The sequence below is a fragment of the Caballeronia sp. GAWG1-5s-s genome (assembly GCF_023631445.1).
In the GTDB taxonomy this organism is placed as follows: domain Bacteria; phylum Pseudomonadota; class Gammaproteobacteria; order Burkholderiales; family Burkholderiaceae; genus Caballeronia.
Genome location: NZ_JALQDC010000022.1, coordinates 398,626 through 454,242, shown reverse-complemented (window position 1 = coordinate 454,242; position 55,617 = coordinate 398,626). Strand labels below are relative to the sequence as shown.

The following is a 55,617-nucleotide window of genomic DNA, read 5'->3' as shown; positions in this document are numbered from 1 at the left end:
CGCACAGGCCGGCGACGACGCCGAGATCATGCGTGATCAACACGATGGACGTGCCGAAATCGCGCTGCAAATCCCGCAGCAGTTGCAGCACCTGCGCCTGCACGGTGACGTCGAGCGCGGTGGTCGGCTCGTCCGCGAAGAGGACTTCGGGCTCGCAGAGCAGCGCCATCGCGATCATCACGCGCTGCCGCATGCCGCCCGACAACTCGTGCGGATACTGTCCGATGCGATGCGCCGCCTCGGGAATGCGCACGGCTTCCAGCATGGCGATGGCCCGCTTCTTCGCCTCGCGGCGCGTCATGTTCTTGTGCAGTTCCAGCACTTCGGTCATCTGCCGCTCGATGGTCAGATACGGATTGAGCGAGCTCATCGGGTCCTGAAAGATCATCGAGAGGCGGTTGCCGCGAATGCGGTTGAGCGCCTTCGCGGACATGCCGAGCAGGTTCTCGCCGCGATACATCGCGCAGCCGCTTGCGCGCCCGTTCGACGCCAGCAGCCCGAGCATGGCGAGCACCGTCTGGCTTTTGCCCGAGCCCGATTCGCCGACGATGCCAAGCGTTTCGCCCTCCTCCAGCGTGAAGCTGACGCCGTTGACCGCGCGGACGGTGGCGTCGTGTGTCGCGAACTCGACGCGCAGATCGTTGATTTCGACTAGCGGCATGGCTCACCTGTCCTTCGGATCGAGCGCATCGCGCAGCCCGTCGCCGACAAAATTGATGCAATAGAGCGTCACCGACAGCAGCCCGGCCGGAAACAGCAGAATCCACGGCGACGCTTCCATCACGCCGACGCCGTCCTGAATCAGCACGCCCCAGCTCGTCATCGGCTCCTGCACGCCGAGCCCGAGGAACGACAGCACCGACTCCGTGAGAATCACGCCCGGCACGGTGACGGTCGTATAGATCGCGACGATGCCGAGCAGATTCGGCACCACATGCCGAGCGATGATGCGCCGCGTCGGCACACCGATGGCGCGCGCCGCCTCCACGTACTCCTTCGAGCGGATGGCGAGCGTCTGGCCGCGCACCACGCGCGCCATGTCCATCCACGAGAACACGGTGATGGTCAGCACGACGAGATAGAACTCGCGGCCGAGCAGCGTCACCATCAGAATGGCGATGAGCAGGTACGGAATGGCATACATCATGTCGACGAAGCGCATCATCGCGTTGTCGACGCGTCCGCCGACAAAGCCCGCAATCGCGCCCCACACGATGCCGAGCGTCACGGACGTCAGCGTGGCGAGCGCGCCGATCATCAGCGAGACGCGTCCGCCGACCAGACAGCGCACGAGCAGGTCGCGGCCGGTTTCGTCCGTGCCGAAGAGATGCCAGTGAGCGAACGTGGGCGGCGCGCTCATCGCGTTCCAGTCGGCGGAATCGAACGCGTTCGGCAAGACCCACGGCCCGACGATGCACGCGAGCGTGATGACGGCGAGCAGAGCGAGGCTCACGACCGCCGCCTTGTTGCGCAGAAAGCGCGCGCGGGCGTCCTGCCACGGACTGCGGCCTGCTACCGCCTGTTCGAGCATCGGCGCCGGAGAAGCAGATTTCATCGCGCGCCCTTTCAGTAACGGATCTTCGGATCGAGCCAAGCGTACGCGAGATCGACCAACAGGTTGAGCAGCACGGCCACGACCGTGACCAGCACGACGAGGCCGAGCACCAGCGTGTAATCGCGGTTAGCCGCGCCGTTCACGATCAGCTTGCCGATGCCGGGCAGCGAGAACACGGACTCCGTGACGACCGCCGCCGTGATCGACGAGATCGCGAGCGGCCCGATCACGGAGACGACCGGGATCAGCGTCGGCTTGAGCGCATGGCGCAGCACGATGGCGCGCATCGGCAAGCCCTTCGCGCGGGCGGTGCGAATGTACGGCGTGTTCATCACTTCGATGAGACTCGCGCGCGTGACGCGGCCGACCGTCGCGACGTTGATCATCACGAGAAGCGCGACCGGAAGAACCATGTAGCGCATGTCGGTTCCATTCCAGCCCCCCGCCGGCAGCCACTTGAGGCCGATGGCAAAGACGAGAATCAGCACCGGCCCGATGACGAACGACGGAAACGCGTTGCCCGCGTTGCTGACGAGCATCAGCGCGTAGTCCGCGATGCTATTGCGCCGCAGCGCCGCGCCCGCGCCGAGCAGCACGCCGATGACGATCGCGAGCGCCATCGACACGCCGCCGATGGTGAGCGACACCGGCAGCGCGCGCAGCACGAGTTCGTTCACGCTCCAGTCGGCGTAACGGAACGACGCGCCGAGGTCGCCGTGCAGCAGGCCGTCGAGGTAAAGCAGATACTGCTTCCACAACGGCTCGCCGAGGTGATACTTCGCCTGCAGGTTCGCGAGCACTTCGGCGGAGACCTTGCGCTCGCCGTCGAACGGACCACCGGGCGTGGCGTGCAGCAGCAGATAGCAGACCGTCACGACGATCAGGAGCGTCGGCAGCGTGAGCAGCACGCGACGCAGGGCATATGACCACATGAGAGCGCGTCCTTGGCGTCAATGCTTGACGATGTAGAGGTCCTTGCTGCCGTAGTGGTCCGCCGGATTCTTCAGCGAGTAGCCGCCGACCGTGCTGCGCACCAGGCGCGGCAAGCCGTATTGCAGAAGCGGCAGCATCGGATAGTCGTCCATCACGAGCCTGGCCGCCTCGGTCAGCAACTGCTTGCGCTTGACGAGATCCGTGGTTTCGCTTGCCTGCTTGACGAGCGCGTCGGCCTTCGGATTGCAATTGAAGTTGTCGTTCTGCTCGGACTTGCACTGCACGAGCGTGAGGAAGGTCGTCGCGTCGTTGTAGTCCGCCACCCAGCCGTTGCGCGCGATCTGGTAGTCGCCGTCATGGCGTTTCTTCAGCAGCACCTTGAATTCCATCGATTCGATGTCGGTGGCAAGACCCAGCTTCGTTTTCCATTCGGAGGCCGCGAAGATCGCCATCTTCTTGTTGTAGTCGCTCGTGTTCATTGCAAAGCGCAGCGTCGTGCCCGGCTTCACGCCCGCCTGTTCGAGCAGCTTCTTCGCTTCCGCGACGCGCTTGTCCATCGGCCAGTTCGCCCACTCATAGGCCGATACGTCCGCGCCGCTCACGCCCTTCGGCAGCAGGCCGTAGCTCGGCGTCTGGCCGTCGGCGGTCACGCGTTGCGCGAGCAGATCACGGTCGATCACCATGGAAAGCGCCTTGCGCACGCGCACGTCCTTCAGCAGCGGATCGCGGTTGTTGAAGCTGTAGTAGCGCGTGCCGAGAATCAGCGAGTTGCGGATATCGTTCGGGAATTGCTGACGGTATTTTGCATAGGTGCCGGTAGGCAGTTGATACGTCATGTCGTTCTCGCCCGACTGGAACAGCTTGACGTCCGTGTTCTCGTCCTCGACCGGCAAGTACGTCACCTTCGTCAACTGGACATGTTCCTTGTCCCAGTAATTCGGGTTCTTCGCGAGCACGAGCTTGCTGTTGACCTGCCAGTCCTTCAACTGGAACGGGCCGTTGCTGACGAGATTGCCCGGCTTCGTCCACTCCTTGCCGAACTTCTCCACCGTCGCGCGATGCACCGGCCCGAGGTTCGCGTTCGACATCAATTCCGGCAGGAACGGCACCGGACCGGAAGTCCTGACTTCAAGCGTGGTCGCGTCGATGGCGCGCACGCCGAGCGCGCTCGCCGGCTTCTTGCCCGCGACGATCTCCGCGCCGTTCAGGAGGAACGGACCGAACACGCTCGCGTACGACGACGCCGTTTTCGGATCGATGAAACGCTGGCAGCCGTAGACGAAGTCGTTCGCGGTCACCGTGTCGCCGTTGGACCAGCGCGCGTTTTTGCGCAGATGGAAGATCCACGTGGTCGGGTCCTTCTGCTCCCACTTCTCCGCGACGCCGGGAACGACTGCGCCGTCGCCGTTGGTGGCGGTCAGCCCTTCGAACAGGTCGCGCGCCAGATTCGCCGCGCCGACCGATTCCACGAGCGCCGGATCGAGCGTCTCCACTTCCGAACCGTTGTTGCGCACCAGTTCCTGCTTCGCGGCAAGCGTCACGCCGGGCGGGACGATGGCGGCTGTGGCAGGCATCGCCGCAAGGAGAAACGCTGTGCTCGCCGCAGCGACTGACGCGCGTTGGAGGAAAGCGAAAGTGGCGAACGACTTCATAGGATTCCTTCTTGTCTCGTTGTATTGCTTGTTTTCGTTGCTTGAATGCCACCGCGTTTAGCCGCGTCTGGCTAAACGGAATGGCATCTAACACTTAGCATCACTGAAGAATGCCAAGGCATGCACCGCTTTCTGGAAGATTTCCGAGCGGCCTCGGCGCGTTTGATGACTGGCAGCGAGTATTTCGCATCGGTCATGCGGATGCCACCCGCAATCGCGCTTGATGACGAAATTTTTCGAAATATCGCCCGAATGAGCGACTAGGACCGGAGCGAGCCTGCGGCGGCTCGACCGAACGGACCGCAGCGTGTCGTCGCGGAAATTGCGCGACGACACGCTCACCGCAAGATCAGCCTCCGCCGAAGAGGCGTTCCGCGCGAGCGCGCAATTCCTCGGGCGATACGTCTTCCTTGTGCGTCGCAATCCACCAGACGTGGCCGAACGGGTCGCGCAGCTTGCCGCCGCGGTCGCCGTAGAACTGGTCTTCGACCGGGCGCAGAATGGTCGCGCCCTCGTCGACGGCGCGCTGCACCACGGCATCGACGTCTTCCACGTACAGATGCAGCATCACCGGCGTGCCGCCGATCGCAAGCGGACCTCTCACCTCCATTTCGGGGAATTCGTCGCTCAGATAAAACGGATTGCCGCCGATCAGCAGCTCCGCATGCCCGACGCGCCCGCCCGGCTCCTGCATGGTGAAGACTTCGGTCGCGCCGAACGCTTTCTTGTAGAAGTCGATGGCCGCGACGCCGCCCGCCACCGCGATATACGGAATCACGCCATGACGGCCTTCGGGAATGGGATCGACTGGTGCACTCATGAATGCCTCCTGGAATCGGCAAAGGTTAGCGGACGCCGCATTCGCCACCGGCGGCGCACTTAAGATGGTGCCGGTTTTGGGCGAGCGCCGCAAAGCGCCGCCACGCGCCCTTAACAAGTTTTCACTATTCGCTTCATACTCTCGGTCGGAGCACGTCCCACTTCCCCATCAAACGGAGCACTCATGCACGATCTGAAAGGCAAGTCGATCCTCATCACGGGCGCGAGCACGGGCATCGGCGCGGCGGCGGCCCGCGCGTTCGGGCGTTACGGCGCGAATGTCGCGGTGCATTACAACAGTTCGAAGGACCAGGCCGAGGAAGTCGCGAAAGACGTGCGCGCGCTCGGCGTCAGCGCGATCACCGTCGGCGCGGACGTGCGCGATTCGAAGGCGATCGTGGCCGCCGTCGCGCAAACGGTCGATGCGTTCGGCAAGATCGACGTGCTCATCAACAACGCGGGCAGTCTCGTGAAGCGCGAGCCGCTCGAAAGCGCGACCGACGAACTCTTCGACGACGTCATCAACATCAATGCGCGTTCGGTCGTCGCGTTCACGCGCGCGGCGCTGCCTTCGCTGCGCTCGGGCGGCGGCGGCTCGATCATCAACGTGACGTCGGTGGCGGCGCGCAACGGCGGCGGTCCGGGCGCGCTGCTGTACGCGGCGTCGAAAGGCTTCGTCAGCACCATCACGAAGGGCATGGCGAAGGAATTCGCCGCCGACCGCATCCGCGTGAACGCCGTCGCGCCGGGCGTGATCGGCACGCCGTTTCATGACCGTTTCTCGACGCCCGAGCAACTCGAAGGCTTCCGCAAGTCGATCCCGATGGGCTATATCGGCGAAGCGGACGATTGCAGCGGCGCGTTTCTCTATCTCGCGTCGGAGGCGATGTCGCGCTACGTGACCGGCCAGATCATCGACGTCAACGGCGGCCAGTTGATGCCGTGAGGCGCGCCGGCCGTGTTATAAGGCGCAAGTCGCTACCGAAAAAAGGAGAATGCAGGAGATGCCGTTGAAACAGCAACATTGCTTTCGGTCCCTCGCGCTGACGGCCGCGGCCGTCGCCGCGTTCAGCGTCGCGGGCTTCGTCGAAACGTCGCCCGCGTATGCGAAGACAGCGGACACGCAGCCGCAAGTCCTGACCGCCTCCGCCGTCGCCGTCGCGGACAAGTACGCCGCCGACACGGCCGAGCAAATCTTCAAGCAGGGCGGCAACGCAGTCGACGCGGCCGTCGCCATCGCGTTCACGCTCGCGGTCACGTATCCGGAAGCGGGCAACATCGGCGGCGGCGGGTTCATGACGCTTTACGTGGACCATCGGCCGTACTTCCTCGACTACCGCGAGCGCGCGCCGATTTCCGCCACGCGCAACATGTACCTCGACGACAAGGGCGAGGTCATCAAGGGCATGAGCCTCTACGGGCATCGCGCGGTCGGCGTGCCGGGCACGGTGGAAGGCATGTGGGAAGCGCAGAAGCGTTTCGGCAGGCTGAAATGGAAGCAGGTGCTCGCGCCGGCGATTCAGTACGCGCAGGACGGTTTCGTCGTCGACGATCAACTGATCGAGCGGCGCGATCGCGCGTCGAAAGACTTCGCCGGCAAGACGAACTTCGACCTGTATTTCGGCGGCATGAAAGCGGGCGAAGTGTTCAAGCAGCCGGATCTCGCGCAGACGTTGCAGCGCATCTCGGACAAGGGCGCGAAGGGCTTTTATCAGGGCAAGACCGCGGAGCTGATCGCCACGTCGATGACCGGACACGGACTCATCACCGCGCGCGATCTGAAGGAGTACAAGGCGGTCTGGCGGCAGCCGGTGGTGGCGAGCTGGAACGGCTATCGCGTGATCACCGCCCCGCCGCCGAGTTCGGGCGGCATCGGCCTCGTGCAGTTGCTGAAGATGAAGGCCGACCTGAAGGACAAGTTCGAAGGCGTGCCGCTGGATTCCGCGCAGTACATTCACCTCGTCGCGGAAATCGAGAAGCGCGTGTTCGCCGACCGCGCGCAGTATCTCGGCGATCCCGACTTCTACAAGGTGCCGGTCGCGCAACTGATCGACGACGACTACATTCTGAAGCGCGCGCAGGAAGTGAATCCGGAGACGCCGTCCGATACCAAGAGCGTGCAACCGGGGCTCGGCACGTCGATGCCCGAGAAGGCGGAGACGACGCACTTCTCGGTCGTCGACAAGTGGGGCAACGCGGTGTCGAACACGTACACGATCAACGGTTACTTCGGCGCCGGCGTGGTCGCGGAAGGCACGGGCGTCGTGCTGAACGACGAGATGGACGACTTCTCCGCGAAACCGGGCGTGGCGAACATGTTCGGCGTCGTGGGCAGCGACGCGAACGCCATCGCGCCGCGCAAGCGCCCGCTCTCGTCGATGACACCGACCATCCTCACGAAGGACGATCAGGTCGCGATGGTGATCGGCACGCCGGGCGGATCGCGCATTTTCACGTCGATCTTCCAGGTGCTGTCGAACGTGTACGACTTCCAGATGCCGTTGCCGGAAGCCGTCGGCGCGACGCGCTTTCACCATCAACTGCTGCCGCCCAACACGATCTATCAGGAGCCGTTCCATCAGCTCGATCCGGAGGTCGTGAAGCAACTGCAGGCGAAGGGCTACACGTTCTCGATGCAAGGCTTCAACGGCGATATTCAGGCTATCCGCATCAACGGCGAAACGCCTGAGCCGATGTCCGATCCGCGCGGGCGCGGCGTGTCGCGCGTCGTTCAGTAAAGGCATGCGGACGCTTACAGCGTGAAAGTATCGTGGTCGGTCCGGACTAGGCATTTGCCCTAGTCCGGCTTTCGCCGGTCGCGCTCTTACGCCCGTCCTAGGCGGGATGCTCAGAAATATAAGAATGCTGGCATGAGCGGCATGTTTCGCGCGGGATTGGACCGCGCGTTTCGTTCCCCTAGTCTCTGTCCTGACCGAGTGCACCATGCGCCGCTGCGCGCGACGCACCCGGCCCATCCAGAACTACATACGAGACGACCCTGACGACGGAACCGCAGTGCGCATCGACGCGCGCACGGCCATTCGTTTCAGCGTGCTGATAAAGGAGCAGCTCATGTTGGAATCCCCCGCCCAGCAGCTTGGCGATATCACGCCCGTCAATCGGGAACAGGATGTTCAGACGGCCAGCGGCGGCGTGCTCGACCGCTACTTCGGCATCTCGCGAGCGGGCAGCACGCCCAAACGCGAAGTCGTGGCCGGCGTCACGACCTTTCTCGCGATGGTCTATTCCGTGTTCGTCGTGCCGGGCATGCTCGGCAAAGCGGGCTTCGATACAAGCGCGGTGTTCGTGGCCGTGTGCCTCACCACCGCGTTCGGCTCGCTGCTGATGGGCGTGTGGGCGCGCCTGCCGATCGCCATCGGCTGCGCCATTTCGCTGACCGCGTTCACCGCGTTCGGGCTCGTGCTCGGCAAGGGGCTCTCGCCCGCCATCGCGCTCGGCGCGGTGTTCCTGATGGGCGTCGTGTTCACGGCGATTTCCGTGACCGGCGTGCGCTCGTGGATTCTGCGCAATCTGCCGACGGGCGTCGCGCATGGCACGGGCATCGGCATCGGGCTGTTTCTGCTTCTGATCGCATCCAACGATGTCGGTTTGATCGTGAAGAATCCCGCGCCGGGCATGCCGGTCTCGCTCGGTCACATCACGGCGCTGCCCGTGCTGATGTCCGTGGCCGGGCTCGCGGCGATCTTCGGTCTGGAGCGCCGGCGCGTGCCGGGCGGCATTCTGCTGGTGGTGATCGGACTCTCGGCGATCGGTCTCGTGATCGATCCGGCCGTGCGCTTTCATGGCGTGTTCGCGTTGCCGTCGCTGTCCGCGCCGGGTCATGCGTCGCTGATCGGCGCGATGGACATTAAAGGCGCGCTGTCGATGGCCGTGCTGCCGAGCGTGCTCGCCCTCGTGATGACCGCGGTGTTCGACGCCACCGGCACCATCCGCGCGGTCGCGGGCCAGGCGGGCCAGATCGACGCGAATGGACGCATCGTGAACGGCGGCCGCGCGCTGACGGCGGATTCCATCAGCTCGATTTTCTCCGCGTGTTTCGGCGGCGCGCCGGCGGCGGCGTATATCGAATCGTCGGTCGGCGTGGCGGCGGGCGCGAAAACGGGTCTTGCGGCGAGCGTCGTCGGCGCGCTCTTTCTCGCGGTGATGTTCCTCTCGCCGCTCGCGAGCCTCGTGCCCTCTTACGCGACGGCGCCCGCGCTGATGTACGTCGGCTTGCTGATGCTCGGCAACGTCGCGAAGCTGCACATGGATGACACGGTGGACACGATGTCGGGACTCGTGTGCGCGGTGTTCATCGTGCTGACGGCGAACATCGTGACCGGCATCATGCTCGGCTTCTGCACGCTGGTGATCGGGCGCGTCGTCGCGGGCGAGATTCGCAAGCTGAACGTGGGAACGGTGGCGATCGCAGCGGCACTGGCGGTCTTCTATCTGGGCGGCTGGGCGATCTGAACGCAGTGCGCTGAAACGACAAAGCCCCGGAAGCGCTTGCTTCCGGGGCTTTGTCCAATGCTGATGCGCTTGACCGGGCGTCAGGCCGAGGCGGACTCGGACTTACTTGCGATACGCTTCGACGAGGATCTCGCAGTTCTGCAGATGCAATTGCAGCGCGCGATTCCACTCGCGACGCACCGCAGCCTTCGCCGCGCGCATCCACGAACCGAACGAAACGAGCACAGATTGTTGAGCGGTGGTTTTCATGAGAGGCTCTCAGGGTAAGTAGCTAGGGGATAACCCTAACTATACGCTTTTCATGCTGCATTGCAACTAATTCTCAAAAAAGCTACACCGTCTCACGTCGGTCGGCCGGTCGCATTTTCCGATTCCTCACTTCGCCAGCAGTTCGCCGTGACGCGCCGGTCCGTTGCCCGCGATCCGCGCGACCAGCATTCCTGTCGTCGCGAAGCGCGTCCAGTGACGCGCGTACAGCACGCCTTCCGTCTGCGCGACGAGCGGGACAAGCCGGTCCTCGATCGGATCGAGAATGTGCGCGATCGTCTCGCCGGCACGCACGCGCTCGCCGACCTCGCGCCGATGCAGGATCACGCCCGACGCCGGCGCATGGAGGTACTCGCAGCCGGCAAGCGGCGTCGCGGGATGGCAAAGCGGCGGCGGCCCGGGCGCATCGCCATGAATGAATCCCGCATGCGTCAGATAGTCGACGATCGCTTGCGCGTCGTGCGCCGCCATCTCGTGCGATACATCGCGCACGCCGCGCAGTTCGAGCGTGACCGGCGTGACGCCGGTCGGAATCGGGAAACGCGCGCCGAACGCATCGCGCAACAAGCGCCAGGCCGACGTGCATGCTTCGTCGAACGGCTCGCCGCCCGACACGTCCGCCAGCAATTGCGCCTCGCTGCCGATAAAGCGCGCGAGCGGCTCGATGGCGGCCCACGCATCCGGCGTCGTGTACAGATGCGCGACGGCCTCCCAGTCGCAATGCAGATCGATGACGAGATGCGCGTCGCAGGCAAGACGCATCAGCGCGATGCGTTGCGATTCCAGTTCCGTCGCGCCTTCCCTCGCGGCGAAGTGCAGGCGCAACGCGGCGCGGACCAGGTCTGCGTTGCGCGCGGCGTCGTCGGTCAGGCGGCCTTCTAGTTGCGTCGCCAGCGCCGGACCGGGATCGGGAAAGCGCCGGTTGAAGTCGTGTCCCGATTGCATGTCGAAGCGACCCATGTGCGTACCGAACCAATGCTGATTCAGCCCGGCGGGATTCGCCACCGGCACGAGCACGATCCGCGCGTTGAGCATGCCCGCGGCTTCGAGTTCGGCAAAGCGGCGCTTGAGCATCCACGCGACCACCATGCCGGGCAACTCGTCGGCATGCAGCGATGCCTGGATATAGACCTTCGGCGTGGCGTCGTCGGCCGGTCCGAACGAATAACTCCTGATCGCGCGCCGGGTGCCGAGCGCGGCGCCGACGAGCGGATGATCGTGAATCTGCATGGCGCCTGACCTTCGAAACTGCCGCCTGAAAAAACGAAAGGCACCGCGAGCGATGCCTTTCGACCGGATGCGCGACGCTTGGCGCTTACTGAATGGAAACGTCGGTCGCGAAGTACTTCGCCATGATGCGCTTGAACGTGCCGTCCTTCTTGATCGCGTCGAACGCCTGATTCAGGCCCTTCTGCAGATCGGCGTCGCCCTTGCGCAGGCCGATGGCCGTGCCCGGACCGATGAGCGCCTTGTCTTCCACGATCGGCCCGACGAGCGCGAACGGCTTGCCCTGCGGCTTCTTCAGAAAGCCGATGGCCGCCTGCGCCGCGTCCGTGAACATGGCGTCGATTCGGCCCGCGACGAGGTCGCCTTCGACCTGTTCCTGATCGCCGTACGCGACGACCGTCACGCCTTGCGGTTCCCACTTCGCCTTCGCGTAGCGTTCCTGCACGGTGCCCTGCTCGACGCCGACGCGCTTGCCCTTGAGCGCCTGCGGCGTCGGCAGAATGCCGGAGCCGGCGCGCGCGACGAGTTGCGCGTGCGTGTCGTAGAGCGGCTCGGTGAAGTCGATCTGCTTCAGACGCTCTTCGGTGATGCCCATGTCGGAGAGCACGGCGTCGAACTTGCGCGCTTTCAGGCCGGGAATCATGCCGTCGAAATTATTCTCGACCCAGACGCACTTGACCTTCATTTGCGCGCACAAGGCGTTGCCGAGGTCGATGTCGAACCCGACGAGCTTGCCGTCAGGCTGCTTCGATTCGAACGGCGGATACGACGGATCCACGGCGAAGCGGATTTGCGTGATGTCCTTCGCGTGCGCGGAGAACGAGGTGATGGCGAGTGCGGCGAGCATCGCGCGCAGAGCGAACGATGCGGACTTGCTGACGAACTTCTTCTGCGACATTCCAATCCTTCGAGACTTGCGGTGATTGCTGGCGCGCTGCGTTCCTCTACTTCGAAACACGCGGCGCGCGGTGGCCCCTTTCGGGAAAACCCTGAATGGTAGCAAACGCAATGCGTCACGGCACGACAGAAAGGAACAGAAACGCCGCGAAAATGACGAGATGCACGACGCCTTGCAGCACCGTCGAGCGGCCCGTGCCGAGCGTGATGACGGAAACGACGAGCGTCAGCGCGAGCATCGTGATTTCCTTCGGCGCGAGGCCGAGCGCGATCGGCTGGCCGATGGCGATCGACACGATCGCCACCGCCGGAATCGTCAGTCCGATGCTGGCGAGCGCCGAGCCGAGGGCAAGGTTGAGGCTCGTCTGCAAGCGGTCGAGCCGCGCCGCGCGCAACGCAGCGAAGCCTTCGGGAAGCAGCACGAGCGCGGCGATCACGACGCCGACGACCGCCTCGGGCGCGCCCGCTGCCGCCACGCCCGCCTCGACGGCCGGCGAAAGCAGCTTGGCGAGCCCGACTACCGCGACGAGCGACAGCATCAGAAACGCGAGCGCAATCCACGCTTCACCGTTACTGGGCGGCGGCGCGTGCGGGCCGTCGTCGGCGGCATCGGGCGAACTCGCGGCCTTCGGCGCGAACGGCAGAAAATAATCGCGATGGCGGATGGTCTGCACGAACACGAACATCATGTACAGCACGAGCGACACCACGCCGACGAAAATCAGTTGCGACGTCGAAAGCGCCGGGCCGACCACCGTGCTCGTGAAGTTCGGCAACACGAGCGTCAGCACGGAAAGCGCGCAGAGAATGGCGAGCGCCGCGCTCGCGCCTTGCAGCTGGAAGTCTTGCACGCGATGCCGCAGGCCGCCCATCAGCAGGCACAGCCCGACGATGCCGTTGCCGCAGATCATGATCGCGGCGAACACGGTATCGCGCGGCAATGCCGCCTTCTCGGGACCACCGGACAGCATGACGGAGACGATCAGCGCTACTTCGATCACCGTGACCGCCACCGCGAGCACCAGCGTGCCGAACGGCTCCCCGACGCGATGCGCGACCACCTCGGCGTGATGCACCGCCGCGAACACGGCGAACGCCAGCGCGACCGCCGCCAGCGTGGTCAGCACGGCGCCGTGAATGAGCGCGGTCGCGCCGAGCACGACGAGCGCGAGAATCGGCGCAACGAGGGTCCAGTCGAGCTTGAGTTTCATCGGCGCTCCGGGCTTGTCGGGTGAATGGGATCGTCGGCCTGCGGCGACGGTCCATCGGCATGATAGCGGGCGGACCGCGCGCCGACGACAACGCAAAAAGCGCGACACAAAACAAAACGGACGGCCTGAGCCGTCCGCGATGCGCCGTTCGGTGGCGAATTACGACTCGAGTTCCGCGTTCAGCGTGATCTTCGCATTGCCGGCAAACAGTTTCGACACCGGGCAGCCCTCTTTCGCCGCCTGAGCGGCCTTGTCGAACGCGGCCTTGTCCGCGCCGGGAATCTTCGCCTTCAGGTCGAGCTGGCACGACGTGATCGTGAAGCCTTCGCCGTCTTTCTCCAGCGTGACCGTCGACTTCGTTTCGAGGCTTTCCGCCTTCATGCCCGCCTGTTCGAGTTGCAGCGATAGCGCCATCGTAAAACAGCCGGCGTGCGCCGCGCCGATCAGTTCTTCGGGGTTCGTGCCCGGACCTTCCTCGAAGCGCGACTTGAATCCATACGGCGCTTCGTTGAGCACGCCGGTTTGCGTCGAGATGAAACCCTTGCCGTCCTTGATGCCGCCGCTCCATTTAGCCGATGCAGTCTTTTGCACGAGAGTTCTCCGTGAAGATGGTTTCAGTTGCGTTCGACCGGGCGCGCTGGCCTCGCTTCGATCAATGCGCACGACGCGTCCGGTCTCGATGACGCTTGTCGATGAACGCGTCGCGCCGAAGCACTGCGCGAAGCGTCGGGTCCATCGTAGCGGATCGGTGCTCGCGGCGCAGGAAGCGCGCTGCCGCACGACTTTTGTTCAGATGGCGAAGCACCGCCGATTCACTTAGCATGCGTGGGCTCGTTCAACTCTCTGCACGCTTAAAACATGAATTCATTTGCACGACGCGCCGCGACCCGGGGAGCCGCCTAGCATGGGACCGCCGACCGAACGCATTGCCGAAGATGTCCTGTTGCCCGAGCGCGTCGATGTGGTCGTCGTGGGCGGCGGCGTAATCGGCATCAGCACCGCGCGCTTTCTCGCCGAGAAAGGGCTTTCGGTCGCGGTGTGCGAGAAAGGCCACGTCGCGGGCGAGCAGTCGAGCCGCAACTGGGGCTGGTGCCGCGCGACGCACCGCGACTTGCGCGAGCTCGAACTCAGCCTCGAAAGCCTGAAGCTGTGGCGTCGCATGGACGCGGATCTGGGGATCGACAGCGGCTATCGCGAATGCGGCATTTTGTATGCCGCCGATGACGCCGACGCCCTCGCCGATCACGAAGCATGGCTCGCGCGCGCCGTCGCGAAGGTCGGACGCGGCGCGCTGGATTCGCGCATCGTGTCGCCCGAAGAAACCGCCGCGCTCATGCCGGGCGCGGCGCGGCGCTTCGCAGGCGGCATTTACACGCCGAGCGACGGCCGCGCCGAACCGCAACGCGCCGTGCCCGCGATGGCCGCCGCGCTGCGCGAGCGCGGCGTCAAGATCGCGATGCCCTGCGCCGTGCGCGGCGTGGAAACGAGCGGCGGCGCGGTGAGCGGCGTCGTGACGGAACACGGGCGGATTCGCTGCGACAGCGTGGTGATCGCAGGCGGCGCGTGGACGCGGCTCTTCGCCGGGAATCTCGGCGTGGACGTGCCGCAATTGATGGTGCGCTCGTCGGTCGTGCGCACCGCGCCGCTGGCCGGTGGCCCGGAGGTGAGCGCGTGCAATCAGTCGGTCGGCTATCGCAGGCGGCTGGACGGCGGCTATTCGATTGCGAACGCGTTTCGCAGCTACAGCGACATCACGCCCGACAGCTTTCGCCTGTTCGGCAAGTTCCTGCCCGCGCTCAAGAGCCAGCTAGGTTCCATCAAGCTCGGCTTCAACGCGCGCTTTTTCGAGGAGTTGCGCCGCCCGCGCCGCTGGCCGCTCGACCGCGAAACCGTCTTCGAGCGCGTGCGCACGCTCGACCCCGCGCCCGTCGAAGCCTTCAACGAAACCGCGCTCGCCGAGTTTCGGTCCATTTTCCCTTCGCTCGCGCATGTGACGGTGGAGCAGTCGTGGGCCGGCTATATCGACGTGACGCCGGATGCGGTGCCCGTCATTTCGGGCGTCGAGCGCGTGCCGGGGCTTTTCATCGGCACGGGGTTCTCGGGGCACGGCTTCGGCATCGGGCCGGGCGCGGGAAAGTTGATGGCCGATATCGTCGCGAACGACGCGCCGCTCGTCGATCCGCATGCGTTCCGTCTGTCGCGCTTCTTCGACGGCAGCAAGATCGAGATCGACGGCGGCTTCTGACGAAACCGGGCGCCTTCGCGGCGCGCGGCGGCACGCGCTAACATACCGGATTCGCTGGCGACGCCGCCGCACTTCATTCGTTTCGAGGCTTTCATGGCATCCACGCCCCTTTTGTTCATCGACGTCTGGTCCGACTTCGTCTGTCCGTTCTGTTATCTGGAAACGCCGGTGCTCGACCAGTTGCGCAACGCCTACGGGGACGCGGTCGAGATTCGCTGGCACGCGTTCGAGCTGCGTCCGGAACCCGCGCCGCTGCTCGATCCGAATAGCGAACACATCGCGGAGTCGTGGGAGAAGTCGGTGCGCCCGCTCGCCGACGAGCGCGCCCTGCTCATGCGCATGCCGCCCGTCGCGCCGCGCAGCCGCAAGGCGTTCGAGACGGCGCTCTTCGCGCGTGAGTCGGGCCGCTACGACGTCGTGCATCGCGCGATTTTCAAGGCGTACTTCGAGGAAGGAATCGATATCGGCGATACCGACGCGCTGCTGGACATCGCCGCGACCTGTGGCGTCGATCCCGAACTTCTGGAAGAAGCGCTCGATGAGGGCACGTACACCGATCTCGTCGTTGAAGACGAGGAATTCGCGAAAAAAATCGGCGTGACCGGCGTTCCGTTCGCGGTGCTGTCGCGCGAGCCGGCACCCGGAAAAGAGCCGCCGCCGCCCATCGCCCGGCGCGGCGCCGCGCCGGTCCAGCATTTCGAAGCGGCTATCGAGCGACTCTTTCCCGACGGCTTCCCCGGCAGCTGAGCCCATACGCTCGCTGAAAATCGGCTAGCAGTGGTGCTCGGCCATGAACGACTTCAGCGCGATACGCTGCGACGGTTCCAGCGCTTCGAATTCGAGTCCGTATGCGATGCCCGCGTCGCCGGATTCCGCCGCGCCGACGTGGCGCACCAACGCCGATGTATCGATCTCCACGTCGATGCCATCCGTGCTGAAGCGAAACGACAGGCGGAGGCGGTCGCCTGCCTGCGCGGTCGGCGCGGGCACGGTCAACGACATGCCGTACGGACTGATGTCGCTCACGCAGCCGAGTTGCGGTGATGCGCTCGGCTGACCTTCGATCGAATAAAGCGCCGCGAGCCGTGTCGGCATGCGGGCGAACTTGCGCGTGCGCAGGCGGCGGATCGCGCCCGGCGCGGACAGCACGACATAGCTGAACGGCTCGCGGCTCGTGGCATCGACGGTGCAGGCGAAGCGGAATACGCCGCGGCCCGTGAGCGCGACCAGCTCCACCGTCTCGCCGCGCGTCAGTTCGAGCGGTGCGACGCCGGTCATCACCGGCTGCGTGACGAAGAGCGACCGCTCGCCGTTGCGCCGCACGGCCGAAAAACCGATGACGCGGCTCGCGTACATCGCGGACGCGGACCACCCGCTGCCGCGCAGACCGACACGGCCTCCGATCGAAAGCCCCATGTCGTCGAGCGTCAGCGGCGCTTGGCGGCCCGCATCGCTGCTCGATTCCGCTGTCGCGGGCTCATTGGTGGCGCGGTGAGGCTCGAAATGTCGATACAGGAAATCGCGCGTAGTTTCGTCGGGGATGACGACGTCTGCTTCGAAAAGCAGCGCGCCGTCAGGTCCGAGGAGCGGCGCTCCGAGGGGCGCGTTCAGCGGGATGTCGCTGACGGCGAGGCGGACGAGAGCCGGAGAAACGGGGGAAGTGGGTTGTGCGGTCATTGGTCGGGCGATTCTTATTCGTTTTAGGGAATCGTCGCCGTTCACCGCGCGGTCGTCAAGCGATTTCGGAACAATTTACCTTGCAAGCGCGGTAATCGGACAGCGGATCGGTTACTACTGCCCGCTCGACGTTATGCGCATAAACCTGACTCGACCTACAACCCCTGCGCCGAAAACGTATCGCACTGCTTAACATCCCCCGTCGACATCCCTCGCCGCAGCCAGCGCTGCCGCTGCGCGCTCGTCCCGTGCGTGAACGCTTCCGGCACGACGCGCCCTTGCGTCTCCTGCTGCAAGCGATCGTCCCCGATCGCGCCGGCCGCATTCAGGCCTTGCTCGAAGTCGCCTGGTTCGATGAGCTTCGCATTGTCCCGTTGCGCCACAGCCGCCCACACGCCCGCGAAACAGTCCGCCTGCAATTCGACGCGCACGGACAACGCATTCGCCTGCTCGCGCGACATCCGCGCCCGCGCCTGGTCCACCTTGTCCGAGATGCCGAGCACGTTCTGCACGTGATGCCCCACCTCGTGCGCGATCACATACGCTTGCGCGAAGTCGCCGCCCGCGCCGAAACGGTCGCGCAATTCGCGGTAGAACGACAAATCGATATAAACCTTGCGGTCGGCCGGACAGTAGAACGGCCCCATTGCCGCCTGGCCCATGCCGCATGCCGTCTGCGTGCCGCCCGAGAACAGCACGAGCTTCGGCGCCGGGTAGTCCTGATTGAACTGCGTACGGAAGATGTGCTCCCACGTGCGTTCCGTATTGCCGAGGACGCGGCGCACGAACACCGCGCCCGGATCGTTGGCGGGCGGCGCGTCGCTCGGCGCGGCCTGGCGTTGCGGCGCATTGCCGTGCAAGACCTGCGCGCCGTTGATGATCGTCATCGGATTGATGCCGAAGAAATACGACGCCGCCAGCGCGACGATGATCGTCCCGATCCCAATTGAGCCGCCGCCAATGCTGAACCCGCCCGATCCGCGCCGGTCTTCGACGTTCTGACTTTCCGCTTCATCATCGAGGCGCATGTTGCTTTCTCCGTTTAGTTGGCGCGTCGCGCGCTGCTGACAAAGCGATTATCGTACCCGCGCCTGCGCCCTTCTCTACACGGCCGGTCCGTCAAAGTTCGTCCGCCTCTTTCGACGCGAACGCATTGCCGAATGTCCTGCAAAGCGCGTGATGCGGTGCGGTCGATTGTCGCGACGATGCCGGCTTGCATCCGCCATGCCGGTCGCGCCCGCTATCTCGAAAACCCCGCATTATCAAGCAAATAGACGCGTTCCTACGCAGAAACGCGGCATTTCCGCGCAAGCCGGCTTTGCTGACGCAGCGCAACACCTCGCGCGATTCAGCGCTACGCTTTGCCCCGTAATCAACGCAAATCGAAGTACGGCCGACCTGGCCAAGACACGCAACGTAGCAGACGTCATCATGCAATCGACTCCTGAAGCACTCGATCTGGCGCGGATACAGTTCGCGTTCACCGTATCGTTTCACATCATCTTTCCGGCGCTGTCCATCGGGCTCGCGAGCTTCATCGCCGTGCTCGAAGGCGCATGGCTCAAAACCGGCAAACCGGTCTACAAGGACCTGTGCCTTTTCTGGTCGAAGGTCTTCGCAGTGGCATTCGGCATGGGCGTCGTGTCGGGCGTCGTCATGGCGTACGAATTCGGCACCAACTGGGGCGGCTTTTCCAGCTTCGCCGGTCCCGTCACCGGCCCGCTGTTGACCTACGAAGTGATGACCGCGTTCTTCCTCGAAGCGGGCTTCCTCGGCATCATGCTGTTCGGATGGAACAAGGTCGGCCCGAAGGCGCACTTCGGCGCGACGCTGATGGTCGCCATCGGCACGCTCATCTCCACGTTCTGGATTCTCGCTTCGAATAGCTGGATGCAGACGCCGCAAGGCTTTCGCATCGAAGGCGATCACGTCGTGCCGGTCGACTGGTTCGCGATCATCTTCAACCCTTCGTTTCCGTATCGGCTCGCGCACATGGCGATTGCCGCGTTCATCGTGGCGGCGCTCGTCGTCGCGGCAACGGGCGCATGGCATCTGCTGAAAGGCCGGCGCGATCCGGCGATCAAGAAGACCTTCTCGATGGCGCTGTGGCTGCTGCTCGCGCTGACGCCGATTCAGGCGCTCGTCGGCGACGCGCACGGGCTCAACACGCGCGAATATCAGCCGGCCAAGATCGCGGCGATAGAAGGCATCTGGGACACGGAGAAAGGCGGCACGGCGCTCAACGTGTTCGGCATTCCGGACATGCAGGCCGAAACGACGAAGTACGCGGTACAGATTCCGCATCTCGGCAGCCTGATCCTCACGCATAGCTGGAACGGCGAAATTCGCGGCCTGAAGTCTTTTCCGAAGGATGAACGCCCCAACTCGACCATCGTGTTCTGGAGTTTTCGCGTAATGGCGGGCCTCGGCGTGCTGATGATCGTGATGTCGGTCGCCGGGTGGCTGTTGCATCGCAAGCGCAGGCTGTTCGACGCGCGCTGGTTCCATCGCTTCGCGCTCGTCATGGGGCCGACGGGCTTCATCACGCTGCTCGCGGGCTGGGTCACGACCGAAGCCGGCCGTCAGCCGTGGGTGGTCTACGGCGTGATGCGCACGGCCGACGCCGTCTCGCCCGTGACCGCGCAGCAGGTGGGCGTGTCGCTGCTCGCGTTCGTGGTGGTCTACACGATCGTCTTCGGCACGGGCATCTACTACCTGCTGAAGCTGCTGCGGCACGGCCCCGCACTGCCGGGCGAGACGCCGCACGCGCCGGCTTTGTCGGCGGGCACGGCGCGACGCCCGCTTTCGTTGCCCAATCAGTCCATCGAAGGAGCATGACCATGGACCTCACACTCGCCTGGGCCGCGATCATCGCGCTCGGTCTTCTCATGTACGTGGTGCTCGACGGCTTCGACCTCGGCATCGGCATTCTCTTTCCGTTCTTCCCGGACCCGCACGACCGCGACGTGATGATGAACACCGTCGCGCCCGTCTGGGACGGCAACGAGACGTGGCTCGTGCTCGGCGGCGCGGGCCTCTTCGCCGCGTTTCCGATGGTCTATTCCACCGTGCTCTCGGCGCTCTATCTGCCGCTCGTGCTCATGCTCGTGTGCCTGATTTTCCGCGGCGTGTCGTTCGAGATTCGCGCGAAGGCGTCGCGCACCAAGCCGATGTGGGATCTGGCGTTCATCGGCGGCTCGGCGGGCGCGACGTTCTTTCAGGGCGTGGCGCTGGGCGCGTTTCTCGACGGCATTCCGGTCGCGGACGGCCGCTTTTCCGGAGATGCCTTCGGCTGGTTCACGCCGTTTTCGATGTTCACGGGCGGCGCGCTCGTCGTCACGTATGCGCTGCTGGGCGCGTGCTGGCTGATCGCGAAGACCGAAGGCGACCTGCAGCGGCGCATGTACCGCGTCGTGTGGCCGCTGACGCTGCTGCAACTCGCGACGATTGCCGTCGTCAGCGTGTGGACGCCGTTGCTCGATGCGAGCATCGCATCGCGCTGGTTCGATTCGCCGCTTTTCTATCGCATGCTGCCTGTGCCGATACTCGTTCTTGCGTGCGCCTGGGCGATGCGTCGATCGATTGCATCGCGCCACGAAAAGCGGCCGTTCGCCGTGGCGCTCGGGTTCGTGGTGCTGGGCTACGCGGGACTGGTCGCGAGCATCTCGCCGAACGATATTTTCCCCGGCGTGTCGATCTGGGATGCCGCCTCGCCGCGGTCGAGCCAGCTATTCACGATTGTCGGCGCGGCGGTGATTCTGCCGGTCATCATCGCCTACACGACGCTGGGCTATTGGGTATTCAGAGGAAAGGTGCGTCATGGCGAACATCACTACCACTGAGCGCGGCGGCGAGACTGCGATGACGCGCGCGACGAAGCTGTTCTGGTTCGCCGCGCTGTGGATGGCGGGCGTCGGCGGCGCGATGCTGCTCGCGCTGCCGTTCAAGCTGTTGATTCGGCTCGGGACGGCGATTCATTGAACCGCGAGCCCGTTGCGGCGAACGTCAGAAGAACGCCGCCGCAATCGCGCCCGCGACGACGCCGAACACGACCACCGCCCCCGCCACGAACGCAAGCACGCGCGGCGGAAACGAGCGGGCGAGCATCGCCATCGACGGCACGCTCACGGGCGGCAGCGTCATCAGCAGGGCGCCCGCCGGGCCGGCCGCCATGCCGAGCGACAGCATCGCCTGGATGATGGGCACTTCGCCCGCCGTCGGAATGACGAACAGCGTGCCCGCCACCGCGAACGCGACGATCCACAGCGCGCCGTTGCCGATATCCGGCCCGATATGCGGAAAGAGCCACGCCCGCGCCGCGCCGAGCAGCAGCACCAGCACGATGTACTCGGGCACGAGCCGCAGCGTCATGCGGCCGAGAATCTTGACCCAGCGCGAGAACGCGGTGCCCGGCTCGTCTTCTTCGATCAGCTTCGCGAGCGCCTCGCGCGATGCCGTCGCCTGCGCGGGCGTCACCATGCGGTTCACCGCGTAGCCGAGGCCGAGCACCATCACCACGCCGAGAATCAGCCGCAGGCCTGTCCACTGCCAGCCGAGCACGAAGCCCATGAACACCAGCGCCGCCGGATTGAGCACCGTGTTGCCGAGCCAGAACGCGATCGCCGCGCCCGGCGCCGCCTGACGCGCCCGCAGCCCCGCGACGACCGGCGCCGCGCAACAGGTGCACATCATGCCGGGCAGGGACATCAGCCCGCCGTTGATCACGCTGCCGAAGCTATGCTGGCCGAGCGCGCGCGCGACCCATTGCGGCGGGATCAGCGCCTGCACCGCCGAGCCCAGCAACAGGCCGAGCACCATCGCCTGCCAGATGGCCTTGCCGTAAGCCATCGCGTAATCGAGCGCGGCCTGCCACGACGGCTCCGGCGCGCTCGCGGACGCGCCCATCAATATAGATTTGCCGATGGAATGCTGGCTCGCCGCGACGAACGCGCGGTTGTAGTACGGGAACCATTTGACATAGAAAAGGCCCGCGACGGCGATCAGCAGGAACACCAGCCAGCCGAGCGCGACGCGGGGTTGTCGAAGCGTGGTCATATTCTTGGTCGAATCGAAAATAGAAAATCAGCCGAGCGCGGGCGTCGTCTCGGACAACTGCGCAAGCAGCGCCTTGGCCTGATCGACGCTCTCGGCGTCGTTCGGACGAAACAGCATATGCGCCGCGTGCGGCAACTGCGTGTAGAGCGCGCGGCTGCTGCGGCCGTACGCCGGATCGTAATGGCGGTCGATCAATTCGGCGAACAGCGCGGCGCGCTCGCCTTCGTCGATCAGCCGATGCCAATGTTCCACGCGCTCGCGGCTATGCAGCGCGACGAGCTTCGACAACTGCGCCTTGAAGAACGCGGGTTCGTCGAAAAGATGCGCGTAGTCCTGCAACAGAAATGCGATGCGGTCCTCGCGGCGCGCTTCCACTTCCACGCAGGCGGCCGCGTGCAGGCTGTCGAGCAGCGAGTCGGGCGTCGAGACCGAACCGATGCGCCGGCCTTCCGCCTCGATGAAAACGGGCTTGGCCGGATCGAAGCCGCGCAGCGTATGGACGAGCGCGGAATCGAATGCTTTCTGCGACGGCTGCGCGTGCCCCGGCAGCGCGCCGAGCAGCGAGCCGCGATGCGCCGCCAGCCCTTCGAGGTCGAGCACCTGAGCGCCCGCTTGCGCGAGCGCGTGCAAGAGCCGGGTCTTGCCGCTGCCCGTGTGCCCGATCAGCACGATAAAGCGAAATTGCGCCGGCAACGCCGTGAGCCTGTCGAGCACGTCGCGCCGGTAGCTCTTGTAGCCGCCATCGAGCTGCCGCGCCTGCCAGCCGATCATGTTCAGCCACGTCGTCATGGAGCCGGAGCGCTTGCCGCCGCGCCAGCAATAGATGAGCGGCCGCCAGTTGCGCGGGCGGTCCGCGAAGATCGTATCCAGATGACGCGCGATGTTGCGCGCGACCATGGCCGCGCCGACGCGCGTGGCCTCGAACGGCGACACCTGCTTGTACATGGTGCCGACGATCACGCGCTCCTCGTTTTCGAGCACCGGCGCGTTGATCGCGCCGGGAATGTGATCCTCGGCGAATTCGAGCGGCGTGCGGACATCGACGATTTCATCGAAATCCTGAAGACGGTCGATTGAAACGAGCAGGTTTTTCACGGAATTTGAGCGCAATTCGGCGGCGGCGAAGCCCGAAATTATCGCACGGAGAGCGAATTCGGTTTTGCGGCGGATTTTTGCGCGCGCCGCGATGCGGTTACAGTAAGGGCATCGCGAATCCGGTCAGGCGGGCAGGAGAATCGATGGGCTATCAGGCAACTATCGGCGTGCGGCGCTACCGTTTCGACGACCTCAAGACGCTGCTCGCCCGCGCGAGCCCGCAGCGGTCGGGCGACGAACTAGCGGGCGTCGCGGCGGCCACGGAGGAAGAGCGCGTCGCCGCGAAGATGGCGCTCGCCGACTTGCCGTTGCGCGCATTCCTCGACGAGCCGCTCATCCCTTATGAAACGGACGAGGTCACGCGGCTGATCGTCGATACCCACGACGCCGCCGCGTTCGCGCGCATCGCGCATCTGACGGTCGGCGAATTGCGCGAATGGCTGCTGTCCGATGTGACGGATACCGCCGCGCTCGAAGCCGTTCAAATGGGCCTGACGCCCGAAATGGCCGCCGCCGTCTCCAAGCTCATGCGCAATCAGGATCTGATTCTCGCCGCGAGAAAGCGCCCTGTCGTCACGCGCTTTCGGACGACCATCGGCTTGCCGGGCCGGCTGTCGGTGCGCCTGCAGCCGAATCACCCGACGGACGATCCGAAAGGCATCGCCGCCTCCATCCTCGACGGCCTCTTTTACGGCTGCGGCGATGCCGTGATCGGCGTGAACCCGGCCTCCGATTCGCCCTCGGACATTGCCGCGCTGCTCACGATGATGGACGACTTCCGCCAGCGTTACGACGTGCCGATGCAGTCGTGCGTCCTCACCCATGTGACCAACACGCTCGCGGCGATCGAGCACGGCGCGCCCGTCGATCTCGTGTTCCAGTCGATTGCGGGCACGGAGCGCGCCAACGCCAGCTTCGGCGTGTCGCTCGCGCTGTTGCAGGAAGCGCACGACGCGGCGCAATCGCTCGCGCGCGGGACCGTCGGCGACAACGTCATGTACTTCGAGACCGGTCAGGGCAGCGCGCTCTCCGCGAACGCCCATCATGGCGTCGACCAGCAGACTTGCGAGGCGCGCGCCTATGCGGTCGCGCGACACTTCCGGCCGCTTCTGACGAATACGGTCGTCGGTTTTATCGGCCCGGAATATCTGTACGACGGGCGGCAGATCATCCGCGCGGGACTCGAAGATCACTTCTGCGGCAAGCTGCTCGGCGTGCCGATGGGCTGCGACATCTGCTACACCAATCATGCGCAGGCCGATCAGGACGATATGGACACCCTTCTGACGCTGCTCGGCGTCGCGAACGTCAATTTCATCATGGGCGTGCCCGGCGCCGACGACGTGATGCTCAACTATCAGAGCACCTCCTTCCACGACGCGCTCTACGTGCGCCGCGTGCTAAACCTGAAGCGCGCGCCTGAATTCGAGGCGTGGCTCGCGCGCATGCGGGTCACGGATGCGCACGGCGCGCTGCTTCCGCGTTCGTCGGGCGCAGCGCGACAACCGCTTCTCGACTGGATCGACTCATGACCGACGACGCCACGCCAAGCCGGATCGACGCGGACCCTTGGGACGCGCTCAAGCGGTTCACGAATGCGCGGATCGCGCTCGGACGCGCGGGCGACAGTCTGCCGACAGCACCGCTTCTCGCGTTTCAACTGGCGCACGCGCAGGCGCGCGACGCGGTGCATCAGCCGCTCGACACCGCATCGCTCGGCGAAGCGCTGCGCGCAGCCGGCTTTGCGACGCTCGAAGTGGCGAGCGCCGCGCCGGATCGCGATCACTATCTGCGTCGGCCTGACATGGGCCGCGTGCTCGACGACGCCAGCGCCGCCCGGCTTTCCGCGTACGTCAGCGAGCACGGCGATGCGCCCGATGTCGTGTTCGTCGCCGCCGATGGCCTGTCCGCGTTCGCTGCCCAGCGCCACGTCGCGCCGCTGCTGGCCATGCTGCGCGCCATGCTGGACGGCTGGAACATCGGGCCCGTGGTCATCGCGACGCAGGCGCGTGTAGCGCTGGGCGACTGCATCGGTGAGCTTTTACGGGCGCGGATCGTCGTGGTGATGATCGGCGAGCGGCCGGGCCTCAGTTCACCCGACAGCCTCGGGCTTTACGTCACCTATGAGCCACGCGTCGGGCGCATGGACGCCGAGCGCAACTGCATTTCGAACGTGCGCCCCGAAGGACTCGGCTACGATGCCGCCGCGTTCAAGCTGCACTGGCTGCTGAACGAAGCGCGGCGGCTCGGGCTGACGGGCGTCGGATTGAAAGACCGCAGCGGTGCGCTGCCCTCGCCTGCGGACGTGGGGCGGATCGAGCGCGAACGCTGAACGCGGTTCGTCGCGCTCGCGTACAAACGCGCCCCGTCAAAGCACGAGCGACCCCGCCGAAATCGCGACGACCAGAAAGATCACGAACAGCACGAGGAAGATGAAGAAACAGATCTTGGCGATACCGGCCGCGCCTGACGACACGCGTCCGAAACCGAAGAAGCCGGCGATGACCGAGATGACTGCGAAGAGAATAGCGAGCTTGAGCATGGACGAGCCTTTTTTGTTGTGAACAGCAGGCTCCTTGCAAGCCTCATGCCCCGCCGATTAACTGGCGCCGATGCGCAAGACCGTTAGTTGCAAACGAGTGTCCAAAAAAGGCACCGTCTAACAACGGTGCCTCCTCGCAAAAATCACCGCACGCCGCGCGCCGGATTCTCCGCTGCGGCAACCACGGCAGCGCTCGCCGCAGGAACGCGCGTCCGCATGCCGAGCCAGTTCGCCACCGGCTGGCGCAAACGCGGCACGGAAAGCAGCGCGATGATCGCGACCGCGTCGCCGACCAGACCGGCCGGCACGTTCACGAGCCCGTCCGTGAAGGTGAAGAGGATCGAATCGACCACGAGCGAAATCACCGCGCCCGCGACGAAGCACACCATGCCGTCGCGCCCTATCGCACCGATCCACGGCAAACGGCTGGCGACGGCCTTCACCACGCCGTACCTCGCCAGGTTGGTCGCGATCCACGCGATCGCGAGGAAATTGACGACGCGCGCGCCCGCCAGGTCGCGCTTGAACGCACTGTCGAGCACCGGTGGCAGCACGAGCAGCTTGTAATACGCCATGCCGACGATCACCGTGAGCGCGGCGGCGCTGATGGTCCAGCCGAAGCGGTGCGACGCCACGCGCTGATAGACCGGCTGGCAGCGCGCGAGCACGCCGAGCGTGAACATAAGTTGCCAGGCGGCAGGATTGAAGTCCCAAAGGTTGTCGTCGACGGACGGCATATATTCGCCGATGCCGGGCGCGAACGACCAAAGCGCGAGACTCAAACCCAGAAGCACCCACGGCTTCGTGCGCGCGAGCGGCAACACGAGCGGCACCGCCAGCGCGAACAACGCGTACATCGGCAGAACAGCGGCCAGATACGGCTGGCGCTCGAAGGTCAGAATCTGGGCGATCGACCTCACCGGTGCCGCCGTCAGCGTGTCAAGGTCGTGCAGGACGAGATTCGGCGCGTGACCATAGAACGGTCGCAGCAGGAAGGTGGCCACGAGCATCAGCGCGGCAGTGATCAGGAACGCGCGGTAGATCTCGAACGCCCGCCGCACGAAACGCAGGCCCGCGGCGCGCTCCGACCGGCGCTGAGCGAGAGACGCGTAAGCGGTCGCGGTGGCGAAACCGCCCAGAAACACGAAGACCTCGGCGGCGTCATTCAGCGCAAACGCGTGCAACGTGAAGTGCGACAGCACGCTGCCGCCGATATGATCGACGACAATGATCAAGAGTACGAGCCCCCGGAAGAAGTCGAGCTCGACGAGGCGTTGGGATTGTCCGGACATGCGGCGTGACCGTGTGTGCTGCAGAGTGCAGTAGGTGGACGGAGAGCGGCTCGACAGCGACCGCATCGAAGCATTGGAGTTTACCCGTATTCGTTGCGGCGCATCATCGGAACAGGAGGACTTTTCCGCCCTAGTTCGGTTATTTGTCGGATTTCGACGGCGAACTTACCGCTGAAGCGAACTTCTGCGGAACCAAGGGCCAACGAAGGTTTCAAATAGCTTTCATAATACCGGCTGCACCGGCTAAGATCACGCCTCTTCCCTCCTACGAATAACGCATCGCATGGACTACATCGCCGCCCTTCTCACCGACCCCGCCGCCTGGGCGGCCCTCGCGACGCTCGTCGTGATGGAAGTCGTGCTCGGCATCGACAACCTCATCTTCATTTCGATCCTCACCAACAAGCTGCCAGCCGAGCACCGGGCGCGCACGCAACGCATCGGCATCGGGCTCGCGCTCGTGATGCGGCTCGGCCTGCTCGGCACCGTCGCGCTGATCGTGCGGCTCACCGCGCCGATCTTCGAGGCGTTCGGTCACGGCTTCTCGTGGCGCGATCTGATTCTGATTGCCGGCGGCGTGTTCCTCGTGTGGAAAGCCACGAGCGAAATTCATCATCACGTGACGCACGACGCCGAGGATCACGCCGGGCCCGCATCCGGCGCGCGGCTCACGCCGTTGTCGGCCATCGGCCAGATTTTGCTGCTCGATCTCGTCTTTTCCATCGACAGCATCGTGACTGCGGTCGGCATGACGGAGCACATCCCGATCATGTTCGTCGCGGTCATCGCGGCGGTTTCCGTGATGCTGTTCGCGGCGGGGCCGCTCTCGCGCTTCATCGAACGCAATCCGACCATCGTGATGCTCGCGCTCGGCTTTCTGCTGGTGATCGGCATGACGCTGATCGCGGAAGGCTTCGGCACGCACGTACCAAAGGGCTACATCTACGCCGCGATGGCGTTCTCCGCGCTCGTCGAAGGATTGAACATGCTGGCGCGCCGCGCGACCAGCAAGCGCCGCGTTGCGGTGTCGCGCGAGCAGAAGCCGCATTGAGCGTCAGAAGGGCAACTCGCGCTGCGGGTTGTCCTCGGTTGTCTCTGCGGCAGGCGGCATCGGCTGCGCGCGCAGCCATCGCTCGATGGCATCGACCACATGCCGGCGCTCCGCATCGTCGAGCACTTTTCCCGCCGCGATGCCGTGCCATTTGGCGAGACAGGTCCGGCAGCACGTCGCCGTCGCATGCTGCGCGATGAACACGGGATGCCCGCGAAATGGCGTCTGCTTGCCGTCATTGAGCGGCGCCTGCGGCGCGAGCCGTTTCGCGATCAGTTCATGCGCCTGCGCGACCACCGTTTCCACGCCGCGCTCGCGCAGATAGCGGCCTTCGCGCACGCCGAGCGCGAATCGCCGGCGAAACGCGGATTTCGCGAGCGCATCGAACACGGCGTCGAGATCGCGCATGGACGCTCAGTCCTTCGCGTAGAGCGTCGAATCGGCGAAATCGCGCGCGTCGAGCACGCGGCCTACGAGAATCAGCGCCGTGCGCTCCATGCCCGAGGCGCGCACTTTCTGCGCGATATCGACGAGCGTGCCCTGCACGCGTTCTTCGTCCGGCCAGCTTGCGCGGAAGATCACCGCAACCGGACAGTCCTCGCCGTAATGCGGCAGCAGATCCGCGACGATGCGCTCGATATGCCGCACGCCGAGATGAATGGCGAGCGTTGCGCGATGACGCGCGAGGTCCGCGAGCGATTCACCGGGCGGCATCGACGTTTTCGCCGCATAGCGCGTGAGGATCACCGTCTGCGAGATGCCGGGCAGCGTCAGCTCGCGCCCGAGCGCCGCCGCCGATGCCGCCGTCGCCGTCACGCCCGGCACCACTTCGTAAGGAATCCCTAACATTTCCATGCGACGAATCTGCTCGCCGATCGCGCCGTACAGCGACGGATCGCCCGAATGCACGCGCGCGACATCCTCGCCATTCGCATGCGCTTGCTGCAACAATGCGACGATGGCATCGAGATCGAGTTCCGCCGTATTCACGGCGCGATGCGCGCGATGCCCTTCGAGCACGCCTTCCGGCACGAGCGATCCCGCATACAGAATCACGGGGCACGCGCGAATCAGCCTTTGCCCTTTGACGGTGATGAGTTCCGGATCGCCCGGTCCCGCGCCGATGAAATAGACCGTCATGTCAGTGAGAGTCGAGAGCGAGCAGCGCATGAAGCGCGCTCGCGGGGTCGTCGAATTCGCGGTCTGCTTCGGGCAGCATCGGCCGCGCGAGCATCACCACGGGTAAGTGCCGTTCACGCGCCACCGCGAGCTTCGCCTCGGTAGCCTTGCCGCCGCTGTTCTTGCTGATGACGACATCGATGCGCGCCGCGTCGAACAAGGCGCGCTCGCCGTCGGTATCGAACGGCCCGCGCGCATCGAGAATGCTGGCGCGCGCCGTCCCTTCGTGCGCGCCGAGACATCGAATGGTCCAATGCTGCGACGCCGGGATCTCGTCGAGATGCTTGAGCGGCTCGCGTCCGAGCGTGAACAGCGGCCGGCGAAACGGCGCGATGCGTTCGACGATCCCGCGCCAGTCAGCCGCATCGCGCCAGTCGTCGCCGGGCTGCGGCTGCCACGCGGCCCGGCGCACGGCCCAGAGCGGCACATGCGCCAGCGTGCAGGCTTCGCGCGCATGGCGGCTCATTTGCGCGGCATACGGATGGGTCGCGTCGATGACGAGCGTGATCCGTTCAGCATGCAGGTAATCGACGAGACCCGCCACGCCGCCGAAGCCGCCCACGCGCACGGCACAGGCGAGATCCGTCGGCACGCGAGCAAGTCCCGCGAGACTGTAGACGTGCGGCGCGCCCATGTTTCGCGCGATGGCGAGCGCGTCGCCCGTTCCGCCGAGCAGCAACGCGCGCGTCATGCGGCGCTCCCGACGATCACGCCTTGCCTGTCGATTGCGAACGTCTCGACGATCACGCCGCTCGGCACGGTATCGAGCGCCACGTCGCGGGCGCGCGCGCAAACGAGGTCGCCCAGCGCGATGCCTTCGGCGCGCGCCAGCTTCAGCGCTTCCTGACTCGTATTCGCCGCGCGGATGGCCGACTGAAGCGCCGCGCTCGCGCCCGCCTCCGCAGCCCAGCAGGCCAACAGTGGCAAGTCAATGCTGGAGCTGCGGCTATGCAGGTCCATGTGTCCCGCCGCGAGTTTGCTGAGCTTGCCGAAGCCGCCGCACAGACTGAGCTTCTCGACGGGCGCGCGACGCAGATGCTTGAGCACCGCGCCCGCGAAGTCGCCCATTTCGATCAGCGCGATATCCGGCAAGCCGTAGCGGGCGCGCATCGCGTCTTCGCTCTGATTGCCGGTGCAGGCCGCGATATGCCGCACGCCGTTCGCGCGGGCCACGTCGATGCCCTGATGAATGGAGGCGATATACGCCGAACAAGAAAACGGCCGGACGATGCCGGTGGTGCCGAGAATCGACAAGCCGCCCACGATGCCGAGCCGCGGGTTCATCGTCTTTTGCGCGAGCGCTTCGCCATGCTCGACGCCTATCGTCACATCGAAGCCGCCCGCATAGTCCGCGAGCGGCGCGAGCGCGAGGAGATGCTCGGTCATCATCTTGCGCGGAACAGGGTTGATGGCCGGCTCGCCGATGGCGAGCGCGAGGCCCGCCCGCGTCACCGTGCCCACGCCCGGCCCGGCGTGAAAGCGCACGCCCTTATCCGCCGAGAGACGCACGCGCGCGAACACCAGCGCGCCATGCGTCACGTCCGGATCGTCGCCTGCATCCTTGATGACGCCCGCTTCCGCTGCATCGCGCATGCCGTCGATCAAGCGGCAGAATTCGAGCTTCATCGTGACGCGCTGGCCCTTGGGCAACACGATCTCCGCGCGATCGCTCATCTGCCCGGTCAGCAACAGACGCGCGGCTGCGAGACTCGTCGCGGTCGCGCAGCTTCCGGTCGTGTAGCCGCTTCTGAGCGGCGCGGGTTGTTCCGATGTCTCGTCACGCATGATGAGCGTCGAATGCGGTCAAGGCTTGCTCGCGCAGAGCAGCGTGATGGGCAACGCTTGCCGCCAGGTATCGAAGCCGCCGAGCGGTTCCGCATGCGCGACACCGATGCGCACGAGTTCACCGCCATGCCGCGCGCGCCAGTCGACGAGCGCGGCTTCGCTCTGCAGCGTGACCGCGTTCGCAATGAGCCGCCCGCCCTGACGCAGTCGCGACCAGCACGTATCGAGCACGCCCGGCACGGTCACGCCGCCGCCGATGAACACGACGTCGGGCGCGGGAAGGCCCGCGAGCGCCGCTGGCGCTTCGCCCTTGACGAGCTGGAGCGCGGGGACGCCGAGCGCATCGCGGTTATGTTCGATCAAACGCTGCCGGCCCTCGTTCGCTTCGATGGCGATGGCACGGCAGGACACATGCGCGCGCATCCATTCGATGCCGATCGACCCGCAGCCCGCGCCCACATCCCACAGCAGTTCGCGCGGCTGCGGCGCAAGGCGCGCGAGCGTGACGGCGCGCACATCGCGCTTGGTCAACTGGCCGTCGTGACGATAGGCGTCGTCGGGCAGGCCGGGCGTGAGCGGCGGACCGGCATGACCCGCATGCGTGCGGCATTCGATGGCGACGAGATTGAGCGACGCCACGAATGGCTCGCGCCAGTCGTCCGCGCGCTCGTCGATGCGGCGTTCGTTCGCGCCGCCGAGATGCTCGAACACGGTCATGCGGCTCGGGCCGAATCCATGCGCCGTCAAGAGCGAAGCGATCGCAGCGGGCGTCGCGCCGTCCGCGCTCAGGACCAGCAGGCGCTCGCCGCGAAACACATGCGCGAGCAGCGAGGCAACGGGCCGCCCGACAAGCGACACGCAGCGCGCGTCCTGCAACGCCCAGTGCAAACGCGCAGCGGCGAGCGACAGGGACGAAGGCGCGGGAATCACGCGCATCTCGTCGACGGAAAGCTCGCGAGCGAGCGTCGCGCCGACGCCGAAGAACATGGGATCACCGCTCGCGAGCACGCATACGGGCATGCCGCACGTGCGCTCGGCAAGCACGGCATCGAGAGAAAACGGGCTGGGCCACGGCACGCGGCGCGCAGCGATGCTCGCAGGCAAGAGCGCAAGATGACGCTCGCCGCCGTGAATCGCGCCGGCCTCGACAAGCGCGCGCCGCGCCGCGCGGCTGAGGCCCTGCCAGCCGTCCTCGCCGATGCCTACCACGGTCAGCCAGCTCGACATGGGGCGTCCCCTCCTTGCGGTTCGCGACGCGCTTCATGCGACGATGCCCTGCACGAAGCGTTCTGATGGTCGATAAAAGCGGGCATAATACATCGGTACGTCGGTGCCCAACGGTTCAACCCGCGGGCCTAACAGGGAACACAGCGAAACTGTGGCTGCCCCCGCAATTGTACGCAGCGAGTCCGCGCTCCACTGCCACTGGTTTATACCGGGAAGGCCGGCGCGGGCGCAGACCTGCCAGCCAAGAGACCTGCCGACTCACGCTTTCCACGCTCAGCACGCTTTACACGCATTATTCGCGCGACGCCGTCCGGGCGGGGTGTACCGGTGGCATCGCCCGAAGCGAGAATCGCACCGGTCACGCTTTTGAACGCTTCTTTTCCGACATCGCGGCCCTCGGCTTGTCCCGGCCTCATGCGCATCGTGCAGGCGCGCGACGGCGGGCTCGCGCGCCTGCGCCTTGCCGGCGGCGAGCTCCACGCGCACGCGGCGCATGCCGTCGCGCACGCGGCCGTACGGTGCGGCTCGGGCGTCATCGAGCTGACCAATCGTGCGAATCTGCAACTGCGCGGCATTCGCGCCGATGCCCACGCGGAACTCGTCGATATCGCGCTGAACGCGGGCCTCGGTCCGCAAGCCGACGGCGGCGACGACTTGCGCAACGTGATGCTGAGTCCGCTCGCGAGCGACGCCACGCGCGGCCTTGCCGCCGCCATCGTCACCGCGATGCAGGCCGATGCCGCGCTGCACGCGTTGTCGCCGAAGTTCGCGCTGCAAGTCGACGGGGGCGAACGGCTGGCGATGCTCGATCATTCGCACGATCTCTGGCTTTCCGCGCTCGGCGACGGCGGGCGTTACGCGTTCGGTTTCGCGGGCTCCATGCCGCATCGTATGAACGACTCACCCGCGCTCGGCAGCATCGCGCGCGAGCATGCCGCGGACTTCGTCATCGCGGTGCTGCGCGCGTTCGTTGCGCTCGCTTCGAACGACGAACATCGCATGCGTGACCTGCTCGCGCGAATCGGCGTGACGCGCTTTCTCGCGATGCTTTCGTTCGATCCTATCGACACTGCCTGGCGTCGCGCGCCGGTCAACGACGCGCTGCGCTTCGGGGCGCATCCGATGCCGGACGGCGGGCACGGGTATGTCGGCGCGCAGACGCAACTCGGACGGCTCGACGCCGCCACGCTCGACGCGCTCGCCGATCTTGCTTCGACACACGCGCAAGGCCGGCTCTTGATGACGCCCTGGCAAGGCGTGCTCGTACCCGGCGTCATGCCGCAGCATGCTGAACACGTGCGCGACCGCATGAACGCGCTCGGCCTCGTCACGCGCGCAGATCATCCGCTCGCGCGTCTCATCGCGTGCGCCGGTTCGTCGGGCTGCGCGAAGAGTCGCGCTGATACCAAAGCCGACGCGCACCGCCTCGCCGCGCTGCTGCCTATGCACGACGATGTGCATCTAAGCGGCTGCGAACGCTCGTGCGCCGCCGCGCATCCCGTCGCGAACACATTGATCGCGGTGTCGCCTGGACGCTATGACTTGCATGTCGACGCGCGCCTCGTCGCACCAAACGTATCTATCGAAGAGGCGGCCGCGTGGCTCGCCCGGAGCCATGCCGATGCTTGACTATATCCGCGACGGCGCCGAGATTTACCGCCAGTCTTTCGCGACGATTCGCGCCGAAGCAAACCTGAGCGCGATACCACGCGACCTCGAAAAGCTCGCCGTACGGCTGATTCACGCGTGCGGCATGGTCGATATCGTCGACGATCTGCGCTTCTCTCCCGGCGCAGGCGACGCGGGACGCACGGCCCTCGCAGCCGGCGCGCCGATACTCTGCGATGCCCGCATGGTCGCGCACGGCATCACCGAGGCGCGTCTTCCGGCCGATAACCGCATCATCTGCACGCTCGGCGATCCGTCCGTGCCCGAGCGCGCCCGCGCCATGCGCAACACGCGTTCTGCTGCTGCGCTCGAACTCTGGCGGCCGCATTTGCAAGGCGCGGTCGTCGCGATAGGCAACGCGCCTACCGCGCTCTTTCATCTGCTCGACATGCTCGATGCCGGCGCGCCGAAGCCCGCGCTCATTCTCGGCTTCCCGGTCGGCTTCATCGGCGCGGCGGAATCGAAGGCGATGCTCACAGCCGACAGCCGCGGCGTGCCCTTCGTCGCATTGAACGGACGACGCGGCGGCAGCGCGATGGCCGCCGCCGCAGTCAACGCACTTGCTTCGGAGAACGAATGATGAGCGGACGCCTGTATGGCCTCGGCGTCGGTCCGGGCGACCCCGAACTCATCACCGTGAAAGCGCTGCGGCTCCTGAAGTCCGCGCCGGTGGTCACGTATTTCGTCGCGAAGGGCAAGAAGGGCAACGCGTTCGGCATCATCGAAGCGCATCTCGACGACGCGCAGACGCGCCTGCCGCTCGTTTATCCAGTGACGACCGAAGCGCTCGAACCGCCGCTGTGCTACGAGACGATCATCAGCGCGTTCTACGACGAAGCCGCGCTCGCCATTGCGGATCATCTCGAAGCGGGCCGCGATGTGGCCGTGATCTGCGAAGGCGATCCCTTCTTCTACGGCTCGTACATGTATCTGCACGACCGTCTCGCCGGACGTTTCGATGCGCATGTCGTGCCCGGCGTATGTTCGATGCTGGGCGGCGTGTCCGTGCTCGGCGTGCCCCTCGTTTATCGCAATCAAAGTCTCTGCGTGCTGTCCGGCGTGCTGCCGGAAGACGAGTTGAAGTGCAAGCTCGAAGCATCCGATGCAGCCGTAGTGATGAAGCTCGGCCGCAACTTCGATAAAGTGCGGCGCGTGCTCAGCGATCTCGGGTTGGACAAGCGCGCGCTTTATGTCGAGCGCGCGACGATGGCGAATCAACGAATCGTGCCGCTCGATGAAGTGGACCCGATGGCGTCGCCCTATTTCTCGCTGCTCGTCGTGCCGGGGAAGAAATGGCAGGCATGAACGCGGCGTCATCGATTGCGATCGTCGTGCTCGGCGAAAGCGCGCTTCCTGTCGCGCGCCGCATTCAGGCGCGTTATCCCGGGTCGGTCGTGCATGGTCTCGCCAACCGGGTTCAAGCAGATATCGCCTACGACGACTTTGGCGCGCACGTGCGAGCGCTTTATCTTGCAGGCACGCCTATCGTCGCGCTGTGCGCGGCTGGCATCGTCATTCGCTCGCTGGCGCCTTGTCTCACGAACAAATGCGCGGAGCCACCAGTGCTCACGGTCGCGCAGGATGGCAGCGCCGTCGTGCCGCTACTCGGCGGCACGAGCGGCGTGAATGTTCTGGCGCGCGAGATCGGCGCCGCGCTCGCTATCACGCCCGCGATCACGACGAGCGGCGAACTGCGCTTCGGCATGTGCCTGCTCGCGCCGCCCGATGGCTACGCGCTAGCGGATATGGAGCGCGGCAAGCGTTTCGTGTCCGACCTGCTCGCGGGCGAAACGACGCGCATCGAAGGCCATGCACCGTGGCTCGATCAGGCCGACTTGCCCCGCGCAGAGGACGCGCGCCTTGCAGTGCGGATCACGCCGCATGTGATGAACGACGAGAGCAGTCTCGTGATTCATCCGCGTTGCGTGGCCGCGTGGATCGAAGCGCAGGATGATGCGATTGCTGATCGCGTTCAGCATGCATTGCGCGAACACGGCCTCTCGCCGCTCGCGCTTGCCGCGCTGGTCGCACCGACAGAAAGCATGACGTTCGATGCGCTCAGCGATGCCGCCAACGCGCTCGACGTGCCCCTTCGCTTCAGCAACGAACCGCCGCCTAATGACGTGCTTCGCGCTCACGGAATCGCGCTGAGCGTGGCGCACGCGCCTCTCGACGTGGAGTCCATCGGTCGCGCCCGTGGCACGTTGACGGTCATCGGGCTCGGCCCCGGTAGTGCAGACCTGATGACGCCTGCCGCACAAGCCGCGCTCGCTTCCGCGCAGGACGTTCTCGGCTATGAAACGTACGTGCGCATGGCCGGCCCGTTTCGCGCAGACCAGCGCATCCACGTGACGGATAACCGCGAGGAGTTGCAGCGCGCACGCCATGCGTTCGAACTCGCGAGCGAAGGACGAAAGGTCGTGGTCGTATCGTCGGGCGATCCCGGCGTCTTCGCGATGGCTGCCGCCGTGCTCGAAGCGCTCGACGAGGGACGCGCGACGCATGCCGAATGGGCCGCCGTGAAACTCGCTATCGTGCCGGGCGTGTCCGCGTCGCTCGCAACGGCCGCGCGCGCGGGCGCGCCGCTCGGCCATGACTTCTGCGTGCTGTCGCTATCGGACAACCTCAAGCCCTGGGACGTGATCGAGCATCGCATCCGGCATGCAAGCGAAGCGGATCTCGTGATGGCGTTCTATAACCCGCTATCCAAGGCGCGACCGTGGCAGTTCGATCGCGCAATCGACATCGTGCGCGAGTATCGCGACGCGGCGACGCCCGTCGTGCTCGGCCGCGATGTGGGACGTCCGGCAGAAACGATGCGCGTCGTGACGCTCGGCGAATTGCACGGCGGTCTCGTCGATATGCGAACGATGGTGATCGTCGGGTCGTCGAAGACGCGCGTGATCGGCAACGCCGAATGGGTCTATACGCCTCGCTCGTATTGAAGCGATTGGGCGGGTATATGCTGCGCGCGCCAGTCGAGCGCCAGCGCGTGCGCCCCGCCGACTCGCACGCGTCCTTCCTCGAAATCCACCACGACGATACGGTCCGCAAGCGCGGGCGCCGCGGGCCGCTCGTTCGTGCGTCCATCGCTCAACAGCCACAGCCAGCGGCGTTGCGAAGGCTTGCGACGCGCGGCTCGCGCAAGCACGGTCGATGCCGTCGCTAATCCGAGCGTGAGGGGCGTGCCGCCTCCACCGCCAATCGGCGCGATCCAGCGGTCATTGAACCAATGCGCCGTTCCCGGCTGACGACGCACTTCCGCGCGTCCCCCGCCGAAGCACACCAGCGCAACCTCCGCACGTTCGCGATACGCACGGTCGAACAGCGCGATCAGCAAGCCCTTCGCGCGCGCGAGACGTTCGCCGCCGAGCATCGAACCGGAGCAATCGAGCACGAAGCAATGCAGCGCGGATGCTTCTCCATGGCCGCGTCGATAGCGCAAGTGACCGGCATCGAAGCGCGCATGGCGTTTGGCGCGCAGCGTCGCCATCCAGTCGACCGATGCAGTAGCGAGCCCTTCACGCCCACGTTCTCGCCCACGCGAACGCGCCTCCTGCCATCGAAGACGATGCGCGTTCGCATCGGCGTCGGGCCTTCGATGGCTCAGGCTTTTTTTGCGGCGAGCGGCCTGACCTGCTTGACCTTCGCGATGCCGACGGGCTCCGGCGGCATGTAACCCCAGTCGCCGCCTTGCGCGGTATTCGCGCTGCCTTCCGGGCGCTGTGATTCACGAGAGGACACGTCAGGCTCGCGCCGGCGATGCCGCAATACCGCATCGGCCACGCAATCGACATGCTTCGTTTCGACGTATTCCGCGCCTTCCAGCGCCGCGAGCGCGCGCGCCGCGCGGAGCATAACGAGATCGGCTCGCAGGCCGTCGACATTGGCCGCAATGCACAGCTCGCTCACGTGCGCATGCACGACGTCATCGAAATCGAACTGATCGAGCGCCGCGCGCGCCGCTTCGATGCGTTCGGCGAGCGCCGCCTGATTATCCGCGTGCTGCGCGCGAAATGCTTCGGCGTCCGAATCGAATGCGAGTCTCGCCTTGACGATCCGCTGGCGCACGCTGGCGTCGAAGCAGTTCGCGAGTTCGACGGCAAGCCCGAAGCGATCCAGCAATTGCGGGCGCAATTCCCCCTCTTCCGGATTCATCGTGCCGATCAGCACGAACTGCGCGTCATGCCGATGCGATATCCCGTCGCGTTCGATGATATTCACGCCGCTCGCCGCCACGTCGAGCAGTTGATCGACGAGAGGATTCGGCAGCAGATTCACTTCATCGACATACAGGACACCGCGATGCGCTTTCGCGAGCAAGCCCGGCGAGAACTTCACGCCGCCATCGCGCAACGCGCTTTGAATATCGAGCGTGCCGATGAGTTGCTCCTCGCTCGCGCCGAGCGGCAAGGTGACGAGTTTCCCTTCCGGCAAGAGTTCAGCGAGCGCGCGCGCCGCCGTGGATTTCGCTGTGCCGCGCGGTCCGCTCACGAGCACACCGCCCAATGACGGGTCGACGGCCGCGAGCAGCAACGCCTGTTGCAACGGCGCCTGCCCGACGAGCGCGGTGAAAGGAAACGCGGGAAAAAATGAGGTTTCGTTCAAGTCTGTCGGCCTTCGAGTTGCTGCTCGACATCGAGCAGATGCTGCGTCACGGACTGCCGATAGTCGCCGGGTTCCTGCCACAGCCCGCGCTGCATCGCTTCGAGCAGGCGCTCGCAGATCGACTGGAGCGCGTGCGGGTTGTGTCGCGCGATGAATTCGCGCGTACCGGCATCGTTCACGTAGGCATCCGTGACGAGCGCATATTGATGATCGGAGACGACGCGCGCGGTGGCATCGTAACCGAAGAGATAATCGACCGTCGCGGCGAGTTCCGACGCGCCTTTGTAGCCATGCCGCTTCACGCCGTCGATCCACTTGGGATTGACCACGCGCGAGCGCACCACACGCGCGATCTCTTCGTTCAGCGTGCGCATGCGCGGCGCGGCGGGGTTGCTGTGATCCGCGTTGTACGCCTGCGGCTGCACGCCCGACAAGTAACGCACGGCCGCGATCATTCCGCCCTGAAACTGGTGATAGTCGTTCGAATCGAGCAAGTCGTGCTCGCGGTTATCCTGGTTCTGAAGCACCACATCGAGTGTCGAGAGCCGCGCGCCGAAGGTCGAACGCGCTTCGACGCCATCGCCGGCCTGCGAATAGGCATAGCCGCCCGTGCTTTGATAAGCGGCGGACAGGTCGGCATCGGTTTCCCATTGCTTCAGGTCGATGAGTTCTTGCAAGCCCGCGCCGTACGCGCCCGGCTTCGTGCTGAACACGCGCCAGCCGGCACGCAGCCGAGCTTCCTTGGCATCGACGCCGCGTCCGATCAACTCGTCGCGCTCACGCAGAATCCGCGCGCGAATCGGATTGACGTCTTCCGGCTCGTCTTCGAGTTCCGCGATGGCCTGCACGGCCGCATCGAACAGATGCATGAGATTCGCAAATGCATCGCGGAAAAAACCGGATACGCGCAGGGTAACGTCGATGCGCGGCCGGTTGAAGATGGAGATCGGCAGAATTTCGAAGTCGGTGACGCGATGGCTGCCGGCGGCCCATTTCGGCCGCACGCCGATGAGCGCGAAGGCCTGCGCGATGTCGTCGCCGCCGGTGCGCATGGTGGCCGTGCCCCACACGGACAGACCGATGGCGCGCGGATATTCGCCGTGGTCCTGTACGTGCCGCTCGACGAGCAAGTTCGCCGACTTGAGCCCGAGCGACCAGGCAGCTTGCGTCGGCAATGCGCGCGTATCGACCGAATAGAAGTTACGCCCCGTCGGCAGCACGTCGGGTCTGCCGCGCGATGGCGAACCGCTCGGCCCCGGCGGAACGAAACGGCCTTCGAGGCCGCGCTTCAGTTGCAGGGACTCTTGCGGTCCGCATGCGTCGAGCCGCGCGAGCACATCGCCATGCAAGCGTTCCAGCACGCGTTGCGTATGCAAACCGGGCGCGGCGGCATTGCCTTCGAGAAGTTGCATGGCGAGGCATTCCAGCCGCTCGCGCGTGTCGCCGTGATGACGCCAGGGAGCATCACTCATCGACTGCAATGCCTGCGGACGCGGTCCCTGCCACGGCGCGGCCCAGTCGGCGTCGAGCGGATCGAAGTCGTCGCCTAATTGCAGGTCGCGTGCGAGCGCCGTGATCAGACTTGCATTCGCGCCCTGACCGTCGCCGATCGGAAAGCGCCCGAGCGCAAGCAGCGTATCGCGCCGCTGCACGCCTTGCGGAGACACGCCGAAAACATGGAGCCCATCGCGTATCTGCGCTTCTTTCAGCTCGCACAGATACGCATCGGCGCGCGTGAGCAACGCGTCTTCGCCCGATGTATCGCGCGGGGCATCGAGGCCGAGTTCCTCGTGCAGCTTGTTCTCGACGATGCTCGCGAGTATGGACTTGCGCAACAGCTTCGCGCGTCGAACGTCGACCATCAATGCTTCGTAGTACTCATCGACTTGCCGTTCGAGGTCTTGCAGCGGACCATAGTTCTCGGCGCGCGTGAGCGGCGGCATCAGGTGATCGATAATGACCGCTTGCGCCCGCCGCTTGGCCTGACTGCCCTCGCCCGGATCATTGACGATGAACGGATAAAGATGCGGCATCGGCCCGAGAATCAGATCAGGCCAGCACGAGGCCGACAGCGCGACGCTCTTGCCCGGCAGCCATTCCAGATTGCCGTGCTTGCCGACATGCACGAGCGCGTCCGCGTTGAAGCGCATGCGCAGCCAGAAATAGAACGCGAGATACGAATGCGGCGGGACAAGTTCGGCATCGTGATAGCTCGCGTAGTCGTTACGCTCGCGCGACCGCGACGGCTGAATGCCGACGAACACTTCGCCGCAGCGATAGCCCGCGATCATGAAGCGGCCGCGCCTCAATGTCGGATCGTCTTGCGGCGCGCCCCAGGTCTTTTCGAGCGCGGCGCGCGCATCGGCGGGCAACGCGCGATAAGCGTCGAGATAGTCGTCGAGCGAAAGGCTTTGCAACGCCGGTCGCATATCGCGAACCACGGGATCGTTCGTCACGCCTTGCGTCAATGCGGCGATGAGCGCGTCGCCGCTCTCCGGCAATTCGCCCACGCGATAGCCTTCGCGGGCGAGCATCGACAGGATGCCGACCGCGGATGCCGGCGTATCGAGCCCCACGCCGTTTCCGATGCGCCCTTCGCTCGCCGGATAGTTCGCGAGCACGAGCGCGATGCGTTTCTCGTGGTTAGGCGTATGCCGCAGCTTGCACCAGCGGCGGCTCAACTCGGCGACGAAGCGCACGCGTTCGGCATCCGCCTGATAACGGACCACGTCCACTTGCGTCTGCGCGCAGTGATACGCGAGTCCCTTGAAGCTGACCGCGCGCGTGATGATGCGGCCATCGACCTCGGGCAGCGCGACATGCATCGCTACATCGCGCGAATTGAGGCCGTGGTTGTCCTTTTCCCAGTCTTCGCGATTGCCGCCGCTCAGTATCACTTGCAGCACGGGCGCATCGCCGGCAATGTCGAAGTCTTCGCTTTCGCCGATCACGCTTGCCGCAAACGCAGTCGTGTTCAATACGAGCGATGCGCGATGCTCCATGCACAAGCGCGCGATCACTTCACGGCTCACGCTTTCCTTGAGGGAAGCGATCGCAATGGGCAGCGGATTCAGCCCTTCCTTTTCAAGCGCTTCGATGAGCGCATCGAATACAGCGGTGTTGCCCGCTTGCAGATGCGCGCGATAAAACAGGATCGCGACCACGGGCGCGCCTTCGGTCCATCGCGCGCGCCAGTCGTCGATTGTGGCGATGTCGCGCTCGGGATGATAGATGGCCACGGCAGGCAGCGGACGCGGCGCTTGCGGCGCGCGACCGAAGCCGAATGCGCGATGACCGATCGCGCGCAGGAATTCCTCGGCATTTCCCGCGCCGCCTTCGCGCAGATAGCGCGACAACTCGCGGCAGAACGCGGCATCCGCGGTACTTTTGCTGATCAGATTCGGGTCTTCGGTGAGATCGCCCGAGAACATGGCGAGCATCTGCTTCTCGCGCTCGGCGAGCGCCACGATTCGCTCGATGCCATAAGGCCAGTACGATTCACCGCCGAGATGATCGACGATGACGACGCGCGCATGACGCAATACATCGTCGACATAGAAGTCGACCGATGCGGGCTGGCGCAGAAACGATTGATTCGCGAGCCGCACCTCGGGAAAGCCCGGCTCAAGACGTGGAAACACGCTTGCAAGCAGCGCGAGCGTGGTATCGGCCGAACTCAGTACGACGATCGGCGCGCGCGTCTGCTCGATACGCATGACGCCTGCCGCGTCATCGACGAAACCTCCGGGCGTCGTGCGTAAAAGATGCATCGCGTCAGGCCTGCGCGAGCGCGTTCGCCAGCGCCGCGTTCAACGCTGCTTGCAAGGTTTGACGATCGAGGTCTTCTCCGATCAGCACAAAGCGGCTCGCGGCTTCGCCTTCGTTCCAGCGCCGGTCGAAATAGCTGTCGAAACGCCGGCCCACGCCTTGCACCACGAGACGCATGCCCGCGCCCGGCAGCGCGGCGAACCCTTTCACGCGATAAATCGTGTGGCTCTCCACGAGCGCCTGCAACGCCGCAATGGCCTGTTCGCGCGATTCCACTTGTGCTTCGACGACGACCGAATCGAATTCGTCATGGTGATGGTCCACGTGGCCTTCATCGTCGGCAGAACCGTGATGATCGTGGCGAAGATGAATGCTGTCCTCGGACGCCGATTGCAGACCGAGCAGCGCATGCAGATCGAGCTTGCCCATTTGCGCGGGCACGACCTTCACTTGCGGCGGAATCTCGGGCCGCACGACCGCTTCCACGCGGCGCAGTGCATCCGCGTCCATGAGGTCGGTCTTGTTGACGATCACGAGATCAGCCGAGGACAGTTGATCTTCGAACAGCTCGTGCAGCGGCGATTCGTGATCGAGATTCGGATCGGCCTTGCGTTGCGCATCGACCGCTGCGGGGTTCGCGGCGAACTGTCCGCTTGCGGCGGCAGGGCCATCGACCACCGTGATGACGGCATCCACCGTGAAGGCATTCTTGATCGACGGCCAGTTGAATGCCTGCACGAGCGGCTTGGGCAACGCGAGGCCCGACGTCTCGATCAACACATGATCGATGCGCTCGCGGCGTTCCAGCAACTGCTCCATCACCGGATAGAACTCTTCCTGCACCGTGCAACACAGGCACCCGTTAGCGAGTTCATAGAGGTTGCGCTCGGAGGACCCAGCTTCGTCGTCGCAACCGATGCCGCAACCCTTCAGGATTTCCCCGTCTATGCCGAGCTCACCGAATTCGTTCACGATGACAGCAAGGCGCAAGCCCTGCGCAGTCGACATGATGTGGCGCATCAAGGTGGTCTTGCCGCTGCCGAGAAAGCCGGTCACGACCGTGACGGGTATCTTGCGGGTTTGCATCGTCGCTCCGTGGCTCGTGTGTGCGTGCGTCGTGCGTGCGTCGCGCGAGGAAGGTATCGCCGGCGAGATCTGCGGGAAAAGCGCACGACTGATGGATCATGGACCATGCCGCATCCCCGCGGCGTGGGCCCTGCGAAAGTCTGGCCGGTATCCGGGCTTGGGACCTCGTTGCGCAGCCTTCCTGCCGTGTACCGGCAGTGGCTTCGTGCGCAACGCGCGATATCGTACTCGCCGATACCGCCGGTCGCTTACCGTTGCGGGGGCAGCGCAGGTTGGCGCGCGTCCGTTCGCATGATGGACCGAAGCGCTTCCTGCTTCCCGTTTAACTGCGTGCGAAAGAAGCTCGCACGCGGGCACCAGAACTGCGTGAAGTCTAGGCTGCCTGGGAAAGAGCGTCAAGGAAAGCGCCGCCGAAAAGCGGGGGCATGTGGTATCGTTGGCGCGCGACTGGTGCTCGCGCGTTCACACGAAACGCGCAGTTAAACGGGAAACAGGAAGCGGCGTCTTCACGATCATGCAAGCGCTCGCCAACCTGTGCTGTCCCCGCAACGGTACGCGACCGGCGGTATCGGCTTGCACGATATCGCGCATGGCGCACACGGCCACTGCCCGTTCACGGTGGGAAGGCTGCGCGATGACGGCCGCAAGCCCGGATACCGGCCAGCGCAGGGGACGAAGCGTATCGCGCCATCACGATGCCTTCGCCGAACGCCGCCATCCGCGAGGGACGCATGCGCGGCGCACGCATTCCGTCCATTCGTTCGATGATGCTTCCTTGCGTGAGCCGGCGCTATCTCGCGGTCGGCATCGGCTGCAAACGCGGCGTCAGCGCCGATGCGATAGAAGCGGCCGTGCTTCGTGCGCTTCAAGCAGCGGAACTTACGTTCGCGCAGATCGCGGTGGTCGCGAGCATCGACATTAAACACGACGAAGCCGGCTTGCGTGTCTTCTGCGAGCGTCATGCCCTGCCATTGCGCCTTTATCGCGCGGACGAGCTCGCGCACATGCCCGCCGAGGGCGTGTGCGAGCCTAGCGCGCTGCTCGCAAGCGAGGGCGGAGAGCTTGTGGTGCCGAAGATGATCGACGGTCACGTGACCGTCGCCATAGCAACGAAGAAAGCCTGAAAGAGCCCATGAAAACCGATACGGAATCGCATCTGCGCATGACGCAGCGTCGCAAGGAAGGCCACGAAAAGAAGCAGGCCGCCGCCGATCACGAGAAGGGTCTCCTGATCGTCAACACAGGCAATGGCAAGGGCAAGACCACGGCCGCTTTCGGCATGGCGGTGCGCGTGCTCGGGCACGGCATGAAGCTCGGCGTCGTTCAGTTCATCAAAGGCGCACTGCATACGTCTGAGCGCGACTTTCTGAGCGCGGTCGCCAACTGCGATTTCGTGACGATGGGCGACGGCTATACATGGAACACGCAAAACCGCGAGGCCGACATGGCGACCGCGCGCAAAGGCTGGAACGAAGCGCGGCGCATGATCCAGAGCGGCGAATATCAGATGGTCGTGCTCGATGAGCTCAACACCGTGCTCAAGTACGAGTACTTGCCGCTCGACGAAGTGCTCGATGTGTTGAAGGCGCGTCCCGCGATGCTGCATGTCGTCGTGACCGGCCGTCATGCGCCGGATGCGCTGGTCGAACTGGCGGACCTCGTCACGGAGATGCGGCTCGTGAAGCATCCGTATCGCGAGCAGGGCGTCAAGGCGCAACCTGGCGTCGAGTACTGAACTCATGCCCTCCTGCCCCGCACTCTTCATCGGCGCGAGCGCGTCGCATCAAGGCAAGACCACGGTGACGGCCGCGCTTGCGCGTCATCATGCGCGGCGTGGCCTGCGCGTGCGCGTCTTCAAGACCGGTCCCGATTTTCTCGATCCGATGATTCTCGAACGCGCATGCGGATCGCCCGTCTATTCGCTGCATCTGTCGATGGTCGGTCTCGACGCATGCCGCGTGTTGCTCGCAGAGGCCGCGCGCGAAGCCGATCTGATTTTGATCGAAGGCGTCATGGGTCTCTTCGACGGTACGCCGAGCAGCGCCGACCTCGCTGCCGCGTTCAACGTGCCGGTGCTCGCGGTGATCGGCGCGCATGGCATGGCGCAAACGTTCGGCGCGGTGGCGTTCGGACTGGCGCGTTATCGCGCGGACGTCCCGTTTTATGGCGTGCTCGCCAACCGCGTCGCATCGGCGCGGCATGCGCAGATGTTGGCCGAAGCCATCCCCGATGGACTGCGCTATTGCGGGCATCTTTGCAATGCAGAGGACATCGCGCTGCCCGAGCGTCACCTGGGCTTGACGCAAGCGCAAGAAGTGGCGGGACTGGATGCGCGTCTCGATCGCGCCGCCGATGCCATTGCCGCTACCACGCTTGCCGATCTACCGCCGCTTGTGCACTTCGAGGACGCGATGCAGGAAGCGCCGCCGCGTTTGCTCGGAGGCTTGCATATCGCCGTGGCGCGCGATGCTGCGTTTTCATTCGTCTATCCGGCCAATATCGACTTGCTGCACGCAATGGGCGCGCGCGTCAGCACCTTCTCGCCGCTCGCCGATGAACCCGTGCCCGCCGATGCCGACGCGCTCTATCTTCCCGGCGGCTATCCGGAACTGCATGCGGCCACGCTCGCCGCGAACCTGCGCACGCGAACAGCGATTCAAGCGCATGTAGCGCGTGGAAGAACCGTCGTCGCTGAATGCGGCGGCATGCTGTATCTGCTCGACACGCTGACGGACGTGGAAGGCACGAAGCATGCGATGCTCGGTCTTCTCCCCGGCAACGCCTTTATGCAGCGCCGTCTCGCGCGTCTTGCAATGCAAAGGCTCGATACCGCGCATGGCGCGCTCACCGGTCACACGTTCCATTACTCCACGCTCGATACACCCATGCAGCCGCATCCGACCTCGAAGCATGCAACGACAGGCGCCGAAGGCGAAGCCCTCTATCGCCACGGTCCGATCACGGCCACGTATATGCACGCGTATTGGCCATCGAATCCGGCCGCCGCCGCGGCGCTCTTTCGCGGTGAATCGCTATGACGATCATCGACCTCGCCTTCACCATTGCGCGCGCGAAGTCGCAAGAGCCGGTCGGTTCGCCGTGCACGGGCGTATGCAAGATCGATCCCACACACGGTCTGTGCGCGGGATGCTTCCGGAGCCGCGAAGAGATCAAGTCGTTCCGTTCGATGGACGATGCCGCGAAACTCGCGCTATTGGATGAATTGCCCGCAAGGCAAGCGGCATTGTCGCGAGAAAACGCTTAGACGGCCGCCACCTTGCGCAATGCGGGCCGCTCGAGTTCGCGGGCAGCGAGCGCGCCGAACACGAGCCCGAGCGTCGTCCAGATGATGACCTGAATGCCGATGGCCGCGATGCGAAAGTTCCAGAGCAACGACGCCGAGAAGCCGGCCGGCACTTCTTCGATACGCGGCAGCGCGAACTGCGCGAGCAGCATCGACGCGATGTAGAAAGCGCCTGCAATCATCGTTGCGTTCCACTCGCCGCGCCGCACGCGCAGCCGCCTTTGCAGCGCGACGGCGCACACCGCTGTCGCGATGGAGAGCGCCAACATGCCGAAGAAAAATGCGGTGCGCGGACCGATCGTCGCCGCGTTGCCGACCGAGGGCGGGTTCGGCGGATACTTCAGGAAAGGCACGACCGCCACGCTTAAGAAACCGAATATTGCCAGCAACGCCGATGTGCCGCGCGCATGCAATGCGCCGAGCCGGCCATAAGCGAATGCGAAGACGAGCGAGAAAATGCCGCCGAGCGCAGCGCTGAATACTGCCACGCCGGTAAAGAGACCCAGACCGGCCTGCGTGTCCCGGCTCACCAGTTCTTCATCGCCGTCGTGATCGTGTGAATGAGCCGTGGCTTCCTGATGGCTATGTCCATGCGCATGTTCTCCTTCGAACGCGATGGCCTGTGCAACGAACGGCTCACCGACGAGCTTCGCGAAGCCGAAGCCGAGCAGGCCCGCGACGAGACCCGCGATCATGCCGCGTATCAACAAGCTGCGAATCATGACGCGCCCTTAGTGGCAGGGAAAGCCGAGCAAGTGCCGGCCGTCATGCACGAATTCGTGCACGACCATGCCGGAGAAGATGGACGTCGCGCCCTGCTCGGCACCGACGAAATAAATGGCGATCAAAAGGATCAGGCCGATGAACACGGCCCAAGGCAAGACTTCACGTACCGGAATAGGCACCGGCCCATCGACGGCGGGGGAAACGGGAGCGGCGGAATAGACCGGCGCGTGAGCGACATTCATTGAGTTTCTCCGAGGGAAAAGCGCGTCCCAGTAGACGAAAGAGCTTGCAGCGGGGTCTGACTCGCGGACCGTCGTTCTCACGAAAGCCGCTTACAGTGGCGCGACCGTGCCGGGCTTGCACCGGCTTCCTCGCACTGCAAGCTTGCCATTCTAGGACGATTGCGGGCAAAGTAAAGCAACGATGCGCCCATTGCCTCCTTCATTGAAGATCACGCTTCTCTGCCACGCCGCCACGCACGCGATGAAAACCGCCCGCTTTCCGACGGGCGACGAGCCGCCTGCATGCGATGACCGCGCGGCGCTTGGGCAGCGCTTCGCGCATTTCGACGGCCGCGTGATAGCGAGTCCCGCGGCCGTTGCCCGCGCGACGGCCGCATGGATAGCAAGCAGCGTCGAAACGTGCGACGCCTTCAGCGATATGGACTACGGCCGCTGGCGCGGGCATGCGATACGCGCCATCGCCGAGAAGGACCCTGAAGGCATGAGCGCATGGCTCGCGAATGTCGACGCGCGGCCGCACGGCGGCGAGAGTATTGCGATGCTGTCCGAACGCATTGCGAACGCGCTGGCAACTCTTGTGCGCGACAATGCCCGCACCGAACGTTACTTGATCGTCACGCATGCCATCGTCGTCAAAGCCGCACTGGCGCATGTGCGAGGCGACCCGCTCGAATCTATCTTCGCGATGGACTTCGCGCCCCTGTCGTCCATATCGCTCGACTGTGACCGGCGGTGCGGCGTGTGGACCGTGGCCTGAACTTCGTCGTGCGGCTCGGGCTCCAATGCAATTGACGGCATGACGCTGTCGATATCGCTCAAGGAGGCTCACATGGCGCACTATGTGGATGGATTCGTCGTACCTGTCCCCATCGGCAAGATCGACGCGTATCGCGTCATGGCCGAAGAGGCGGGCAAGATCTGGCTGGAGCACGGCGCACTGCAATTCGTCGAGAGCATTGCCGACGACGTGAAGCCGGGGAAAGTCACTTCATTTCCGCAGAGCGTGCAATTGAAGGAAGGTGAAACGATTGCGTTCTCGTGGATACTTTATGAATCGCGCGAGCAGCGCGACGCAGTGAACGCAAAGGTCATGAATGACCCGCGTCTGAAGGCGATGATGGAGCATGGCGAGCCGCCGTTCGATGCGAAGCGCATGTTCTTCGGCGGCTTTGCGACGATAGTCGAACTGGCGCGCTCTTAAGCCTTCGTTCGTACAATCACCACAAAGGAAAGTATCGACATGTATATCGCCATGAATCGCTTCAAGATCGTGCCCGGCGCAGAAGCCGACTTCGAGCGCCTATGGACGAGCCGCGACACGCATCTCAAGGACGTCGCCGGCTTCGTCGAATTTCATTTGCTTAAGGGCCCGGCCAAGGACGATCATGTCCTCTATTCGAGCCACACGATCTGGGCGAATCGGGCGGCGTTCGAAGACTGGACGCGGTCCGACGCCTTTCGCGCCGCGCATCGCAACGCAGGCGGCGAGACGCGCCAGCTCTATCTCGGGCACCCTGAATTCGAAGGCTTCGAAGTTATTCAGACCGTCAAGTAGCACGTTTCTTTTACACGTTGATGAAAGAATGTGCTTAAAGAGCGTGCGCTACGACCGCTTTCGGCGCTTCGAAATCAGGCCTTCGCGCCGCGCGCCATGCGCTGCAACGTAGAGGAGTCAATGGCGGCGGCGCAGATCCGCACTGCCTCTTTGAGCGTACGCGGTCTGCCGGCGCCGAATTCCGTCTCCAGCATGGCGACGGCGCGCACGCGCTCCTCGTTGCCGAGCTGCTCGCCGGTCGCCATTTCGAGGACGGAGATGAAATAAGCGGCGGGCGGCGCGGCGCGCCCTTGCACAGAAGGCGCCGGCGCCCGCGCCACCGCAAGGTCGTTGCTATGGGCGGTTCGGTATTCTGCCGGCCATGCCGCCCGGTCGGTGTCGATTCGACTGTTCATTGATCTGTTCATTCGCTGGAGTGCTTGAGCGCCGTCGCGCAATCGTCATCGAGCAAACTTACAGCAAAGGTTGTTCCACCTGTCACCCGGCTTGGCTCTGGTCGGACAAGACTGCCCTCGCAACGCGGCAGGCCGCGAGGTCCCAGGCCGCGCATCCGACCGACTTGAAAACCACCGGAACGTCGGGTCTTTCATGCGATGCAAGCGCCGTCGCGAGCGGCCGAACCGCGTTCCAGTCGATTCCGGCGAGGATGAAATCGCCCGCTTCGTGGCGCGCGCCTGCGAGATCGTCGACGAACAAGGCGCTGGCTTGAATGGTCGAGGCCGCGATTTCGGCGGCATCGGCGGTGAAGGCGCCTACGCCTATCACGAGTCGCGCCGCGCTGGCCGCAAGCGTGTACACGGGGGTCTTGCTGGTGGTCGTGGTAATCACCACGTCGATGGAATCCGGTATCGCCGGACCTTCGAGCGGGACCAGGTTCGGCGAAAGCGCGGCATGGTCCGCGCAGAAAGCGCTCGCGCGCCCCGCACGCGACCCGAGAATAAACAGGCGCGCTTCCGGATACAGGCTTGCGAGCGCTTCCACATGCGACACCGCCTGCTTTCCGGTACCGATGACGAGCACTTCGCGCGGACTGCCGGCCGCCAGCGCGCGTATCGCCAGCATGGAGACCGCGGCCGTTCTGCGACCCGTGACCGTGGGACCGTCGAACATGAACTGGGGCACGCCCGTGGTGGCGTCGAAAGCGGTGACCTGACCGTGAATCGTCGCGAGGCCGCGCGCGCCATTGCCCGGGCACACGTTCACGAGCTTGTGCATGGCAATGTCGGCGGCGGTTGCGGGCATCGAGAGCATGACCCCGCCGTGCGCAAGCGGGACCACCATCCGCTCAGGACTCTCGATGCGGCCGGCTGCATAATCGAGCATCGTCGCGGCGAGCGTATCCGCCAAGCGGTCGTAAGGCAGAAGGCGTGCGGTTTGCGCCGCGTCGAAAACGGGAATTGCGCCAGGTGTGTCGATCATCGTGCGGTTCGCCTCTGGAATGGTTGTGCCATCGTGATGCCATCAAACGCTCGACCATTCTAAGGGCCGCGCGGCTCGTGTCATAAAGCGCGCGGCTTCATACAATGAATGACGCGAGATGACGCGGAAGGCGGTGTCACACTACTGCCATGCGGGAACGTCACCATCGGGCGTTCTGCGCCGCCCGCACACTGCACTCAAGAAGCAGGCCACAGCACGCACATGGAGCATTCAATGACCACGACGGACAAGCAGCGCCGCTTTCACGCCGACCTGATCGACAGCTACGACGAAGAGTTCGAGATGGAAATCGACGATCGCTTCCTCGATGGCGAAGCGGCGTTCTCGGACGAAGAGCGGCAGCTTCGCAAGACCTATTTCCGCGAGTTGTTCCGGCTGCAGGGCGAGTTGGTGAAGCTACAGGACTGGGTGGTTCATACGGGCCACCGGCTTGTCGTGATCTTCGAGGGGCGCGATGCCGCTGGCAAGGGCGGCGCGATCAAACGCATCACGCAGCGGCTCAATCCGCGTGTCTGCCGCGTCGCCGCCCTCCCCGCGCCCAACAACCGCGAGCGCACGCAATGGTACTTTCAGCGATACGTCTCGCACTTGCCGGCGGGCGGCGAGATCGTGCTGTTCGACCGCAGCTGGTACAACCGCGCGGGCGTCGAGCGCGTGATGCACTTCTGCACCGACGAAGAGTATGAGGAATTCTTTCGCTCGGTACCGGAGTTCGAGAAGATGCTGGTGCGTAGCGGCATCCAGATCATCAAGTACTGGTTTTCGATCACCGACGACGAACAGGAAGTGCGCTTTCAGGCGCGAATCGAAGATCCGTTGAAGCAGTGGAAGCTGAGTCCGATGGATCTGGAGAGCCGCCGTCGCTGGGAAGCGTACACGGCGGCGAAGGAAGTCATGCTGCAACGCTCGCATATTCCCGAAGCGCCGTGGTGGGTCGTTCAGGCTGTCGACAAGAAGCGCGCGCGCCTCAACTGCATTCATCACCTGTTGAGCCAGGTGCCGTATCACGAGATAGAACACCCGCAGATCACGCTGCCCGAGCGCGTATTCAATCCCGATTACCTGCGTCAGCCCGTTCCGGAATCGATGTACGTCCCCGAAGTGTATTGAGTCAGTTCAGCAGCAGTGACGGCAGGCGATGCGCTCCACCGCCGTGCCGCCACGCTGACGCAGCGCCGCCTGATGCACGAAATGATAGACCTGCTGCGAGCCTCTGAGCAACATTACGAATGCGACTTGCGCGAGATTGAAGTCGAGCGACACCATCAGGCGCGTTAGAAGAAGCAGTGGCAGGACCACTGACGGTTGATATAACTGTCTTTCGATCAAAGCTCTCATTGCACGCTCCCGTTCCCATGATTGAGATTCTAGTGATCGCGTCGCACGGGATAAATGGGCGCCAGGTGAAGACATATGTTCCTCGCGACGAACAATCGCCTTCATGACAAAAGCCCCGCTTTGAGCGGGGCTTTGTGCGTTGGCATTACTTCTGCGCGAGGCTCGGTTCAGGCACGGGCGTCGGCATTGCATCGCCCCAGCCGCCGCCTAGTGCCCGAACGAGATTAACCGTCGATACCGCCTGCGCGCCCGCGAGCTGAACCGCCGCGCGCTGCGATTGCAGCACCGTGCGGTCCGCGTCGATCACGTCGAGATAGTTCACCGCGCCTTCCGTGTACTGCCTGCGCGACAGTTGCGCGGCGCGCACGGACGCATTCACCGCATCCGCTTGCGTCGCCGTCTGCGTTTCCAGGATGCGCAAGTCCGACAGGTTGTCCTCGACTTCACGAAACGCCACGAGCACTTGCTGACGATAATTGGCCACGTCCTCTTCGTAGATGGCGCGCGCATTGGCGAGATTGCCCTTGCGACGTCCGCCATCGAAGATCGGCAGATTCAGCATGGTGCCCGCGAACGGTCCCAGCAGGAACGTGCGGCTCGACCAGTTGAAGAGATCGCCGAGCGTGGCCGATTCGAACCCGCCCGAACCCGTCAGCGTGAGCGACGGAAAGAACGCCGCCTTTGCCACGCCGATGCGCGCGTTGGCCGCCGCCATCGACCGCTCGGCAGCCGCAATGTCCGGGCGACGTTCGAGCAAGGAAGACGGCAAGCCGGGCGGCACGTGCACGGTCACAGGCTTGAGCGGATTAGCGGCCATCGAAAACTCGGCGGGCGTCTTGCCGAGCAATACCGCGAGACTATGCTCCGATGCCGCCCGTAGCCGTTGCACGGTCATCGCATCCGAACGCGCGGTCGCGAGTTCCGACTTGGCGCGTGCGACATCGAGTTCGCTGATATCGCCTTCGGCGAACCGTCGCTGCGCGAGCTTAAGCGCTTCTTCACGCAGCGTCACGGTGCGCGTGTACACGTCCAGTTCGGCATCGCGCTCGCGCAGCTCGAAGTAGTTCTGCGCGACATCCGCCTGCAACGCGAGCTGCACGGAACGGAACAACGCTTCGCTTTGCTGCGTGTCGGCGTTGGCGGCCTGCACGGTATTGGACACGCGCCCGAACAGATCCACCTCGTACGACACGCTCGCCTGCGCGCGCCACAAGGTCTGCGCCGGAACGTTCGCGTCCGGAGGCAGGAACTGCGATGCGGGCGAGAACTTCTCGCGCGTCGGACCGAAGCCTGCGTCGAGCGTCGGAAAGAGCCCGGCACGCGCAGTCTGATTGATCGCCCGCGCTTCCTTCACGCGCGCCGCCGCGGCTTTCAGGTTCTGATTGGCTTCTTGCGCCTGACGTTCCAGATCGTTGAGCGTGGCATCGTCGAAGAGCGTCCACCATTCGCCGCGCATCATTTCTTCCGAAGGCTGCGCGGTCTTCCAGGTGCCCGCTTCCGAAGGCGCGAGCGTCGGCGTTTCCTTATAGGCGCTCGGTGCGTTGACGTCCGGCTTTTCATACGTGGGCGCGAGCGAACATCCCGCGACCACCAGCAACGCGCTCATCAGCGCGGGCAAACCCAGCCATTTTTGTATAGGCATCTTGTTCATTATCGACCTCATTGCGCCTCGTACGATGCGCCGATACCGCGCATCTGCGGATGCGTGCCATGCTTGTCCGTCACATGTTCGGTGCGGCTCAGCTTGCGCAGAATCACGTAGAACACCGGCGTGAGCATCAGGCCGAAGAGCGTCACGCCCAACATGCCGAAGAACACCGCGACGCCCATGGCGTGCCGCATTTCAGAGCCTGCGCCCGACGACAACACGAGCGGCACCACGCCCATGATGAACGCGATGGACGTCATCAGAATCGGACGCAGACGCAGACGGCTGGCTTCGATCGCGGCCTGCACGATGGAGCGCCCCTGCATTTCCAGTTCGCGTGCGAATTCGACAATCAGAATCGCGTTCTTCGCGGACAAGCCCACGAGCACCATCAAGCCGATCTGCGTGAAGATGTTGTTGTCGCCGTCGGTGAGCCATACGCCGAGCAGCGCGGACAAGATACTCATGGGCACGATCAGGATGACCGCGAGCGGCAGCGTGAGGCTTTCATACAGCGCGGCCAGCACGAGGAACACGAGCAGCACGCTGATCGGGAACACCCATAGCGCCGCGTTGCCCGCGAGGATCTGCTGGTACGTGAGATCGGTCCATTCGAACTTGATCCCGCGCGGCAGCACTTCCGCTGCGATGCGTTCGGCCGCCGCCTGCGCCTGCCCCGACGAATAGCCGGGCGCGGGACCGCCGTTGATGTCCGCTGCGGTATAGCCGTTGTAGCGCACTACCATTTCGGGGCCATACGTCGGCGAGACTTTCACGAGCGACGACAAAGGCACCATGTCGCCATTCGCATTGCGCGTCTTCAGCAAGCCGATGTCTTCCGGATTCGCGCGGAACGGCGCATCCGCTTGCACGCGAACCTGATACACGCGGCCGAAGCGATTGAAGTCGTTCACATACAGCGAGCCGAGATACACCTGCATCGTGTCGAATACATCGGTGACGGAGACGCCCAATTGCTTCGCCTTCACGCGGTCCAGATCGACGTTCAGCTGCGGCACGTTGATCTGATAGCTGGAGAACGTCGGCCCCAGTTCCGGCGTTTGCGATGCACGCTTGATGAATGCCTGCGTGGCATCGGCGAGCGCTGCATAGCCGAGCGCGCCGCGATCTTCGAGCTGCATCTTGAAGCCACCGAGCGTGCCCAGGCCGAGCACCGGCGGCGGCGGGAACACGGCGATGAACGATCCCTTGATGCCCGCATACTTCTGATTCAGCGCGCCTGCGATGGCGTTCGCGGAAAGTGCCTTGTCATGCACGCGGTCCTTGAACGGCTTGAGCGTGACGAACACGATGCCCGCGCTCGACGAATTGGTGAAGCCGTTCACCGACAAGCCCGGAAACTCCACCGCGCTTTCGACGCCCGGCTGCTTCAGAGCGATGGCGCTCATTTCGCGGATCACGCCTTCGGTACGGTCGAGCGATGCGCCGTTCGGCAACTGCGCGAAGCTGATCAGATACTCCTTGTCCTGCGCGGGCACGAAGCCGCCCGGCACGATCTTGCCCATCAATACCGCGCCGCCGAGCAGCACCGCATAGAGCACCATCATGATCGCCTTGCGGTTGATGACGCTTTTCACGCCCTTGCTGTACGACTCGGAGCCACGGTGAAACACCGCGTTGAAGCGCCGGAAGAAGCCACCGAACACGCGATCCATGCCGCGCGTGAGCCAGTCCTTCGGCTCGTCGTGACCCTTGAGCAGCAGCGCGGCCAGCGCGGGCGACAGCGTCAGCGAGTTGAACGCGGAGATCACCGTCGAGATGGCGATGGTCATCGCGAACTGCTTGTAGAACTGGCCCGTCAAGCCGGACATGAACGCGAGCGGCACGAACACGGCCACGAGTGTCAGCGCAATCGCGATGATCGGCCCGCTCACTTCGCGCATGGCCTGATACGTGGCCTCTCGCGCGGACAAGCCCGCTTCGATGTTGCGCTCGACGTTCTCGACCACCACGATCGCGTCGTCCACGACGATACCGATGGCGAGCACCATGCCGAAGAGCGACAGCGCGTTGATCGAGAAACCGAATGCG

The 55,617-nt window shown here is 64.8% G+C and carries 56 protein-coding genes and 4 riboswitches (2 of these 60 cut by a window edge); of the genes, 24 read left to right on the top strand and 32 right to left on the bottom strand.

What is annotated here, in order from left to right; translation table 11 throughout:
- The 4 genes in view from NCR34_RS16385 to NCR34_RS16370 are tightly spaced (at most 18 nt apart) and all read right to left on the bottom strand, a layout consistent with a single transcriptional unit that may run on beyond the window.
- On the bottom strand, positions 1-661 hold the 5' portion of the coding sequence (locus NCR34_RS16385; RefSeq protein ID WP_250500494.1) for an ABC transporter ATP-binding protein. It extends 338 nt beyond the left edge of the window; the window shows 661 of its 999 coding nt (coding positions 1-661); the start codon lies at positions 659-661; its stop codon lies beyond the left edge, outside the window.
- Between the two features lie 3 nt (positions 662-664).
- Positions 665-1,555, bottom strand: a complete 891-nt coding sequence (locus NCR34_RS16380; protein ID WP_502800087.1) for an ABC transporter permease subunit — start codon at positions 1,553-1,555, stop codon at positions 665-667.
- Positions 1,556-1,566: 11 nt separating this feature from the next.
- Positions 1,567-2,487, bottom strand: a complete 921-nt coding sequence (locus tag NCR34_RS16375; RefSeq protein WP_250500493.1) for an ABC transporter permease subunit — start codon at positions 2,485-2,487, stop codon at positions 1,567-1,569.
- Between the two features lie 18 nt (positions 2,488-2,505).
- Positions 2,506-4,140: a peptide ABC transporter substrate-binding protein gene (locus NCR34_RS16370; protein ID WP_250500492.1), complete on the bottom strand. Its 1,635-nt coding sequence runs from the start codon at positions 4,138-4,140 to the stop codon at positions 2,506-2,508.
- 120 nt (positions 4,141-4,260) lie between these two features.
- Between NCR34_RS16370 and NCR34_RS16365 the strand changes: the two genes are divergently transcribed.
- The gene (locus NCR34_RS16365) at positions 4,261-4,404 is read left to right on the top strand and encodes a hypothetical protein (RefSeq protein WP_250500491.1); all 144 of its coding nucleotides are present in this window, start codon (positions 4,261-4,263) and stop codon (positions 4,402-4,404) included.
- An 85-nt stretch (positions 4,405-4,489) separates the two neighbouring features.
- Here NCR34_RS16365 and NCR34_RS16360 read toward each other — a convergent pair whose 3' ends face one another.
- Positions 4,490-4,960, bottom strand: coding sequence for a VOC family protein (locus tag NCR34_RS16360; protein ID WP_250500490.1), 471 nt, complete (start codon positions 4,958-4,960; stop codon positions 4,490-4,492).
- A gap of 183 nt (positions 4,961-5,143) precedes the next feature.
- Here NCR34_RS16360 and NCR34_RS16355 point away from each other — a divergent pair, with 183 nt between their 5' ends.
- From NCR34_RS16355 to NCR34_RS16345, 3 genes are all read left to right on the top strand, one after another.
- Positions 5,144-5,905 (top strand): SDR family NAD(P)-dependent oxidoreductase, encoded by a 762-nt coding sequence (locus NCR34_RS16355; RefSeq protein WP_250500489.1) that lies wholly within the window; start codon positions 5,144-5,146, stop codon positions 5,903-5,905.
- A gap of 58 nt (positions 5,906-5,963) precedes the next feature.
- Positions 5,964-7,697, top strand: coding sequence for a gamma-glutamyltransferase (gene ggt, locus NCR34_RS16350; RefSeq protein WP_250500488.1), 1,734 nt, complete (start codon positions 5,964-5,966; stop codon positions 7,695-7,697).
- Positions 7,698-8,031: 334 nt separating this feature from the next.
- Positions 8,032-9,432: an NCS2 family permease gene (locus NCR34_RS16345; RefSeq protein ID WP_244850135.1), complete on the top strand. Its 1,401-nt coding sequence runs from the start codon at positions 8,032-8,034 to the stop codon at positions 9,430-9,432.
- A gap of 102 nt (positions 9,433-9,534) precedes the next feature.
- On the opposite strand, the gene NCR34_RS16340 is transcribed toward NCR34_RS16345, so the two are convergent.
- The 5 genes from NCR34_RS16340 to NCR34_RS16320 all read right to left on the bottom strand — a co-directional run bounded on the left by NCR34_RS16340 (position 9,535) and on the right by NCR34_RS16320 (position 13,625).
- Entirely contained in the window at positions 9,535-9,681 is a 147-nt protein-coding gene (locus NCR34_RS16340; RefSeq protein WP_175941675.1) for a hypothetical protein, read from the bottom strand.
- A gap of 126 nt (positions 9,682-9,807) precedes the next feature.
- Entirely contained in the window at positions 9,808-10,929 is a 1,122-nt protein-coding gene (locus NCR34_RS16335) for a succinylglutamate desuccinylase/aspartoacylase family protein (protein WP_250500487.1), read from the bottom strand.
- A gap of 85 nt (positions 10,930-11,014) precedes the next feature.
- Positions 11,015-11,824 (bottom strand): ABC transporter substrate-binding protein, encoded by an 810-nt coding sequence (locus NCR34_RS16330; RefSeq protein ID WP_371747426.1) that lies wholly within the window; start codon positions 11,822-11,824, stop codon positions 11,015-11,017.
- Positions 11,825-11,939: 115 nt separating this feature from the next.
- A complete protein-coding gene (locus tag NCR34_RS16325) occupies positions 11,940-13,034 on the bottom strand; it encodes a calcium:cation antiporter (RefSeq protein ID WP_250500486.1) in 1,095 nt (364 codons plus the stop codon).
- A gap of 159 nt (positions 13,035-13,193) precedes the next feature.
- On the bottom strand, positions 13,194-13,625 hold the full coding sequence (locus NCR34_RS16320; protein WP_175941681.1) for an OsmC family protein: 432 nt from the start codon (positions 13,623-13,625) through the stop codon (positions 13,194-13,196).
- 313 nt (positions 13,626-13,938) lie between these two features.
- On the opposite strand from NCR34_RS16320, the gene NCR34_RS16315 reads away from it, so the two are divergent.
- On the top strand, positions 13,939-15,279 hold the full coding sequence (locus NCR34_RS16315; protein ID WP_250500485.1) for an NAD(P)/FAD-dependent oxidoreductase: 1,341 nt from the start codon (positions 13,939-13,941) through the stop codon (positions 15,277-15,279).
- A gap of 93 nt (positions 15,280-15,372) precedes the next feature.
- Complete coding sequence (locus NCR34_RS16310; RefSeq protein ID WP_250500484.1) at positions 15,373-16,026, top strand: DsbA family oxidoreductase; 654 nt, start codon at positions 15,373-15,375, stop codon at positions 16,024-16,026.
- Between the two features lie 24 nt (positions 16,027-16,050).
- Here NCR34_RS16310 and NCR34_RS16305 read toward each other — a convergent pair whose 3' ends face one another.
- Complete coding sequence (locus tag NCR34_RS16305) at positions 16,051-16,956, bottom strand: flagellar brake protein (RefSeq protein WP_250500483.1); 906 nt, start codon at positions 16,954-16,956, stop codon at positions 16,051-16,053.
- 155 nt (positions 16,957-17,111) lie between these two features.
- Positions 17,112-17,984 carry a KPN_02809 family neutral zinc metallopeptidase gene (ypfJ, locus tag NCR34_RS16300; RefSeq protein ID WP_248322444.1) on the bottom strand — a complete coding sequence of 291 codons (873 nt, stop codon included), beginning with the start codon at positions 17,982-17,984 and terminating at the stop codon, positions 17,112-17,114.
- A gap of 403 nt (positions 17,985-18,387) precedes the next feature.
- Here ypfJ and NCR34_RS16295 point away from each other — a divergent pair, with 403 nt between their 5' ends.
- The 3 genes from NCR34_RS16295 to NCR34_RS16285 are packed head-to-tail and all read left to right on the top strand — an operon-like array spanning position 18,388 to position 20,937.
- Positions 18,388-19,794, top strand: a complete 1,407-nt coding sequence (locus NCR34_RS16295) for a cytochrome ubiquinol oxidase subunit I (RefSeq protein ID WP_250500482.1) — start codon at positions 18,388-18,390, stop codon at positions 19,792-19,794.
- Between the two features lie 2 nt (positions 19,795-19,796).
- A complete protein-coding gene (gene cydB, locus NCR34_RS16290) occupies positions 19,797-20,798 on the top strand; it encodes a cytochrome d ubiquinol oxidase subunit II (RefSeq protein ID WP_250500481.1) in 1,002 nt (333 codons plus the stop codon).
- Positions 20,776-20,937, top strand: a complete 162-nt coding sequence (locus NCR34_RS16285) for a hypothetical protein (protein ID WP_250500480.1) — start codon at positions 20,776-20,778, stop codon at positions 20,935-20,937. Before cydB ends, NCR34_RS16285 begins: the two co-directional genes overlap by 23 nt.
- Before the next feature lie 24 nt (positions 20,938-20,961).
- Here NCR34_RS16285 and NCR34_RS16280 read toward each other — a convergent pair whose 3' ends face one another.
- Complete coding sequence (locus NCR34_RS16280; protein WP_250500479.1) at positions 20,962-22,011, bottom strand: permease; 1,050 nt, start codon at positions 22,009-22,011, stop codon at positions 20,962-20,964.
- A gap of 27 nt (positions 22,012-22,038) precedes the next feature.
- Positions 22,039-23,106, bottom strand: a complete 1,068-nt coding sequence (mnmH, locus tag NCR34_RS16275; protein WP_250500478.1) for a tRNA 2-selenouridine(34) synthase MnmH — start codon at positions 23,104-23,106, stop codon at positions 22,039-22,041.
- Positions 23,107-23,249: 143 nt separating this feature from the next.
- Here mnmH and NCR34_RS16270 point away from each other — a divergent pair, with 143 nt between their 5' ends.
- Both NCR34_RS16270 and eutC read left to right on the top strand, forming a co-directional pair.
- Entirely contained in the window at positions 23,250-24,638 is a 1,389-nt protein-coding gene (locus tag NCR34_RS16270; RefSeq protein ID WP_250500477.1) for an ethanolamine ammonia-lyase subunit EutB, read from the top strand.
- Positions 24,635-25,438 (top strand): ethanolamine ammonia-lyase subunit EutC, encoded by an 804-nt coding sequence (gene eutC / locus NCR34_RS16265; RefSeq protein ID WP_250500476.1) that lies wholly within the window; start codon positions 24,635-24,637, stop codon positions 25,436-25,438. The genes NCR34_RS16270 and eutC overlap by 4 nt, the downstream gene beginning before the upstream one ends.
- Positions 25,439-25,474: 36 nt before the next feature.
- Here the strand turns inward: eutC and NCR34_RS16260 are convergent, their stop codons facing one another.
- Entirely contained in the window at positions 25,475-25,648 is a 174-nt protein-coding gene (locus NCR34_RS16260) for a DUF1328 domain-containing protein (protein ID WP_159833772.1), read from the bottom strand.
- A gap of 143 nt (positions 25,649-25,791) precedes the next feature.
- A complete protein-coding gene (locus NCR34_RS16255; RefSeq protein WP_250500475.1) occupies positions 25,792-26,940 on the bottom strand; it encodes an OpgC domain-containing protein in 1,149 nt (382 codons plus the stop codon).
- 283 nt (positions 26,941-27,223) lie between these two features.
- On the opposite strand from NCR34_RS16255, the gene NCR34_RS16250 reads away from it, so the two are divergent.
- Positions 27,224-27,991, top strand: a complete 768-nt coding sequence (locus tag NCR34_RS16250; RefSeq protein WP_175941497.1) for a TerC family protein — start codon at positions 27,224-27,226, stop codon at positions 27,989-27,991.
- 3 nt (positions 27,992-27,994) lie between these two features.
- On the opposite strand, the gene NCR34_RS16245 is transcribed toward NCR34_RS16250, so the two are convergent.
- Genes NCR34_RS16245 through cbiE form a run of 5 tightly spaced genes read right to left on the bottom strand, consistent with a single transcriptional unit; the run spans position 27,995 to position 32,182 of the window.
- On the bottom strand, positions 27,995-28,399 hold the full coding sequence (locus NCR34_RS16245) for a DUF4186 domain-containing protein (RefSeq protein WP_250500474.1): 405 nt from the start codon (positions 28,397-28,399) through the stop codon (positions 27,995-27,997).
- Between the two features lie 6 nt (positions 28,400-28,405).
- Positions 28,406-29,131 (bottom strand): precorrin-4 C(11)-methyltransferase, encoded by a 726-nt coding sequence (cobM, locus tag NCR34_RS16240; protein ID WP_250500473.1) that lies wholly within the window; start codon positions 29,129-29,131, stop codon positions 28,406-28,408.
- 1 nt (position 29,132) lies between these two features.
- Positions 29,133-29,861, bottom strand: coding sequence for a cobalt-precorrin-6A reductase (locus NCR34_RS16235; protein ID WP_250500472.1), 729 nt, complete (start codon positions 29,859-29,861; stop codon positions 29,133-29,135).
- Entirely contained in the window at positions 29,858-30,955 is a 1,098-nt protein-coding gene (locus tag NCR34_RS16230) for a cobalt-precorrin-5B (C(1))-methyltransferase (protein WP_250500471.1), read from the bottom strand. The genes NCR34_RS16235 and NCR34_RS16230 overlap by 4 nt, the downstream gene beginning before the upstream one ends.
- An 18-nt stretch (positions 30,956-30,973) precedes the next feature.
- Complete coding sequence (gene cbiE, locus NCR34_RS16225; RefSeq protein ID WP_250500470.1) at positions 30,974-32,182, bottom strand: precorrin-6y C5,15-methyltransferase (decarboxylating) subunit CbiE; 1,209 nt, start codon at positions 32,180-32,182, stop codon at positions 30,974-30,976.
- A gap of 84 nt (positions 32,183-32,266) precedes the next feature.
- Positions 32,267-32,454, top strand: a riboswitch (cobalamin riboswitch).
- A gap of 142 nt (positions 32,455-32,596) precedes the next feature.
- Here cbiE and cobG point away from each other — a divergent pair.
- Genes cobG through cobJ form a run of 4 tightly spaced genes read left to right on the top strand, consistent with a single transcriptional unit; the run spans position 32,597 to position 36,795 of the window.
- On the top strand, positions 32,597-33,811 hold the full coding sequence (cobG, locus tag NCR34_RS16220; RefSeq protein ID WP_250500469.1) for a precorrin-3B synthase: 1,215 nt from the start codon (positions 32,597-32,599) through the stop codon (positions 33,809-33,811).
- Entirely contained in the window at positions 33,804-34,430 is a 627-nt protein-coding gene (locus NCR34_RS16215; RefSeq protein ID WP_250500468.1) for a precorrin-8X methylmutase, read from the top strand. The genes cobG and NCR34_RS16215 overlap by 8 nt, the downstream gene beginning before the upstream one ends.
- Positions 34,427-35,155 (top strand): precorrin-2 C(20)-methyltransferase, encoded by a 729-nt coding sequence (locus NCR34_RS16210; RefSeq protein ID WP_250500467.1) that lies wholly within the window; start codon positions 34,427-34,429, stop codon positions 35,153-35,155. The genes NCR34_RS16215 and NCR34_RS16210 overlap by 4 nt, the downstream gene beginning before the upstream one ends.
- Positions 35,152-36,795, top strand: a complete 1,644-nt coding sequence (cobJ, locus tag NCR34_RS16205) for a precorrin-3B C(17)-methyltransferase (RefSeq protein WP_250500466.1) — start codon at positions 35,152-35,154, stop codon at positions 36,793-36,795. Before NCR34_RS16210 ends, cobJ begins: the two co-directional genes overlap by 4 nt.
- Here the strand turns inward: cobJ and NCR34_RS16200 are convergent.
- The 4 genes from NCR34_RS16200 to cobW all read right to left on the bottom strand — a co-directional run bounded on the left by NCR34_RS16200 (position 36,774) and on the right by cobW (position 43,312).
- A complete protein-coding gene (locus NCR34_RS16200) occupies positions 36,774-37,343 on the bottom strand; it encodes a vWA domain-containing protein (RefSeq protein WP_250500465.1) in 570 nt (189 codons plus the stop codon). The genes cobJ and NCR34_RS16200 overlap by 22 nt on opposite strands.
- Before the next feature lie 113 nt (positions 37,344-37,456).
- Complete coding sequence (locus NCR34_RS16195) at positions 37,457-38,458, bottom strand: magnesium chelatase ATPase subunit I (RefSeq protein WP_250500464.1); 1,002 nt, start codon at positions 38,456-38,458, stop codon at positions 37,457-37,459.
- A complete protein-coding gene (gene cobN, locus NCR34_RS16190) occupies positions 38,455-42,228 on the bottom strand; it encodes a cobaltochelatase subunit CobN (protein WP_250500463.1) in 3,774 nt (1,257 codons plus the stop codon). Before cobN ends, NCR34_RS16195 begins: the two co-directional genes overlap by 4 nt.
- A 4-nt stretch (positions 42,229-42,232) precedes the next feature.
- On the bottom strand, positions 42,233-43,312 hold the full coding sequence (gene cobW / locus NCR34_RS16185; protein ID WP_250500462.1) for a cobalamin biosynthesis protein CobW: 1,080 nt from the start codon (positions 43,310-43,312) through the stop codon (positions 42,233-42,235).
- A gap of 125 nt (positions 43,313-43,437) precedes the next feature.
- Positions 43,438-43,688: riboswitch (cobalamin riboswitch) on the bottom strand.
- A gap of 55 nt (positions 43,689-43,743) precedes the next feature.
- Positions 43,744-43,991: riboswitch (cobalamin riboswitch) on the top strand.
- 16 nt (positions 43,992-44,007) lie between these two features.
- On the opposite strand from cobW, the gene NCR34_RS16180 reads away from it, so the two are divergent.
- The 4 genes from NCR34_RS16180 to NCR34_RS16165 are packed head-to-tail and all read left to right on the top strand — an operon-like array spanning position 44,008 to position 46,577.
- Positions 44,008-44,436: a cobalamin biosynthesis protein gene (locus tag NCR34_RS16180; protein ID WP_250500461.1), complete on the top strand. Its 429-nt coding sequence runs from the start codon at positions 44,008-44,010 to the stop codon at positions 44,434-44,436.
- A gap of 8 nt (positions 44,437-44,444) precedes the next feature.
- Positions 44,445-45,047, top strand: coding sequence for a cob(I)yrinic acid a,c-diamide adenosyltransferase (cobO, locus tag NCR34_RS16175; RefSeq protein WP_250500460.1), 603 nt, complete (start codon positions 44,445-44,447; stop codon positions 45,045-45,047).
- Between the two features lie 4 nt (positions 45,048-45,051).
- Complete coding sequence (locus NCR34_RS16170; protein ID WP_250500459.1) at positions 45,052-46,350, top strand: cobyrinic acid a,c-diamide synthase CobB; 1,299 nt, start codon at positions 45,052-45,054, stop codon at positions 46,348-46,350.
- Complete coding sequence (locus NCR34_RS16165; protein WP_250500458.1) at positions 46,347-46,577, top strand: DUF1289 domain-containing protein; 231 nt, start codon at positions 46,347-46,349, stop codon at positions 46,575-46,577. The genes NCR34_RS16170 and NCR34_RS16165 overlap by 4 nt, the downstream gene beginning before the upstream one ends.
- Here the strand turns inward: NCR34_RS16165 and NCR34_RS16160 are convergent.
- Both NCR34_RS16160 and NCR34_RS16155 read right to left on the bottom strand, forming a co-directional pair.
- A complete protein-coding gene (locus NCR34_RS16160; RefSeq protein ID WP_250500457.1) occupies positions 46,574-47,338 on the bottom strand; it encodes a CbtA family protein in 765 nt (254 codons plus the stop codon). The genes NCR34_RS16165 and NCR34_RS16160 overlap by 4 nt on opposite strands.
- Positions 47,339-47,347: 9 nt before the next feature.
- The gene (locus NCR34_RS16155; protein WP_250500456.1) at positions 47,348-47,584 is read right to left on the bottom strand and encodes a CbtB domain-containing protein; all 237 of its coding nucleotides are present in this window, start codon (positions 47,582-47,584) and stop codon (positions 47,348-47,350) included.
- A gap of 31 nt (positions 47,585-47,615) precedes the next feature.
- Positions 47,616-47,738, bottom strand: a riboswitch (cobalamin riboswitch).
- Between the two features lie 27 nt (positions 47,739-47,765).
- On the opposite strand from NCR34_RS16155, the gene NCR34_RS16150 reads away from it, so the two are divergent.
- The 3 genes from NCR34_RS16150 (at position 47,766) to hmuQ (ending at position 49,139) form a co-directional block, all read left to right on the top strand.
- Positions 47,766-48,341, top strand: a complete 576-nt coding sequence (locus NCR34_RS16150; protein WP_350029436.1) for a histidine phosphatase family protein — start codon at positions 47,766-47,768, stop codon at positions 48,339-48,341.
- 72 nt (positions 48,342-48,413) lie between these two features.
- A complete protein-coding gene (locus tag NCR34_RS16145) occupies positions 48,414-48,785 on the top strand; it encodes a DUF1428 domain-containing protein (protein ID WP_175941447.1) in 372 nt (123 codons plus the stop codon).
- A gap of 39 nt (positions 48,786-48,824) precedes the next feature.
- The gene (gene hmuQ / locus NCR34_RS16140; RefSeq protein ID WP_175941445.1) at positions 48,825-49,139 is read left to right on the top strand and encodes a heme-degrading protein HmuQ; all 315 of its coding nucleotides are present in this window, start codon (positions 48,825-48,827) and stop codon (positions 49,137-49,139) included.
- A gap of 74 nt (positions 49,140-49,213) precedes the next feature.
- Here hmuQ and NCR34_RS16135 read toward each other — a convergent pair whose 3' ends face one another.
- A complete protein-coding gene (locus NCR34_RS16135) occupies positions 49,214-49,534 on the bottom strand; it encodes a hypothetical protein (protein ID WP_244140097.1) in 321 nt (106 codons plus the stop codon).
- An 82-nt stretch (positions 49,535-49,616) separates the two neighbouring features.
- Positions 49,617-50,558, bottom strand: coding sequence for a bifunctional Delta(1)-pyrroline-2-carboxylate/Delta(1)-piperideine-2-carboxylate reductase (gene lhpI / locus NCR34_RS16130; protein ID WP_250500455.1), 942 nt, complete (start codon positions 50,556-50,558; stop codon positions 49,617-49,619).
- Positions 50,559-50,792: 234 nt separating this feature from the next.
- On the opposite strand from lhpI, the gene ppk2 reads away from it, so the two are divergent.
- Positions 50,793-51,689: a polyphosphate kinase 2 gene (gene ppk2 / locus NCR34_RS16125; protein WP_175941441.1), complete on the top strand. Its 897-nt coding sequence runs from the start codon at positions 50,793-50,795 to the stop codon at positions 51,687-51,689.
- 6 nt (positions 51,690-51,695) lie between these two features.
- Here the strand turns inward: ppk2 and NCR34_RS16120 are convergent, their stop codons facing one another.
- The 3 genes from NCR34_RS16120 to NCR34_RS16110 all read right to left on the bottom strand — a co-directional run.
- Positions 51,696-51,917, bottom strand: a complete 222-nt coding sequence (locus tag NCR34_RS16120) for a hypothetical protein (protein ID WP_250500454.1) — start codon at positions 51,915-51,917, stop codon at positions 51,696-51,698.
- A gap of 145 nt (positions 51,918-52,062) precedes the next feature.
- Complete coding sequence (locus tag NCR34_RS16115; protein ID WP_284506574.1) at positions 52,063-53,568, bottom strand: efflux transporter outer membrane subunit; 1,506 nt, start codon at positions 53,566-53,568, stop codon at positions 52,063-52,065.
- A gap of 8 nt (positions 53,569-53,576) precedes the next feature.
- Positions 53,577-55,617, bottom strand: partial view of an efflux RND transporter permease subunit gene (locus NCR34_RS16110; protein WP_250500452.1) — the 3' portion only. The gene runs 1,160 nt beyond the window's last position; only the last 2,041 of its 3,201 coding nucleotides appear in the window; its start codon lies beyond the right edge, outside the window; its stop codon occupies positions 53,577-53,579.

Coding starts and splice junctions, on each gene's coding strand:
- NCR34_RS16295 (WP_250500482.1), top strand. CDS start 18,388: ATGCAATCGACTCCTGAAGCACTCGATCTGGCGCGGATACAGTTCGCG.
- ypfJ (WP_248322444.1), bottom strand. CDS start 17,984: ATGCGCCTCGATGATGAAGCGGAAAGTCAGAACGTCGAAGACCGGCGC.
- NCR34_RS16380 (WP_502800087.1), bottom strand. CDS start 1,555: ATGAAATCTGCTTCTCCGGCGCCGATGCTCGAACAGGCGGTAGCAGGC.
- NCR34_RS16375 (WP_250500493.1), bottom strand. CDS start 2,487: ATGTGGTCATATGCCCTGCGTCGCGTGCTGCTCACGCTGCCGACGCTC.
- cbiE (WP_250500470.1), bottom strand. CDS start 32,182: ATGTCGAGCTGGCTGACCGTGGTAGGCATCGGCGAGGACGGCTGGCAG.
- cobO (WP_250500460.1), top strand. CDS start 44,445: ATGAAAACCGATACGGAATCGCATCTGCGCATGACGCAGCGTCGCAAG.
- NCR34_RS16245 (WP_250500474.1), bottom strand. CDS start 28,399: ATGCGCGATCTCGACGCCGTGTTCGATGCGCTCGCGAAATCCGCGTTT.
- NCR34_RS16210 (WP_250500467.1), top strand. CDS start 34,427: ATGATGAGCGGACGCCTGTATGGCCTCGGCGTCGGTCCGGGCGACCCC.
- eutC (WP_250500476.1), top strand. CDS start 24,635: ATGACCGACGACGCCACGCCAAGCCGGATCGACGCGGACCCTTGGGAC.
- NCR34_RS16325 (WP_250500486.1), bottom strand. CDS start 13,034: ATGAAACTCAAGCTCGACTGGACCCTCGTTGCGCCGATTCTCGCGCTC.
- NCR34_RS16145 (WP_175941447.1), top strand. CDS start 48,414: ATGGCGCACTATGTGGATGGATTCGTCGTACCTGTCCCCATCGGCAAG.
- NCR34_RS16155 (WP_250500456.1), bottom strand. CDS start 47,584: ATGAATGTCGCTCACGCGCCGGTCTATTCCGCCGCTCCCGTTTCCCCC.
- ppk2 (WP_175941441.1), top strand. CDS start 50,793: ATGACCACGACGGACAAGCAGCGCCGCTTTCACGCCGACCTGATCGAC.
- NCR34_RS16200 (WP_250500465.1), bottom strand. CDS start 37,343: ATGGCGACGCTGCGCGCCAAACGCCATGCGCGCTTCGATGCCGGTCAC.
- lhpI (WP_250500455.1), bottom strand. CDS start 50,558: ATGATCGACACACCTGGCGCAATTCCCGTTTTCGACGCGGCGCAAACC.
- NCR34_RS16255 (WP_250500475.1), bottom strand. CDS start 26,940: ATGTCCGGACAATCCCAACGCCTCGTCGAGCTCGACTTCTTCCGGGGG.
- NCR34_RS16115 (WP_284506574.1), bottom strand. CDS start 53,568: ATGAACAAGATGCCTATACAAAAATGGCTGGGTTTGCCCGCGCTGATG.
- NCR34_RS16335 (WP_250500487.1), bottom strand. CDS start 10,929: ATGCAGATTCACGATCATCCGCTCGTCGGCGCCGCGCTCGGCACCCGG.
- NCR34_RS16280 (WP_250500479.1), bottom strand. CDS start 22,011: ATGACCACGCTTCGACAACCCCGCGTCGCGCTCGGCTGGCTGGTGTTC.
- NCR34_RS16215 (WP_250500468.1), top strand. CDS start 33,804: ATGCTTGACTATATCCGCGACGGCGCCGAGATTTACCGCCAGTCTTTC.
- NCR34_RS16305 (WP_250500483.1), bottom strand. CDS start 16,956: ATGACCGCACAACCCACTTCCCCCGTTTCTCCGGCTCTCGTCCGCCTC.
- cobN (WP_250500463.1), bottom strand. CDS start 42,228: ATGCATCTTTTACGCACGACGCCCGGAGGTTTCGTCGATGACGCGGCA.
- NCR34_RS16315 (WP_250500485.1), top strand. CDS start 13,939: ATGGGACCGCCGACCGAACGCATTGCCGAAGATGTCCTGTTGCCCGAG.
- NCR34_RS16135 (WP_244140097.1), bottom strand. CDS start 49,534: ATGAACAGTCGAATCGACACCGACCGGGCGGCATGGCCGGCAGAATAC.
- NCR34_RS16260 (WP_159833772.1), bottom strand. CDS start 25,648: ATGCTCAAGCTCGCTATTCTCTTCGCAGTCATCTCGGTCATCGCCGGC.
- NCR34_RS16365 (WP_250500491.1), top strand. CDS start 4,261: ATGCACCGCTTTCTGGAAGATTTCCGAGCGGCCTCGGCGCGTTTGATG.
- NCR34_RS16270 (WP_250500477.1), top strand. CDS start 23,250: ATGGGCTATCAGGCAACTATCGGCGTGCGGCGCTACCGTTTCGACGAC.
- cobW (WP_250500462.1), bottom strand. CDS start 43,312: ATGCAAACCCGCAAGATACCCGTCACGGTCGTGACCGGCTTTCTCGGC.
- NCR34_RS16330 (WP_371747426.1), bottom strand. CDS start 11,824: ATGTCGCAGAAGAAGTTCGTCAGCAAGTCCGCATCGTTCGCTCTGCGC.
- NCR34_RS16355 (WP_250500489.1), top strand. CDS start 5,144: ATGCACGATCTGAAAGGCAAGTCGATCCTCATCACGGGCGCGAGCACG.
- ggt (WP_250500488.1), top strand. CDS start 5,964: ATGCCGTTGAAACAGCAACATTGCTTTCGGTCCCTCGCGCTGACGGCC.
- NCR34_RS16360 (WP_250500490.1), bottom strand. CDS start 4,960: ATGAGTGCACCAGTCGATCCCATTCCCGAAGGCCGTCATGGCGTGATT.
- NCR34_RS16120 (WP_250500454.1), bottom strand. CDS start 51,917: ATGAGAGCTTTGATCGAAAGACAGTTATATCAACCGTCAGTGGTCCTG.
- NCR34_RS16180 (WP_250500461.1), top strand. CDS start 44,008: ATGCCTTCGCCGAACGCCGCCATCCGCGAGGGACGCATGCGCGGCGCA.
- cobJ (WP_250500466.1), top strand. CDS start 35,152: ATGAACGCGGCGTCATCGATTGCGATCGTCGTGCTCGGCGAAAGCGCG.
- hmuQ (WP_175941445.1), top strand. CDS start 48,825: ATGTATATCGCCATGAATCGCTTCAAGATCGTGCCCGGCGCAGAAGCC.
- NCR34_RS16285 (WP_250500480.1), top strand. CDS start 20,776: ATGGCGAACATCACTACCACTGAGCGCGGCGGCGAGACTGCGATGACG.
- NCR34_RS16150 (WP_350029436.1), top strand. CDS start 47,766: ATGCGCCCATTGCCTCCTTCATTGAAGATCACGCTTCTCTGCCACGCC.
- NCR34_RS16235 (WP_250500472.1), bottom strand. CDS start 29,861: ATGACGCGCGCGTTGCTGCTCGGCGGAACGGGCGACGCGCTCGCCATC.
- cobM (WP_250500473.1), bottom strand. CDS start 29,131: ATGACGGTCTATTTCATCGGCGCGGGACCGGGCGATCCGGAACTCATC.
- NCR34_RS16370 (WP_250500492.1), bottom strand. CDS start 4,140: ATGAAGTCGTTCGCCACTTTCGCTTTCCTCCAACGCGCGTCAGTCGCT.
- NCR34_RS16230 (WP_250500471.1), bottom strand. CDS start 30,955: ATGCGTGACGAGACATCGGAACAACCCGCGCCGCTCAGAAGCGGCTAC.
- NCR34_RS16160 (WP_250500457.1), bottom strand. CDS start 47,338: ATGATTCGCAGCTTGTTGATACGCGGCATGATCGCGGGTCTCGTCGCG.
- NCR34_RS16170 (WP_250500459.1), top strand. CDS start 45,052: ATGCCCTCCTGCCCCGCACTCTTCATCGGCGCGAGCGCGTCGCATCAA.
- NCR34_RS16340 (WP_175941675.1), bottom strand. CDS start 9,681: ATGAAAACCACCGCTCAACAATCTGTGCTCGTTTCGTTCGGTTCGTGG.
- NCR34_RS16310 (WP_250500484.1), top strand. CDS start 15,373: ATGGCATCCACGCCCCTTTTGTTCATCGACGTCTGGTCCGACTTCGTC.
- NCR34_RS16345 (WP_244850135.1), top strand. CDS start 8,032: ATGTTGGAATCCCCCGCCCAGCAGCTTGGCGATATCACGCCCGTCAAT.
- NCR34_RS16250 (WP_175941497.1), top strand. CDS start 27,224: ATGGACTACATCGCCGCCCTTCTCACCGACCCCGCCGCCTGGGCGGCC.
- cobG (WP_250500469.1), top strand. CDS start 32,597: ATGCGCATCGTGCAGGCGCGCGACGGCGGGCTCGCGCGCCTGCGCCTT.
- NCR34_RS16165 (WP_250500458.1), top strand. CDS start 46,347: ATGACGATCATCGACCTCGCCTTCACCATTGCGCGCGCGAAGTCGCAA.
- cydB (WP_250500481.1), top strand. CDS start 19,797: ATGGACCTCACACTCGCCTGGGCCGCGATCATCGCGCTCGGTCTTCTC.